Consider the following 56983-nt stretch of genomic DNA (forward strand, 5'->3'; position numbering starts at 1 on the left):
ACGGGCACCTGTCCGACGGGTCGCTGGGCCTGCTCGGCATGGGCCGCGACGTCCCCGACGGCGTCATGCGCCTGCGCCGCGGCTACCTCGACGTCGACTGGACGACCGCCACGTCCATGCCGTACTTCACCACGATGCGCGGGGTCATGCGGGACATGGCGCGGGTCCTGCGGGCCGGCTACCGCGACAACCCCCTGTGGCTGGCCCGCAAGGTGATCACGGTGCACCCGCTCGGCGGCGCCCCGATGGGCCGCCACCCCGCGGAGGGCGTCGTGGACGAGTACGGCGAGGTGTTCGGGCATCCGGGCCTGTACGTCCTGGACGGGGCCTGCGTGCCCGGCCCGGTCGGCGTCAACCCCTCGCTGACCATCGCCGCGATCTCGGACCGGGCCTGCGAGCACGTCCTGGAGACCGCGCCCCGGACGGCGGCGCGGCGCGCCGGGGTCTCGTCCGGCCTGAGCTTCACCGAGGAGATGCGCGGCCACGTCATGCCCGGCTCCGCCGACCCGGAGGAGGGCGAGCGGCTGGGACGCGCGAACGGGCACCCGCTGGCGGTCCACCTGACCATCACCGCCGGCGACGTCGAGCGGTTCGTGGCCGACGCCGGGCACGAGGCGTCCGCCGCCGGGTGGGTGACCTGTCCCGTGCTCGGCGGCGGCCGCCTGCGGGTGGAGGGCGGGTCGTTCAACCTGTTCGTGGCGGGAGAGGACCCGGCCCGGCGGCGCATGCTCTACCGCCTGCACTTCACCGGCGACGGGGACGCTCCGCTGACGCTCACCGGGGTCAAGGACGTGCACGACGACCCCGGGGCCGACATGTGGTCCGACACCTCCACCCTGTACGTCCGGATCCTGCGCGGGCACACCCGCCCGGCGGACGACGCGGAGGCCGAGGTGGTCGCCGCGGGGATCATCCGCATCCACCTGCCGGACTTCCTGCACCAGCTGACGACGTTCCGCACGTGGGGGCCCGACGGGGCCGCGGGGCTGGTGCGGTTCGGCCGGCTGTTCCTGGGCGAGTTGTGGGAGGCCTACCACGACCTCGCGGCGGGATCGCGGGTCCCCTGACGGCCGCGCGGCCTTGACAACGATGTCAATCGGCTTCTTGATGTTCTTATGGCCGTACCACTGATCGCCGCCCGCGGGATCATGAAGAGCTACGGCCACGTCGAGGCGCTGCGCGGCGCGGACTTCACCCTCCGGCCCGGCGAGGTGGTCGCGCTGATCGGCGACAACGGCGCGGGGAAGTCCACGCTCGCGAAGATCCTCTCGGGCGTCGAACGGCCGGACGCCGGGACGGTCGAGGTGGACGGCGAGCCGGTGGCGTTCGGCTCCGCCGAGGAGGCCAGGGGCGCCGGGATCGAGACCGTCTACCAGGACCTCGCGCTCTGCGCCGACCTCAGCCCCGCGGCCAACTTCTTCCTCGGCAGGGAACTGCTCAGGCCCGGCCTCCTCGGCCTGCTCGGCGTACTGGACAACGCCGCCATGCGCCGGGCCACGCGCGAGGCGTGCGAACGGCTCGGCGTGCGGCTCGCGTCCCAGACCGCGCCGGTCTCCGGCCTGTCCGGCGGGCAGCGGCAGGGCGTCGCGGTGGCCAGGGCGGTGACGTGGGCGCGGCGGGTGGTGTTCATGGACGAGCCCACGGCCGCGCTCGGGGTCGTGCAGACCCAGCGCGTGCTCGACCTCATCCGCGGGGTGCGCGACTCGGGCGTGTCCGTGGTGCTGATCAGCCACAACATGCAGGACGTGATGGCGGTGTCCGACCGGGTGGAGGTGCTGCGGCTCGGACGCCGGGTGGCCCGCTTCGAGACCGCGCGCGTCTCGATGGAGGAGCTGGTCGGGGCCATGACCGGAGCGATCGAAGCGCGGGATGGGGACGGCGAGGGGTCCGGGCGGGAGGGCGGCCTATGAAGGGGGTGCGGCTGGGGGAGCTGCAGGTCGTGTGGATCGGCCTGGTGCTGGTCGCGCTGCTGGCGGCGTTCTCGATCCTGGCGCCCACCACGTTCCCCACCTCGTTCAACCTGCTCAACCTCGTCAGCGACGCGGCCATCCTGCTGCTGCTCGCCACCGGCATGACGTACGTGATCATCACGGCGGGGATCGACCTGTCGGTGGGCGGGGTGCTGGTGTTCTCGGCCGTGGCGGCCGCCGAGGTCATGGACGCCACCGGCTCGCTCGCGCTCGGCACTCTGGCCGCCCTCGTGACGGGGCTGGCGTGGGGCGTGCTGAACGGTGTGCTGATCGCCCTGGGCCGCATCCCCGCGCTGATCGTGACGCTCGGGACGCTGGGCATGTCGCTCGGCGGGGCCCTGCTGCTCACCGGCGGGGTCGATCTGCGCGCCCCCACGGACCTGAACCTCGGTCTCGGGCTGGCGCGCTGGCTGGGCGTGCCGCTGATCGTGTGGATCTGCGCTGCCATCACGGCCGCGCTCGCGCTCATGCTCGCCTGGACCCGCTTCGGGCGGCACACGTACGCGATCGGGTCCAACGCCGAGGCCGCCCGGCGCGGCGGCGTGGCTGTGCGCCGGCACCTGATCAAGGTGTACGGCCTGGCGGGCCTGCTGGCCGGGCTGGCCGGGCACCTGTCGCTCGCCAAGTACGGCATCACCGGCGTGTCCGCCCACTCCACCGACAACCTGCAGGCCATCGCCGCCGTGGTGATCGGCGGCACCTCGTTGTTCGGCGGCGTGGGGACGGTGGCCGGGACGGTCATCGGGGTGTTCATCCCGGTCGTGCTGCAGAACGGCTTCCAGATCCTGGGCGTGCGGCCGTTCTGGCAGCAGGTGGTGGTGGGCGCCGTGCTCGTCGCCGCCGTCTACGTCGACCAGTGGAGGCGCAGGGCTCGGGACCAGTAGGAGGAGGCACCACGATGCGCAAGGCTGTGGCAGCTCTGGGAACGCTGCTGTTGACGATCGCCGCCTGCGGCGGGCAGGGCGGGCAGAGCGGAGGCGGCGGCCAGGTCAGGGTGACGCTCGTGCAGGGGCTGGCGGGCGAGGAGTTCTACGAGACCATGGCCTGCGGGGCGAAGGCCAAGGCCAAGGAGCTGGGCGTGGCGCTGGACGTCCAGGGGCCGCAGAAGTTCGACCCGACGTTGCAGACGCCGATCGTCAACTCGGTGGTGGCGAGCAAGCCGGACGCCATGATCATCGCGCCGACCGACGTCAAGGCCATGATCGCGCCGCTGACCCAGGCCAAGCAGCAGGGCATCAAGATCATCCTGGTGGACACGGTGGTCGAGGACCCGGGCATCGGCCTGTCCAGGATCAGCACCGACAACGTCAAGGGCGGGGCGGCGGCGGCCAAGGCGCTGGCGGAGCAGATCGGCGACAAGGGCAAGGCGCTGGTCATCTCCACGGACCCGGGCGTGAGCACCGTGGACGCCCGCATCAAGGGGTTCGAGGAGGAGATCAAGGCTTCGCATCCCGGGATCACGTACCTGGGCGTGCAGTACTCGCACAACGACGTCGGCGAGGCTTCCAAGATCGTCAACGCCGCTCTGGCCAAGGATCCCGACCTGACGGGGATCTTCGCCGCGAACCTCAACTCGGCCACCGGCGCCGGATCCGCCCTCCAGCAGGCGGGCAAGCTGGGTCAGGTCAAGATGGTGGGCTTCGACGCGGGGCCCGCGCAGGTGAAGCAGCTCAAGGACGGCGTCGTACAGGCGCTCATCGCCCAGTTGCCCGGGGACATCGGGGCCAAGGGGGTGGAGCAGGCGGTCGCGGCGGTCAAGGGGCAGCAGGTCACGCCGTCGATCCCGACGGACGCCACCATCGTCACCGCGCAGAACGTGGACCAGCCGGAGGTGCAGAAGATCCTCTACAAGGCCGGCTGCTGACCGGCCCGGACCGCCGCTTCGGCGCGCTCGCCGGCTCGGCGCGGTCCGCTGAGCCGCCGACCCGGTACTGCCGCCCGCGACCGCGTACCCGGGAGACGGGCGGGCGGCATCGGGCGGCGTCCAAAGGGGCGTTGCGACCTTCCTACCCGCCTTCGCCCGCCCGGTCGGCGCGAGAGGCGTCCTGAGGCGCTGGGGCGTGGGTGTGGGCGGTGTGCCCGTGGTGGGACTCCCTGCCGGAGGGCGCGTGCCGGGGCCAGTTGGTGGTGGCTGCGGGGCGCAGGGCCGAAAATCCGCGTCGGAGGCCGTAAGCCGTGTTTCGGGCCGAGCGCGGGAAGAGTCAGGCGGGGAGGGCGGCGAGGAGGAAGGCGAGGCGGGCGGCGGCGGACTCGACGTCTTCGGCGGTGCCCAGGCGGTAGCCCCACGAGGTGATGTACGCGCCCTCGTCCGAGCACGTCACCGTCTCCGCCAGCGTGGCCGAGAAGCGATTGCGGACCGACACGTAGGCCGGGTCGCTCGACAGGGCGAGGCTCTGGATGGTCAGGTCAGCGTGACGACCTGCGTGCCAGGCGAATCGCTCGAGGCAGAGCGCGGTATCAAGCATCATGCGTCACCTCCGCAACGTCTCGCGACAGAATTGCACGATCTTGGGTGGGGAGGCAAGCAATTGCTGCGGTTAATGTGATGTTTGTTTGCGGTAATCGTGAAGAATTCCGATGATGACCTCCCGCCCGGGTTCGTCGAACTCCGCCACCTTCGCATAGTCATCGAAGGCCCGGACGTAGAAGCCGATGTCATCGGGATCGCGAAGGATCAGGTCCTTCGTCATGGTTTCCACGCCGACCATGGCCTCGTTGTAGATCCAGAAGCCGTTGATCGGGCTCGACGGCAGCTCCGTGCTGAACGGGATCACGCCGAACTCGACGTTCGGCAGCGTGCTGACGGCGAGTAATCGGTCGAGCTGGCCGCGCATCACCTCGGGCGGGGCGAGGGAGGTACGCAGTGCCGCCTCCGTCACCACGAACCTGAACGTGCGCGTCCGGTCGTACAGGATCTCCTGGCGCTGCATCCGCACCCGCACCGCCGCGTCGATCTGGTCGGCCGCGCTGTAGAGGCGCTTGACCTTGCGGAAGACGTGCCTGGCGTATTCGGAGGTCTGCAGCAGGCCCACGATGATGCCAGGCTCGAACACGCGGAAGAGCTTCGTGCGCGCCTCCAGGTCGCGGATGTCCTCCTGGAGGGCGGCCAGGCCGCTGCGGTGGCGCTGCTTCCAGTCGTCGTGCCGTTCGAGCAGCGCGATGGCCTGCCTGATGAGCTCGTCGGTCGTGTCGGGCGAGGCGCGTACGGCCTGCGCCCACACGACCACGTCATCCTCCGTGGCGGTCTGCCGGGCGTTCTCCAGGCGGGAGACCTTGGACGGCTGCCAGCCCAGCCGCTGGGCCAGCTCCTTGCCCGACAGATGCGCGGCTTCGCGCAGCTGTCGTAACTGGCCGCCGAGGTCGATGCGCGCCTGCTGAAACGACGTCACGCCGCAAGAGGCTAGCCCTGCTTGCGTGGATCATGCCAGTGTCAATCGCAATTGTGATCAAGCGGTGGCCGAGGGTGTTCCTCCGCTGGTCGGGAAAGCGGTTGCCGGGCCGTCGGGGAGGACCCGGCGGGCGATTTCGGTGATGAGCTCGCGCGGAACCTCGACCGCGGTCTCGCCGTCGAGCACGTCACGGAGGTCCGCGAGCGCCTCCGCGTCGGTGACTTGCAGACCTTGCACGACGATGGTGCCGCGGTCGGTCTCGTACAGGGTGGGACAGGCGCCCGCCTCCGAGGTGGAGCCGAGGAACCGCATTCGCATGACGATCCTTCCCCGATAACAGGTGCAATTGCGCGCAATTGTACGACTCGGGGGTTAAGAAGTGATCGTTTTTCCGGAAATCAGCCGAGAACGCCGTCCATAAACTGATGTGCCCGTTCGAACAGTTGCAGGGTGGTTTCGTGTAGTACGTCCCCTATGTCCTTTGGTGCCTTTCCCGCGAACGCCCGCGCGTGCGAGCCCTCCAGGACGATGCCGAGCTTGAAGCAGGCCATCACCGCGTACCAGCCGACGGCCGACAGGTCGCGCTCCGACAGCGCCGCGTAGTACTCGATGAGCTCGCGCGGCTCCGGCAGCCCGGGGACGTGGCCGTTGTTACTGGGCCAGGTGGCCAGCAGCCAGCCGAGGTCGAGCAGCGGGTCGCCGATCGTGCTCATCTCCCAGTCCACGATCGCGGCCACGCGGGGGCCGTCGCAGGCGAACATCAGGTTCGCGAAGTGGTAGTCGCCGTGCATGATCCCCGGGGTGAACGTCCGGGGCAGGTTGCGCGCCAGCCAGTCGGCCGTCTCGGGCAGACCCGGAATGTCGGGGCCCGGATAGCCGTCCAGCTCGCCGTACGAGTCGAGCTCCTTGAGCCAGCGCGGCACCTGCCGCTCCAGGAACCCCTCCGGCCTGCCGAACCCCGGCAGCACCCCCGGATCGACCCGCCCCAGCTCGGCCAGCGCGGCCGCGGCCTCCAGCCCCATGCGGTGCCTGATCGCGGCGTCGGAGGCGTGCGGCTCCGGCAGGCCCGTCGAGGGGTTGAACCCGTCGACCGGCTCCATCAGGTAGAACACCGGCTCCCGCTCGGTCTGCGCGGCCACCAGCCTGGGCGCGGGCACGGGTGTGCCGCGCAGCGCCGCCAGCACCCGCGCCTCGCGGCGCAGCACCTCGTTGCTCCTGCTGCGGGCGTGCAGGGGAGGCCGACGCAGGATGTACGGGCGGCCGCCGCGCTCGAAGCGGACCATGACGTTCTGCGTGCCGCCCAGGACCGGCGCGACGCCCGTGATCGGGCCGCCGGGCAGGCCCTGGGCGTCCATCCACGTGCCGAGCGCGGCGAGGTCGATGGCGCTGACGTCGATGTGGGTGGAGGTCATGATCGCCCTTCGGCAGAATCATATTCTGGTCGCCCGACCCTACGAGAGCGCCGCACACCCGGTCAACCCGACGCCGTCCGGTCAGCCCAGCGCCTGCATGAACGGCAGGAACTGGCAGGCGCGCTCGCCCGGCAGGTCGCCGCCGTGCACCATCCTCGCGGTCCGCCACGGGGCGCCCATGCCGTGCGTGACCGCCCACGCGACCAGGCCGTCCATCGCCTCGTCCAGGTCCATGCGCACCTCGCCGCCCACGTCCAGCGCCAGGTCCGCGATCAGCGCCCGTGCGGTCTCCTCGTCCCGCGCCACGACCGGGCCGATCACGGTGTTGTCGTCGTTGCGCCAGCAGTGGCCGAAGCCGCCGTCCGCGATCCGTACCCGCTCGCCGAAGCCGAACATCCGCCGCAGCAGCGCCGACCTGTCCGTCCCGAACAGCTCCGCGTCCAGGTTCACGATCTCGTCCAGGTCGGCCTCCGTGGCCGGGCGGGTCCGGCCCGACGGCTCGCCGGCGAACACGCCCGTGTGCTTGACGACCCCGCCGACGGTCCGGAACCCCATCTGCTCGTACAGGGGGCGGCCGTTGTCGGTGGCGAAGAGGGAGACCGTACGGCTGCCGGCCCGCTCCATCACGTGCTCCATGAGCCGGCGGGCCAGCCCCTGCCTGGCGTACCTGGACGCGGTGAGGACCATGCTGATCACGGCGTGGTCGTCGCCGTAGCAGGTCAGGACGTTCGTGGCGGCCAGGCCGTCGCCGTCGGGGGCGTCGATGCCGTACACCTCGCCGACCTCGAGCAGGAGGCCCCACTTGTGGCGCTCGGGGAGCCAGTCGCGGTCCTTGGCCAGGCGGGTGCAGTCGTCAAGGTCCTCGTGGGTGAGGCGGCGGATGGCCATGGTTGCACCCTAGGGGACGATGGCACGATGGCACGATTGGATTACGTCGTCGCGGTCGATGTCGGCGGTACCACCTTCAAAGGCGGATTTGTCGCCCGCGACGGGACAATTCTGCATTTCGAGCGACGTGCGACGCCTCGCGGCGCCGACCAGGTGATCGCGGCCATCTCCGCCTTCGTCGCCGACCTCGCGCGGCCCCGCGCCGGGCGCCGCCCGCTCGCCGTGGGGCTGGCGGTGCCGGGGCTGGTCACGCCCACCCACGCCGTCTACTCCGCGGCCTTCGGGTGGCGGGACGTGCCCGTCTCGTCGTTCGCGGACGTGGACCTGCCGGTGGCGCTCGGGCACGACGTCCGCTCGGCAGGGGAGGCCGAACTGGCCTTCGGGACGGGCGGGGACGACGTCCTGTTCCTCCCCATCGGTACGGGTATCGCGGGCGCGGTCGTCCTGTCGGGCTCGCTGTACGGGGGAGCCGGCGGCTTCGCCGGGCAGATCGGTCACATCCCGGTCCGGCCCGACGGTCTGGCGTGCGGGTGCGGGCAGCGCGGGTGCCTGGCCGCGTACGCGTCGGGCGGGGCCATCGCGGCACGCTACGGATCGGGCACCTCCGCGGACGTGGTGCGCCTGGCCGCCGAGGGGGACGAGCGGGCGGCGGAGGTGTGGTCGTCGGCTGTGGACATGCTCGCCCTGGCGCTGGCCACGTACACCCTGGTGCTCGACCCGGCGCGCATCGTCATCGGGGGCGGGGTCTCGCTGGCGGGCGACGCGCTGCTGGTGCCGCTGCGGGAGCGGCTGGCGGGGCGGCTCGCCTTCCGGCGGGCACCGGAGGTGGTGGCGTCGTCCCTCGGCGTACGTGCCGGGCTCCTCGGGGCGGGGCTGCTGGGCTGGCGATCAATCGCGTAGGTGCGGAGGTATGTCCACCTCCTTCGCCCGCAGCTCCTCACCCAACGCCTTCGCCTGCGGGTCCATCCTGGGACTCGCGGCCACGCCCCTGCCGAGGAGGCCGTGGATGACGAAGTTGAGCGCCTTGATGTTGGGGAGCTCGTAGCGGTCGACGCGGTGCGGGGCGAGGGCCGGGAGGAGGCGTTGGAGGGTGTCGGGGGTGAGGTGGGCGGCCAGCCAGTCGTACCGTTCCTGGGTGTCGGCCCAGACGCCCAGGTTCGCGTTCCCGCCCTTGTCCCCGGACCGCGCCCCGGCAATCCACCCCAACGGCACCCGCACCTGAGCCCCGACCACCGACGCCTGCCCCGCGCCTGAGGGCCCGAGCCCCTGCCCGCCGCTCCCGGCCCTTTGCCCGTCGTTGGTGGCGCTCTCGGCCCCTTGGCCACCGTTCGTAGGCGCCGGGCCGCGTGGTGCCGCGTCCCGCCGACCCGGCGCTGAGAGGACGGCCGGTGCGGGGTGTGAGGTGGTGGCTTCGGCTGCGTCGCCTGCTGTGCCGGCCGTCTCCGCCGCGCCTGGAGGCAGGAGCCCCTGACCGCCGCTCCCGGCCGCGGGCCCGGCTCCTGGCGTGTCGGGGGCGGTGGGAAGGAGCTCGTTGCCGTTGAGGAAGATGCGGGGGTGGACGCCCGAGGCGGGGACGAGGACGGGCCAGTAGACCCCGTACGGTGTGGCGTTGCCCGGTGGGGTGAGGGCGTAGAAGCCCGGGTAGCTGGCGAGCCCCGTCTCCACCACGGCGGAGGAGAACGCGCGTCCCGCCCGGCGTTCGTCGGCGTCCATGACGGTGATCCGCAGCAGGCCCGAGTCCGTCAGCTCCACGTCCACCCGGTCGAACGAGTCCCGGGGGACGCGGGCCCAGAGGGTGTCCTGGGCGGCCCGGGCCTTGGCCGCCACGTCCAGGCCCGTCAGCACCAGGGTCATCGTGTTGCGGTAGCCCGCCAGGTAGTTGACGGCCACCTTGAGGGTGTCGGGTGGCGGCTCGCCTCGGACGCCCGAGATCAGGACGCGGTCGGGCCCGTCGTCCGTGAGCGTGATCGTGTCGAAGCGGGCCACCACGTCAGGCCCCAGGTAGCGCGGGCCCCCGAGCTCGTACACGAGCTGCGCCGTGACCGTGCCGACCGAGACCAGCCCGCCGGTGCCGGGGTGCTTGGTGATCACGGCGGAGCCGTCCGCGTTCAGCTCGGCGATGGGGAAGCCGCAGTGCGCCAGGTCCGGTACGTCCTGGAAGAACGCGTAGTTCCCGCCGGTCGCCTGGCAGCCGCACTCGATGACGTGTCCCGCCACCACCGAGCCCGCCAGCTGGTCCAGGTCGCCGGGCCCCCACCCGTACCGCCAGATGCCGGGGCCGGTCACCAGGGCGGCGTCCGTCACGCGGCCGGTCACCACCACGTCCGCGCCCGCCGCGAGGGCGGTGGCGATGGGGCGGCCGCCGAGATAGGCGTTCGCGGTCAGGGGGGTCGCGGTGAGGGGTTCGCCGGTGTCGGCGTTGGTCAGGTCCAGGGGGCGGCCGGTGAGGTCGTCGCCCGTGATGTGGGCGATCGTGGGGGAGAGGCCGAGGCGGGTGGCCAGGTCGTGTACGGCCTCCGCGCAGCCGGCCGGGTCCAGGCCGCCGGCGTTCGTCACGATTTTGATGGATTTATCGAGACAAGGGCCCAGGACGTCCTCCAGCTGCCGGAGGAACGTCGGCGCGTACCCGGGGCGGCCCTTGAGGCGGTTCCCGGCGAGGATGAGCATGGTCAGCTCGGCCAGCCAGTCGCCGGTGAGCACGTCGATCGGCCCGCCCTCGACCATCTCCCTGGCGGCCGAGAGGCGGTCGCCGTAGAAGCCGCTGCAGTTCGCGATCCGCAGCGTCATCGGGCGGCCCACCTGGGCGGCCGCTTCTCCCTGAACGCCGCGATGCCCTCCTGCCCCTCCTCCGAGGTGAAGCGCTCGGCCGACAGCTCGGTCATCCGCCGCAGCCCCTCCTCGAACGACAGCGCGGGCACCTCCCGCACCATCCGCTTCGCGATGGCCAGCGCCTCTGGGCCGCCCTTGACCAGCAGTTCGGCGTAGTGCGCGACCGTCGCGTCCAGTTCGTCCTCCGGGACGGCCCGCGAGAGCAGCCCGATCTCCGCCGCCCGGGCCGCGTCGAACACCTCGCCGGTCAGGAAGTACTCGGCCGCCGCCCGGGGCTCGACCCGGCGCAGCACCGGCACCGAGATCATGGCGGGCACGACGCCGAGCCGTACCTCGGAGAAGGCGAAGGACGCCGTCAGCGGCGCGATCGCGAAGTCGCACGCCGCCACCAGGCCCAGGCCGCCCGCCCGCGCCGTGCCGTTCAGCCGGCAGATGACCGGCTTCGGGCTCTCCCAGATCAGCGTGAGTACGTCGGGGAACGACGCCGTCACCGCCGCGCCCGAGGCCTTCTGCTCCTTGAGGTCGGCGCCCGAGCAGAACACGTTCCCGGTGCCGGTCAGCACGATCACCCTGGCCTCCGGCTCGGCCAGCGCCCAGTGGAGCCGGTCGGACAGGTCGGCGAGGAGCCGTACGGACAGGGCGTTGCGGTTGGGCGGCGAGTCCAGCGTGACGGTCGCGACGCCCGCCGCCAGGTCCTTGTGCACCAGGCTCGTCATGCAGTCTCCTCCTGGATGATCGCCAGCACCGCGCCCGCTTCGACCTGCCGGCCCTTTTCGACGTGTACGTCCGACACCACGCCGTCGGACGGCGCCGCGATCCGATGCTCCATCTTCATCGCCTCGAGCACCAGCACCGGCTGCCCCTTCGTCACCCGGTCGCCGGGCTCCACCTCGATCCGGAGCACGCTGCCCGGCATGGGGGCCAGCAGGGAGCCGGGCGCGACGTGCTCGACCGGCTCGGGGAGGCGGGGAAGCGGGGTCAGCTCGGCGCACCCGCCGACGTGGTCGACGTAGACCTTGCCGTCCTCGTCGTAGCGGGCCACCTCGAAGGTGTGCCGGACGCCGTCGCGTTCCAGGATCACCTCGTACGGCTCCGCGCTGATCACGGTGACGCCCTGGGGGAGCGGGTCGTAGACCACCTCGGCCTCCTCGAAGCGGGCCCGGCGGGGCTGGGAGCGCACGTTGCGCCAGCCGCTCGGGAGGCCCGCCAGCACCGTCGCCCGGCGGCGGTTCTCGGCGGCCATGGCGAGCGCGGCGGCCAGCACCGGCAGCTCGCCGGGTCCGTCCGGGGAGCTGCCGTCGAGAGGGCCGTCGGGGGCGAGGAAGCCGGTGTGGGTGTCACCCGCCCCGAAGGCATGATTTGTCAGGATTTTTACCAGCAAATCGCGGTTTGTCACGACCCCGTGGAGCTTCGCCCGCCGGAGCGCCGTGACCAGCTTCCGCACCGCCTCCGCTCGTACCCGCCCGTACCCGATCACCTTCGCCAGCATCGGGTCGTAGTACGGCGAGATCACCGACCCGGACTCCACCCCCGAATCCACCCGCACCTCCCCGGAGACCTCGAACCGCCGCAACACCCCGCTCTGCGGCAGATAATCCCCGTCCTCCGCATAAAGCCGCACCTCCACGGCATGCCCGGCAGGCTCGGGCGGCGTCGCGGGCAGGGCGGCCCCCTCGGCCACCTCGAGCTGCAGCCGCACCAGATCGACCCCGTAGACCAGCTCGGTGACCGGATGCTCGACCTGGAGCCGGGTGTTCATCTCCAGGAACGCCACCCGATCCCCCTTGACCAGGAACTCCACGGTCCCGGCCCCGACATAGCCGATCTTCCGCGCGGCCCTGACCGCCGCCTCGCACAGCCGCTCCCGCAGCTCGGCCGAGATCCCCGGTGACGGGCACTCCTCGACGACCTTCTGGTGCCGCCGCTGCACGCTGCACTCGCGCTCGCCCAGCGTCCACACCGTGCCGTGCCGGTCGGCCAGCACCTGCACCTCGACGTGCCGGGCGTTCTCCAGCAGCGGCTCCACGAACACGGTCCCGTCGCCGAACGCCGCCGTCGACTCCCGCCGCGCCGACTCGACCTCCCGCGCCAGCTCCCCGGCCTCGCGGACGATCCGCATGCCGCGCCCGCCCCCACCGGCCGACGCCTTGACCAGGACCGGGAACTCCCCGGGGGCCTCCGGGTCGAGCGAGGGGAGCACGGGCACGCCCGCCTCCGCCATCAGCCGCTTCGCCTCGACCTTGGACCCCATGGCCGCGATGGCCTCGGGCGGCGGCCCGGCCCACACCAGCCCGGCGTCCAGCACGGCCCGCGCGAACTCCGCGTTCTCGGACAGGAAGCCGTATCCGGGATGTACGGCGTCCGCACCGGAGGCGCGGCAGGCGTCCAGGATGCGGCCGATGTTCAGGTACGTGTCGGACGGGCGGGCGCCCGGCAGCCGTACGGCCAGGTCGGCCTCGGCCACGTGCGGCGCGTCCGCGTCGGGGTCGGAGAAGACGGCGACCGTTGAGATGCCGAGCGATCCGCAGGTGCGGAAGACGCGGCGGGCGATCTCGCCCCGGTTCGCGACGAGCAGGCGGGTGATCATGGCCGGAACACCCCGAATCCCGCCGGTTCGGGCACCGGCGCATTGTTGACGGCCGACAGGCACAGGCCCAGGACGGTACGGGTGTCGCGCGGGTCGATGACCCCGTCGTCGTACAGGCGGCCCGACAGGAAGAACGGCAGCGACTCCGCCTCGATCTGGGCCTCCACCATCGCGCGCATCGCCGCGTCGGCCTCCTCGTCGTACACCTGCCTCCTGGCCTGCGCGGACGCACGGCCCACGATGGACAGCACCCCGGCGAGCTGCGCCGGGCCCATCACCGCCGACTTGGCGCTCGGCCAGCTGAACAGGAAGCGGGGCTCGTACGCGCGCCCGCACATGCCGTAGTTGCCCGCCCCGTACGAGGCGCCCATGACGACGGTGAGATGGGGGACGGTCGAGTTGGACACCGCGTTGATCATCATGGCGCCGTGCTTGATGATGCCGCCCTGCTCGTAGTCCTTGCCGACCATGTAACCGGTCGTGTTCTGGAGGAACAGGAGCGGAGTGCGCGACTGGTTCGCGAGCTGGATGAACTGGGTGGCCTTCTGTGACTCCTCGCTGAACAGCACGCCGCGCGCGTTCGCCAGCACGCCCACCGGGTAGCCGTGGACGCGCGCCCAGCCGGTCACGAGGGAGGCGCCGTACAGCGGTTTGAACTCCTCGAACTCGCTCCCGTCCACCACGCGCGCGATCACCTCGCGGGGGTCGAACGGCACCTTCAGGTCCTCGGGGACGATCCCCAGCAGCTCCTCGGACGGATATCCGGGCTCCCGCGCCGCCTGCGGGCTCATGCCCTGCTTGCGCCAGTTGAGGGAACGGACGATCCGCCGCCCGATCCGCAGCGCGTCGTGCTCGTCCTGGGCCAGGTGGTCGGCGAGGCCGCTGGTCCTGGCGTGCATCTCGGCCCCGCCCAGGGACTCGTCGTCCGACTCCTCCCCGGTGGCCATCTTCACGAGGGGCGGGCCACCCAGGAACACTTTCGCTCGTTCCCGCACCATCACCACGTAGTCGCTCATGCCGGGCACGTACGCGCCGCCTGCCGTGGAGTTCCCGAACACCAGCGCGATGGTCGGAACGCCCGCCGCCGACAACCGGGTCAGGTCACGAAATATCTGGCCACCCGGGATGAAGATCTCCTTCTGCGTCGGCAGGTCCGCGCCGCCGCTCTCGACCAGGTTCACGTACGGGAGCCTGTTGCGCAGCGCGATGTCGGCCGCCCGGAGGGACTTCTTCAGCGTCCACGGGTTCGACGCGCCGCCGCGGACCGTGGGGTCGTTCGCGGTGATCACGCACTCGACGCCCTCGATCACCCCGATCCCCGACACCATTCCGGCCCCGACCGGGAACTCGCTGCCCCAGGCGGCCAGCGGCGACAGCTCCAGGAAGGGCGAGTCCGGGTCGATCAGCAGCTCGATCCGCTCCCTGGCCAGGAGCTTGCCGCGCCTGCGGTGCCGTTCGACGTACTTCTCGCCGCCCCCGGCCACCGCCTTGGCGTGCTCGGCGTCGAGCTCGCCCAGCTTGGCGAGCATGGCCTCGCGGCGCCCGCGATAGTCGTCGCCCTCGGTGTCGAGCCTGCTCCTGATCACGCGCCTTCCTCCCGCAAACCTGACGTTCCCGTCAACCCGATGGCCCTGGCCCACAACCGCGTCAGGTGATCGACCGCCACCTGCTCGTCGGCCCGCTCCCCGAGATCCAGCCACACGTGGGCGAAGTGCTCCACCATCCCGCCCAGCATGACGGCGGTCAGCCGCGGATCCAGCTCCGGATCGGCCAGCCCCAGCTCCTGCAGCCGCTTCAGCCCCTCCGCGCCCCGCCGCACGAACACCTCCCGCAGCTCGAGCAGCAACCGCCCGAACCTCTCCTCGGACGTGGCCGCCTGCTCCACCATCCGCACCAGCCGCGAGTTCGCCGCCCAGGCCCGCAGGTAGAGCCGGTTGGCCGCCTCGATCCGGGCGTACGGGTCGTCCGGGTCCGCCGCCGCGCCGACCGCGCTGGCCGCGAACATCTCCCCGACCACGGCCGCCGCGACCTCGCCGAACAGCGCTTCCTTGGAGTCGAAGTAGGTGTAGAACGTGCCATGGGACACCCTGGCCCGCCCGCAGACGTCGTCGATCCGCACGGCGTCGTACCCGTGCTCCTCGAACGCCTCCCGCCCAGCCTGCAGGAGCGCGGCCCGCGTCCGCCTGCCCCTGGACGTCGGCACCGAAGACCTGACGATCACGTCAACTACGCTAACGCAGCGGCGAGCTCCAGTCATCAGGTTCCGGGCCGTGGCGGGCGGGACCGGGTGATCTCCGGGACATGGAGGTGGTGCGCGTCCGCGAGCGCCAACACATGAGCCGGTGCCCTAGGAGTGGGCACCGGCTCATGGATTCACGTGTCGTACTGGGAGATCGTCAGGTGCAGTGGCTCCAGCCGGACTTCCACACCTGGCCGCCCCACGAGCCGCCCCAGATCACGCACTTCTGCTTCGCCGGCAGCCGGACGGGGCCGGCGTAGGCGGAGAAGCTGCCGGGGTTGCTGCCGCTGGAGCCGCCCTTCACCTGGAGGATCGCGTTCATCTGCACCTTTTGCGAGAACACCAGGCGCGCCATCGTGACCACGCAGTTCTTGCCCGCGCCGGTGTTGTACAGAAGGTAGACGGTGGCGTTGCCGCCGGCGATGGAACGGGAGTCGACGACCTTGTAGCCGGCGCCGCACACGCTCGTCGCCTGGTACGGGTTCGGCTTGCCCGGAGTGGTCGTCTTGGACGGCTTGCCCGAAGGGCTAAGAGTCGTCGGCGGGTCGGAGGACGGCTCGCCGTTCGAGTCGCTCTGCGTCGGCTCCACCTCGGGGTCGACCATGTCGGACGACTTCTTCTTCGTCTTGGTCTCGGACGGCTTGGGCGTGGGCTGCGGCCGTTTGGTGGTGGTCTGGGGCTGGGGTGCCTGGGTGACCGGGTTCGGGACCTCGGCGATGGGTTCCGGCCGCTTGGTGTGCTTGGCCTTCTTGCTCTCCGTCGGATCGATGCTCAGGGTGGGCACCGACACCGAGGTGTCCGTGGGCAGCGGCACCGGGGTCTGGTCGCCGGGTGGCGGGTCGACGGGCTGGCCGCCGCCGGAGCCGTCGCCGCTGGTCTTGTTGGAGGAGTTGCCGACGGCCACCACCGGGACTTCCTTGGTGTTGGCCTGCACCACCACGGCGCCGACGACCACGAGGAGGGCGGCGGCCGCGGCTCCGGACAGGGCGAGCGTCAGCGTGCGGCGCTGCTTCGCGGGCGCGCTGTCACCGGGGCCCGACGGGCCGCCGGGACGGGTGGGACCGCCCTGCGTTCCGGGCCTGCCCGGTCCGCCTGGCGTTCCCCCCTGGAAGGGCGACTGGCCCTGAGGCGTGCCGGGGCCGTGCGACGGCATCCCGGACGCGACAGCACCGTGCTGCGCGGCCGCACCGTGCTGCGGTGGCATTCCGGGTGCGCCCGCACCCTGCGGGCCGCCCTGAGGCGCTTGAGGGCCGCTCTGAGGCGTCTGCGGGCCGTTGCCGGGCATTCCGGGGTGGGAGCCGACCGGCCCGGCGGGCATACCCGGCTGGGAGCCGGCGGGTATCCCGGGCTGAGGCGCACCGGGGGTCCCCGGGCCACCGGGCGTTCCCGGCTGTGGGCCGCCCTGGGGCTGGTTGCCCGGCATGGGGGCGGCGGCCGCGGCGGGGCGGCCGTACGAGCCCGTCTGCGGGACGGGCGGGACGGGGCCGGTGGGCTGGGTCCAGGGACCCGGGTAGACGTCCTGGCCCTTCGCCGCAGGGGCGCCACCCTCCACGCCCGCACCGGCGGCCGCGGCGGCGGCGCCGCCGATCAGCTGCTGGCCCGTCACCGGCTCGATGGCGGACTTCGGGGCCGGCTGGCCGGTGAGGCGGACGATGAGCTCGTCCGCGCTGGGCCGCTGCGCGGGGTCCTTGGAGAGGCAGAGGCCGACGAGCTCCCCGAGCATGCCCTCCATCCGCCCGAGCTCCGGCTCCTCGTTGAGGATCCGGTTCATCACCACGGGAATGGAGTCGGCGCCGAAGGCGGGCTTGCCCGTCGCCGCGAACACCATCGTGACGCCCCAGGCGAACACGTCGGCCGCCTCCGACACCGCGGCCCCGCTGAGCTGCTCGGGCGCCAGGTACGAGGGCGTGCCCATGGCCATCCCCGTGGCCGTCGCGCCGGGCGAGTCCAGGGCGCGGGCGATGCCGAAGTCGATCACGACGGGACCCTCGGGCCCCATCAGGACGTTGGCGGGCTTGAAGTCGCGGTGCAGGATGCCGGCGCGGTGGATGGCCGCGAGCGCCGTGGCCGTGCTGATCGCGAGCCGTTCGAGCGCCGCACCCCGCCGCGGCCCCTCGTTGATGACCATCTCACGCAGCGACGGCCCCGGGACGTACTCGCTCACGATGTACGGACGGCTGCCATCCAGGTCGGCGTGGAGCACTGGAGCGGTGCAGAACCTGGCCACCCGCTGTGCCACCGCCACCTCGCGCAGGAACCTCGTCCTGGCGTCGGCGTCGGCCACCAGGGCGTTGTGCAGCAGCTTGACCGCTACCTGCTCCCCGGAATCACTCTTACCCAGATAGACAACACCCTGGCCGCCCTCGCCGAGCCGGGCGACGATTTCATACGCCCCCAGCCGCCGCGGGTCGTCCGCCGCCAACGGCTGGAACTGATTCACGTCGGACCCCCATTACAACCCATTAGATGGGGCAAAACGCTACCAGCGTGATGGTTGGGACGTCTGCCGGACCTGTCAGAAGTTTCATGTTTTGACGAAGAAAGTCAGGCCGCTGTCAGCCCTTCGTCGCAGGTCGGACGGGCTTCCGGCCCCAATGTCACGGCTTGGTCAAGGTGCCCACAGTCCGAGATTCTCCAGGCCAGAGCTAGATCGCCTTGCCCGGGTTGAGGATCCCCAGGGGGTCGAAGACCGCCTTGATGCCCTGCTGGACCTCGGTGACCACCGGCCCCGACTCCAGGTCGAGCCAGCGCCGCTTCAGCAGGCCCACCCCGTGCTCCCCGGTCAGCGTGCCCCCGAGCTCCAGCGCGCGCGTGAACACCTCGTCCGCCGCCGCCCACACCTCCGCCGGCGGCTCCGGCATGCCGCGGTCGAAGATGAAGACCGGGTGCAGGTTCCCGTCCCCGGCGTGCGCGACCGTGAGGATCTTCACCCCGTGCCGCGCGGACGTCTCCTCGATGGCGGTGATCATGTCGGGCAGCAGGGACCGGGGCACGCACACGTCCTCCACCAGGCACGCCCCGAGCCGCTCCTTGGCCTGGTAGTCCAGCCGGCGCAGCTTGATCAGCTCCTCGGCCTCCTGCGGGCTGGAGGACACGGCCACGAACGAGGCGCCGTTCTCCAGGCACAGCCGCTCCATGCGCTCGACCATGGCCTGGCTGTCGGTGGCGTCGGACTGGCCGATCAGCGTGGCCTGCGTGTCCGGTTCGAGCCCGATGTTGAGCCAGTCGTCGAGGGCCTCCAGCGAGGCGCGGTCGATCAGCTCCATGAGGGACGGCTGGCAGCCCGCCGCCATGATCGCCGACACCGCCGCGCCCGCGTCCCGGAGCGAGCCGAACTCCGCCGCGAACGTGGCCGGCGGCGCCGTGGGCGCCCGCTTGAGCCGGACCGTGGCCGCGGTGATGACGCCGAGCGTGCCCTCGGAGCCGACGAACAGGCCGGTCAGGTCGTAGCCCGTGACGCCCTTCATCGTGCGCCGGCCGGTGCCGATCACGCGGCCGTCGGCCAGCACCACCTCGAGCCCGAGCGCCGAGTCCCTGGTCACGCCGTACTTCACGCACCGCAGCCCGCCCGCGTTCGTGGCCAGGTTGCCGCCGATCGTGGAGATCTCGTACGACGAGGGGTCCGGCGCGTACATGAGCCCGTGCTCCCTGGCGGCCCTGTCCAGGTCGGCGGTGATGACGCCGGGCTCGACGACGGCGATCTCGTCGGCGGGGGAGAGCTCCCTGATCGCGTTCATCCTGGCCAGCGAGAGCACGATCGAGCCGTCACCGGCGACGGCGGCCCCCGCCAGGCCCGAGCCGCCGCCCCGCGGCACCACGGGCACCCGGTGCTCGGTGGCCCACCTCAACGTCGTGACCACGTCGTCACGCGAGGCGGCCAGCACCACGCCGAGCGGCTTGCCCGGAGCCACGAACGTCCGGTCGCGGGCGTAGGAGTCGATCACATCCGGGTCGGTCAGGACGCGACCTTCGGGCAGAGAGCTCACCAACGCATCAATCGGCTTCACACCATGCACTTTAGGTGGAAACCACTCGGCCGGAGGGTCCGGCCGGACACGCTCCGCCTCCCGGTTTGCGCAGGTCGTTACTTAAGGCCAAACTGCCCAGGTGGAAGTCAGGTGCCCGGTGTGTTCGGAGACCGACCAGGTCGCCGCGGTCCCCGGAGCGGTGGCCTCCGGGACCACGTACAAGATCGGCAGAGTGCGGCTGCCCGGCGTGCGCGAGGTCGCCGACCTGCCCACGGCGGCGGCGCTGGGCGCCTCGAAACACGTCATGAGCCGTACGCAGCTCGCGGTCTGGCTGTCGTTCCCCAGCCGCCACTACACCCCGTGGGCCAGGAACCAGGGCTATCTCCTGCTCCTCGTGGCGGCCCTGGTGCACCTGGTCGTGTCGCTGGTCATCGCCATGGGCCAGGACCCCAAGTGGGGCGAGGTGCTGCTCGCCCCGTTCTGCCTGACCGGCCTGTTCTGGGGGCTCGGGCTGCTGAACGTGCTCGGCTCGTACGGCGCCAGGAAGCGCGACACCATCGAGGCCCCGGCCAGGGAGAAGGCCCTGGCCGTGTGGGAGGGCCTCTATTACTGCGCGCGCGACAACGTCGTGTTCGAGCCGGGGGTCGGCGTCTCGTTCCATCCGAGCGAGACGCGCGAGTACATCTTCGGCTTCAGGAACGGCCGCTAGCTCAGCCCAGCTCCTCCGCCACCGCGCGGGCGCAGACGGCCAGGCCCTCGATGGCCTGCTCCAGCTCGTCCAGCCCGGGGAAGGTCGGGGCGATCCGGATCGTGCGGTCGGCGGCGTCCTTGCCGTACGGGTGCGTCGCGCCCGCGGGCGTCAGCGCGATGCCCGCGGCCTTGGCCCTGGCCACCACCTCGGCGGCGTGCGGCACCTCCAGGCTGACGAAGTAGCCGCCCGCGGGGCTCGTCCAGGTGCCGAGGTCGCCCAGCCGCTCGGTCAGCACCTTGTCGACCAGCTCGAACTTCGGCCCGATCAGCTCCGCGTGCCGCCGCATGTGCGCGGCCACGCCCGCCGGGTCGCCCAGGAACTCGACGTGCCGGAGCTGGTTGAGCTTGTCGGGGCCGATGGACTGCTTGCCCGTGTTGTGCAGGAACCACTCGACGTTCGCGGGCGAGGAGCCGAAGAAGGACACGCCGGAGCCCGCCAGCGTCACCTTGGAGGTGGAGGCGTAGACGAACACGCGGTCGGCGTTGCCGTGCTCGGCGGCCAGAGCCAGCAGGTCGGCCAGCTCGTCCGGGGTGTCGGTGAGGTGGTGCACCGCGTACGCGTTGTCCCAGAAGATCCGGAAGTCGGGAGCGGCGGCCGGCATGGCGGCCAGCCTGCGGACGGTCTCGTCGCTGTAGGTGACGCCGGACGGGTTGCTGTACTTCGGCACGCACCAGATGCCCTTGACGCTCGCGTCGGCGGCCGCCAGGCGCTCGACCACGTCCATGTCGGGGCCCTCGGCGTTCATCGGGACGGGCACCATCTTGATCCCGAACCGCTCGGTGATCGTGAAGTGCCGGTCGTATCCGGGGACCGGGCACAGGAACGTGACCTCCGGCTCCTCCACCCACCGCCGCGCGGCGCCCGGCACCTTGGTCAGCAGCGCGTGCACGATCGTGTCGTGCATCAGGGCCAGGCTGGAGTTGCCGCCGACGACGAGCTGGCCGGCGGGCACCTGGACCAGCGGCGCGAACAGCTCGCGCAGCTCGGTCAGGCCCTGCAGGTTGCCGTAGTTGCGGCCGTCGGTGCCGTCGGCCGCCCGGTAGGACGTGGGCAGCTTGAGCAGGTCGTTGGAGAGATCGAGCTGGCGCGGCGACGGCTTGCCCCTGGTGAGGTCGAGCGAGAGCCCTCGCTGGACGAGGGCGGCGTAGTCAGCCTGAGCAGTCACGGGATCTTCTCCTCCGAAGTCGGGTCCGGCTACGAAGGATAGAAGACCTCACCCGGTGAGCCCGCGGATATCCGCAATGTGGGACATGTGGCGCGTCAGGCGAGGAGGCGGCCGGGGGCGTTGCGGCGCAGGAAGTCCTCCACCTCCGCCAGGGACAGCCCGGGCCGGTGGGCCAGGATGAGCCGGTCCACCCCCGCGGCCGCGTAGGCGCGCACGGTCCCGGGGTCGAGGGGGCGGGCCGGGGTGACGGAGATGTGCGGGGTCGTGCCCGCCGCCGCGGCCTCGGCGCGTACGGACTCGATCTGGGCCGCCGCCGCCCGCAGGCCCAGCATCCAGCCGTACCAGCCGTCGGCCAGCTCGGCGGCCCGCCGGTGCGCGGCGCGCGTGTGGCCGCCCATGACGACCGGCACGCGTCCGAGCGGGCGTGGGTGGGCGTCGACGCCCTCGAACGAGACGTACCGGCCGTGGAAGGCGGGCTCGTCCTGCTCCCACAGCGCGCGCATCGCCCGCAGGTACTCGGCCGTCCGCTCGCCGCGGCCCTCCAGGGGCACGCCGAGCGCGCGCAACTCCGGCTCCAGGTAGCCGGCCACGGCCCCGAACACCAGCCGTCCGCCGCTGAGCACGTCCACGCTCGCCATCTGCTTGGCCAGCACCAGCGGGTCGCGCTGGGGCAGCACCACGCAGCCGGTGGCCAGCAGGATCCGCTCGGTGTGCGCGGCCAGGAACGCCAGCGAGACCACGGCGTCCAGCAGCGGCGCGCCGGGTTCGAGCGGCGAGGGATCGACCCGGGGGCTGGGCAGGACCACGTGGTCGGCCGTCCACAGCGAGTCGTAGCCCAGCTCCTCCGCCAGCGCGGCGATCCTGGCGGCGCCGCGCCGGTCGGCGCCGGCGTAGCCGTTGGGCAGGTGAAATCCGAGCGTCATGGGCACGCCTGGAAACGCTAGGCCGGATTCAACCGATCCACCAGCGACGATCACGCATGGGTCGCATGCCGCGCCCGCATGTCAAACCTTCCGGTGCGAATGTCAAAGAACGTCTTCCCGAGCGGCGCTGCTTGGCGTGGAATGGGTAGATCGGGGCAGGCCATGGTGGGCCGCATCCGGCGGTCCGCCGCAGGTAGCCGAATCGCGCCTGAGGTGGGCGGCGTCCAGCGGTCCGTCGCAGGTAGCACTCCGCACTGGAGGGAGCAGCCGTGACGACTGTTCGCGAGACCTCGATCGAGCGGGTCAGGCGCCGCCGCACCGGGACCGTCCTCGCCTCCTGGCTGTCGACGACCGACCACAAGGTCATCGGGTATCTCTACCTGATCACCTCGTTCGGGTTCTTCCTGGTGGCCGGCCTCATGGCCATGGTCATCAGGGCCGAGCTCGTCTCCCCCGGCATGCAGCTGGTCAACCAGCAGCAGTACAACCAGCTGTTCACCATCCACGGCACGGTGATGCTGCTGCTGTTCGCCACCCCGCTGTTCGCGGGGTTCGCGAACGTGGTCATGCCGCTGCAGGTCGGCGCGCCCGACGTGGCCTTCCCCCGGCTGAACGCGGTCGCGTACTGGATGTTCCTGTTCGGCGGGCTGATGGTGGTGGCCGGGTTCTTCACCCCGGGCGGGGCGGCGGACTTCGGCTGGTTCGCCTACACGCCGCTGTCGACGGCGCTGTACTCGCCGCAGATCGGCGGCGATCTGTGGATCATGGGCCTGGCGCTGTCGGGTCTCGGTACGATCCTCGGCTCGGTCAACTTCATCACCACGATCATCGGCATGCGGGCGCCCGGCATGACCATGTTCCGGGTGCCGCTGTTCACCTGGACCGTGCTGCTGACCAGCATGATGGTGCTGATGGCGTTCCCCGTGCTGGCCGCGGCGCTGCTGGTGCTGGAGTCGGACCGCAAGCTGGGCACGCAGGTCTTCCACAGCGAGAACGGCGGCGCGCTGCTCTGGCAGCATCTGTTCTGGTTCTTCGGCCACCCCGAGGTCTACATCATCGCGCTGCCGTTCTTCGGGATCATCTCCGAGGTGATCCCGGTCTTCAGCCGCAAGCCGCTGTTCGGCTACCTGGGGCTCGTCGGCGCGACGATCACCATCGCCGGGCTGTCGATGACCGTGTGGGCCCACCACATGTTCCCGACCGGCCAGGTGCTGCTGCCGTTCTTCTCGCTCATGACGTTCCTCATCGCGGTGCCGACCGGGGTGAAGTTCTTCAACTGGATCGGCACGATGTGGCGGGGCCATCTGAGCTTCGAGACGCCGATGCTCTTCGCCGTCGGGTTCCTGGTGACGTTCCTGCTCGGCGGGCTCACCGGGGTCATCCTGGCCTCGCCGCCGCTCGACTTCCACATCAGCGACACGTACTTCGTGGTCGCGCACTTCCATTACGTCGTCTTCGGCACGGTCGTGTTCGCGATGTTCTCCGGCTTCTACTTCTGGTGGCCGAAGATGACCGGCCGGATGCTCGACGACCGCCTGGGCAAGGTGCACTTCTGGACGCTGTTCATCGGCTTCCACACCACGTTCCTGGTGCAGCACTGGCTCGGCATGCTCGGCATGCCCAGGCGCTACGCCGACTACAGCCCGGGCGACGGCTTCACCGCGCTCAACGAGTTCTCCTCCGCCGGGGCGTTCCTGCTCGGAGCCTCGACGCTGCCGTTCCTCTACAACGTCTGGAAGACGGCCAGGCACGCGCCCAAGGTCACCCTCGACGACCCGTGGGGCTACTGCGGCTCCCTCGAATGGGCCACCAGTTGCCCGCCGCCACGCCACAACTTCGTCAGCATGCCCCCGATCCGCTCCGAACGGCCCGCCTTCGACCTGCACTACCCCCGCGAGCAGGCGGAGCAGCCCTCAGTGGTCGACCACGGGGTCGAGCACGGGGTCGAGCACGACGAAGCCTCCGAGGCCGAGCCTCGCCCGGAGAATCCCGACTGATCATGAAATTTCGCCTATCTAGGGAGATCGGCGATGTCAGGCACGCGAATCCCCTTCACCCCCGAGACCGCCCCCTGCGGGAAGAAGTCCGGCGGTGAGCGCCTCGTCGACGACGACGGCTACGGCCTGGTGATCCGTGACCAGTTCTTCGACTGCGGCTGCCGCCGGATCCGGCACGAGTACCACGACGGCAGCATCCACCTGTCCGCCATCCGGCACGACGGCAAACGGGTGAAGGACCCGATACAACCCGACCACGGGAAGTGACGTAATGATCGACGTGCTCATCGTCGGAGGAGGCGGAGCGGGCCTGCGGGCGGCCGTCGCGGTCGCCGAGAGTGACCCGTCCCTGAAGGTGGCGGTCGTCTCGAAGGTCTATCCGATGCGCAGCCACACCGTCTCCGCCGAGGGCGGCGCCGCCGGGGTGATCGGCGTCGGCGACACGCTCGACGAGCACTGCTACGACACGATCTCCGGCGGTGACTGGCTGTGCGACCAGGACGCCGTCGAGGCGTTCGTGGCCGAGGCGCCCGAGGAACTGATCCAGCTCGAGCACTGGGGCTGCCCCTGGAGCCGGGAGAGCGACGGGCGCGTGGCGGTCCGCCCGTTCGGCGGCATGAAGAAGATGCGCACCTGGTACGCGGCCGACAAAACGGGCTTCCACCTCTTGCACACCTTGTTCCAAACAACCCTGAAATATCAGGACGTGTTGCGGTACGACGAGTGGTACGTCACCAAGCTCGTCGTCGACGACGGCCGCGTCCACGGCGTCGTGGCCGTCGAGATCAGGACCGGCCGCATCGAGACCATCGCCGCCAGGACCGTCATCCTGGCCACCGGCGGCTGCGGCCGCGTCTTCCCCTTCACCACGAACGCCGCCATCAAGACCGGCGACGGCATGGCCCTGGCCTACCGGGCGGGGGCGCCGCTGAAGGACATGGAGTTCGTCCAGTACCACCCCACGGGCCTGCCGTTCACCGGGATCCTCATTACCGAGGCGGCCAGGGCCGAGGGCGGCTGGCTGATCAACAAGGACGGCTACCGCTACCTGCAGGACTACGACCTCGGCAGGCCCACGCCCACGCCGAAGCTGCGCAGCATGGAGCTGGGCCCGCGCGACCGCCTCTCCCAGGCGTTCGTGCACGAGCAGCAGAAGGGCCGCACGGTGGACACCCCGTACGGCCCGGTCGTCTACCTGGACCTGCGCCACCTGGGCGAGGGCAAGATCGACGCCCGCATCCCGTTCGTGCGCGAGCTGTGCCGCAGCTACCAGAACCTCGACCCGGCCACCGACCTCATCCCGGTGCGCCCGGTCGTGCACTACATGATGGGCGGCGTCCACACCGACATCGATGGCGCCACCCCCGTCGCCGGGCTGTTCGCGGCCGGGGAGACCGCCTGCGTGAGCATCAACGGCGCCAACCGGCTCGGCTCCAACTCGCTGCCGGAGTGCCTGGTCTTCGGCCGCCGGGCCGGGATCGCCGCCGCCGATTTCGCCAGGTCGCACCGGGACGGCGAGCCGGCCGCCGTGCGGAGCCAGGGGGCCGACGAGCGGCGCCGGTTGGAACGCGTCCGGGAGGGCAGCAGCACCGGTGAGCGGATCGCCGACCTGCGCGAGGAGATGCAGCACACCCTGGAAGGGGCCGCCGGCATCTACCGCACGGGCGACGTGCTCACCAAGGCCGTCGACACGCTCGCGGAGCTGCGCGAGCGTGCCGAGGAGGTCCGCATCGACGACACGAGCACCGCGTTCAACACCGAGCTGATCAACCTGCAGGAGCTGCACACCATGCTGGAGGTCGCGCAGACCATCGTGGCCTGCGCGCTGAACCGGCAGGAGTCGCGCGGCGCGCACCAGCGCACCGACTTCCCGGCCAGGGACGACGCCGCCTACCTCGCGCACTCCCTGGTGCACCGCGCACCCGACGGCACCCCGTCCGTCGGGCTGCTCCCCGTGACGATCACCCGCTGGCCTCCGGGAGAAAGGGTGTACGGACGTGACTGATGGGACGGCGACGATCAGGGTCGAGGTGGCCCGGTACCGGCCCGGCGAGGACGAGGAGCCGGTGTTCCAGGGGTACGACGTGCCGCTCGTGGCCGACTGGGCGGTCCTCGACGGCCTCAACCACATCAAGGACCAGCTCGACGGCAGCCTGTCGTACCGCTGGTCGTGCCGGATGGGCGTGTGCGGCTCGTGCGGCATGACCGTCAACGGCGAGCCCAGGCTGACCTGCGGCACCTTCCTCACCGAGTTCGGCGCGGGCCCGATCAGGATCGAGCCGCTGAAGGGGTTCCCGGTCATCAGGGACCTGGTCGTGGACATCGACGGGTTCCTGGCCAAGCTGTCGTCCGTGCGGCCCTGGCTGATCAGGGAGGGCGAGGAGCTGCCGCTGACCGCCGAGTACGCCCAGACGCCCGAGCAGCTGGAGGCGTACAAGCAGTACAGCATGTGCATCAACTGCCTGCTCTGTTACTCGGCCTGCCCCGTCTACGTGCTCGACCCCGACTTCCTCGGCCCGGCCGCCATCGCGCTCGCCCAGCGCTACAACCTGGACTCGCGCGACATGGGCGACCGGTTCGACGTGCTCAACCAGGAGGACGCCGTCTGGGGGTGCACGTTCGTCGGCGAGTGCACGCGGGTGTGCCCCAAGCACGTGGACCCTGCCGAGGCCATCCAGCGCTACAAGCTGACCGCCGCCCTCCGTTCGGTCTTGCCGTGGAGCCGGCGATGACGACCGCCTACCGCCCGCCGCGCGACAACCTCTGGTTCGTCCGCACCCGCCACTGCGCGGTGTTCGTGCTGCGCGAGCTGACCAGCGTCTTCGTGGCCTGGTCGATCGTCTTCGTGCTGATGTTCGCCGACGCGGTGCGCGGCGGCGCCCTCCAGGAGTTCGCCGAGCTGGCCGCCCGGCCGTGGATGATCGCGATCAACGTGCTCGCTCTGGCCGCGACCGTCTTCCACACGATCACGTTCCTCAACCTCGCCCCCAAGGCCACGGTCGTCCGCCTGGACGGCTGGCGGGTGCCCGCCTGGATGATCCAGGGCGGCAACCACTCGGCGTGGGTGGCGATCTCCCTCCTGATCGCCTACTTCATCCTGAGGTCGCCATGAGACGCACCCTGGAGCCGTACCTGTGGCTGCTCTTCAGCGGCGGGGGAGTGGTGGCGGCGCTCGTGCTGCCGGTGCTCGTGCTGCTCTTCGGGGTGCTCATGCCGCTCGGCGTGGTCGACTGGCCCGCCCCCGAGCAGCTGCGCGCGCTGCTCGACCTCGTGCCGGTACGGATCGCGCTGCTCGGGGTCGCCGTGCTGTGCCTCTTCCACGCCGCGCACCGGATCAGGTTCACCAGCGAGGAGGTGCTCGGCATCGCCAGGTTCGACCTGGTCATCGCGGTGATCTGTTATGGCGGCGCCGTCGCGGGCGGGATCGTGGCGGGGCTCGTATTGTTCTGAATTCCTTATGCCAACGGTGCGCTAAATGTCCCCCTTTGATCACATTTCAACGACGTACTTTACTATTCGTTGAAGCACCCTCTAACGTCCGGCATTGCACACCCCTATGGCCATGCGCCCGGCGACCCCGGGCAGAGAGGGTTCCTGGTGCCCAGCACGAAGCGCTTATTAGCAGCATTGCCGGCGGTCGCCCTTCTCGGCGCCGCCCTGTCCGCGCCCACGGCTCAGGCGGCGTCCGTCGCGAAGTACGAGCCCACCGCCGCGGACTACTACATCAACTACGCTCCTCCGGCGGTCGAGAAGGACCCGCAGGAGCCGTCGGTCAACGACAAGAACCAGCGCTCGCTCAGTCCGGCACAGAAGTTCGACCGCAAGTTCACCAGTGGAAATCCGGCCGCCGGCCGCATTCTCACCGCCCGCGAGAACGAGGCGATCAGGACCGGCCGCAATCCTGCTGAATGGATTTTCAAGAACTCCAAGCAGACCCGCACGGCCAAGCTCCTGACGATCCTCGTCGAGTTCAACGAGCAGGCCAACGACGACTTCTCGGGCTTCAACCGGCCGCGCACGACCGACAGCGACGCGAACGACTGCGTGGTGGAGCCGCCCGGCACGCTCAAGAACGGGCCCCTCCACAACAAGATCCCCAACCCGGCCACGCTGCCGCACAAGGACAACAACTCCTTCTGGGTCAAGGACTTCAGCCCCGAGCACTTCAACAAGATGCTCTACACCGACAAGGGCATCACCGAGCGCGTCCGCCCCGACCTGAAGGACCCGCGCGACGGCAAGCCCGGCATCGACATCTCCGGCTACACGATGAAGAAGATGTACGAGGAGATGTCCAAGGGCGCCTACTCCGTCACCGGCTCGGCGGCCGGCTGGATCAAGGTCCCGCACTCCGAGGCCTGGTACGGCGCCGCGGCCTGCGGCGCTCCTCCGCAGGACATGTCCGGCCACCCCGACAACCCGCGCGGCGCCCAGCAGCTGCCGATCGACGTGGTGGAGAGCCTGGTCAAGGCCCAGCCGAGCTTCCCGTGGGCGGACTACGACGTCGAGGACGTCGCCGACGCCGACGGTGACGGCAACTTCAACGAGCCCGACGGCGTGATCGACCACCTGGTGCTGGTGCACGCCGGCAAGGACAAGTCGTCCGACGGCGGCGCCGAGGGCACGTACGCGATCTGGGCCCACTCCAGCGCGGTCGCCGGCGGTTACAAGATCCCCGGCACCGACAAGAAGATCTCCAACTACATCGTGCAGCCCGAGGACTCCGGCGTCGGCGTCTTCGCCCACGAGTACGGCCACGACCTGGGCCTGCCCGACCTGTACGACACCTCGGGCCAGGCCAGCTCGGCCGTGGACTTCTGGGACCTGATGTCCAGCGGCTCCCACTCCGGCCCGATCTTCCAGTCGATGCCGTCCCACATGGGTCTGTGGGACAAGTGGGTGCTCGGCTGGGCGAACCCGAAGACGTTCAACCCGGGCGACGCCTCCAAGATCGTCACGGTCGGACAGTCCTCGCGCACGCCCAAGCTCACCGAGGACGGCGTCCGGGTCAACCTGGCCTCCACGCCGCTCAAGATGATCGACCCCCACAGCGGCTCGAACGCCTGGTGGAGCGGCCTCGACCAGGACTGGGCCAACCTCACGGTGACCCGCGACCTGCCTGTCCCCGCCGGCACCGATCTCAAGTTGTGGATGTGGAACAACTACGTGATCGAGCAGGACTGGGACTTCGGCTTCGTCGAGGTCTCGACCGACGGCGGCCAGACCTGGGCCCAGCAGAAGGTCTTCGACGAGGCCGGCGCCGAGGTCAGCACGCCCGACGACTATCCGGACCCGAACAACAACCTGCACGCCTTCGGCGAGAAGAAGTACGGCCTCACCGGTGACAGCGGCGGCTGGCGGCACGACTACGTCAACCTGACGCCGTTCGCCGGCAAGACGATCAAGCTGCGGATGACGTACAACACCGACGCCGCCTTCCAGGAGCGCGGCTGGCACGCCGACGACTTCCAGCTCACCAACGGCGGCACGGCCGTGTGGAGCGACGACGTCGAGAACGGCGACAACGGGTGGAAGGCCGTCGGCGGCACGTTCACCAACACCAGCGGCACCGGCTGGACCCGCAACAACGGCAGTCGCGAGATCTCCCGGTTCTACCTGGCCGAGTGGCGCAACTTCGACGGCTTCGACAAGGGCCTGCAGTACGCCTACGACACCGACTACTCCCGCGACGGGGCGTGGAAGGTGCAGAAGCTGAAGTACAACGCGCCGGGCCTGCTGGTGTGGTACCGCGACTCGACGTTCATCAACAACAACGTCGGCGACACCCTGCGGCTCCCGCCGAGCCTCGGTCCCAAGGGCAGCCTGCTGGTCGTGGACTCGCACTTCGACCCGCTGCGCCGCACCGGGACCGCGGCCGAGAAGGACCCGACGCTGCAGAAGAACCTCCAGGGACGCGTCCAGTCGTCCAACGCCGCGTTCGGGTTCGGCAAGACGTACCCGTTCAAGGAGTGCCTGGAGGCGGCGGACGAGCCGTTCAGCGCGTACTGCACGGACCTGCCCGCGCAGAAGGGCGTCCCGGCCTTCACCGACGCGAAGACCTGGTACCCGGGCCTCGAGCTGATCGGCAGTGGTCTCTACTACCGTGACTTCGACGCCTCGGCGGTCGTGCCGTCGAAGGGCGACCAGACGTACAGCAGCCGCGTGGTGCACCAGGACGGCACCCCCGCCACGGAGCTGTACGGCCAGGTGGCCGCCGGCTCGGTGCTCGGCACCGGCAACCCCGGTGACGAGGGCAAGGCGCTGGGCGTGCAGTTCAAGCTGGTGAGCCCGCTTCCGGGCAACCTGGGCGCCATCGTCCAGGTCGTCCCGCCGAAGAAGTAACGATCAAGAAGGCCGCCGGGGTGTCCCGGCGGCCTTCCGCGTGCCGGCGGCCGACCATAGGCAGCGCGGTCTGCGCCTACCATTGGTGACCATGAGCGAATTGCGCACCAAAGACGAGCACACCGAGGCGATCCGGAGAGATCGCAAGGTGGCAGTGGTGGTGAACACTCGCTCGCGCCGCGGCCGTCGCCACTATTTCGAGGTGATCGAGCAGATCCACAACCTCGGCTTCGAGCCGCTGGTGGAGCTGTCGGTCTACAACCCCAAGCGGCTGCGCGAGCTGCTCGACGCGGCCCTGGCCACCGAGCCCGACCTGCTCGTCGTGGGCGGCGGCGACGGCACGCTCTCCTCGGCCGTGCGCCATGTGGCCCACCGCGACGTGGCGCTCGGGGTGCTCCCGCTGGGCACCACCAACAACTTCGCCCGCAGCCTCGGCCTGCCGCTCGACCTGGCGGGGGCGATCAGGGTGTTCGCCGAGGGCAAGGTGGCCGACATCGACCTGGGGATGGCCGACGACCGGCCGTTCGCCAACCTGGCCAGCTTCGGGGTGTCCGTCGAGGTGGCGGGCAAGGTCAAGCCGTGGCTCAAGCGCATCGTGGGGCGCCCGGCCTACCCGCTGACCGCTCTGACGATCCTGCCGGGGCACACGCCGTTCCGCGCGTACATCACGGTCGAGGGGCAGCGCCACGAGCTGCTCACCCACCAGCTCAACATCGCCAACGGCCGCTTCCACGGCGGCTGGCAGGTGGCCAAGGACATCAGCATCGACAACGGCATGCTGGTGGCCTACCAGCTCGGTTCGGGCAAGAAGCTGCGCCTGCTCGGCGAGACGCTGATCAGGGCGACCACCGGGCGGTGGCGCAGCATGGCCGGCGGGCCGTTCGTGGTGGGGCGGGAGATGCTGCTGGAGACCGACCCGCCGATGGCGGCCGACGTGGACGGCGAGGTACGGCTGCGCACCCCGATCCGGCTGCGCGTGGTCCCCAACGGCGTGCGCGTGATGGTGCCCGCCTCCTTCGAGGACCGCTGACCACCCGGGGCCTCAGGAGCCGGCGAGCCGCCGGTACGCCGGGGTGAGCGCGCGGGCCAGGTCGGCGGGCGGCGGGAAGACGCGCAGGAGCAGGTCCGGAGCAGCGGCCGCGGGGCGGCGCTCCGGCCGGTGCGCCGTGGCGCCGGGCGCGTAGAAGTCGGCCAGCCGGTCGGCGAACGGCACGTCCCGCACCTCCAGCCTGGGCGCGTCCTCCGCCAGCGAGCCGAGCAGCTGCTCCCGGGTCCGGCCGCGCCAGGCCAGCACCAGGAACGGGTCGTCGTCGAACGACTCGGCCAGCAGGTAGAGCACCGCCGACAGGTGCTTGCACGGGAACCCCCAGTCGGGGCACGAGCAGTCCATGTCGAGATCGCGGGGGAACAGGTCGATCCCGAGCGCCGCGAACAGCTCCTCGATCTCCGGCGGCATCTCTCCCGCCAGCAGCTTGGCCCGGTGGACGGCCTGCTCGGCGATCGCCTCCTCGATGACGGCCCAGCGCCGCTCGTCGTACGCCTCGATCCTGACCACGATCGCGTACGGCTCCCGCCGCGAGCCCTGGACAGCGGCCCTGACCTCGCCGGGGGACAGGTCGATCGACAGGACCTGGCCCTGGCGCGCGTAGGCGCGGCCCCGCGAGAGCCGGCCCTTGTCGCAGACGCGCTCCAGGATGTCGATGAAACGCCTTGACCACCACGTGGAGCCGATGGTCCCGCGCTGGGTGCGGGCCCTGATGCCGCCCTCGACCTTGATCGGCCCGGTGGCCTGGAACCAGTCCGGCACTATCCGCCCACCCCCTCCGCCGTGAGCCTGAACACCTCGCGCAGCTCCTCCGTCGACAGGTCCGTCAGCCAGTCCTCCCCGGTGCCCACCACCCGCTCGGCCAGGGCCTTCTTGCGCTCGATCATCTGGTCGACGCGCTCCTCGAGGGTGCCCGCGCAGATGAGCTTGCGCACCTGCACGTTCTTGCGCTGCCCGATGCGGAAGGCCCGGTCGGTGGCCTGGTCCTCGACGGCCGGGTTCCACCAGCGGTCCACGTGGACGACGTGGTTGGCGGCGGTCAGGTTGAGCCCGACCCCGGCCGCCTTGAGCGACAGCACGAACAGCATCGGCTCCTCGTCGTTCTGGAAGCGGTCGACCAGGCGGTCGCGCGTCTTCTTCGGCAGGCCGCCGTGCAGCCACAGGACCGTGGTGTCGAGCCGCTGGGCGAGGTACGGCTGCAGCATGGTGCCGAACTCGGCATATTGCGTGAAAAGCAGGGCCTTTTCGCCTTCGGCCAGGATTTCTTCGGACAGCTGCTCCAGCCGGGTGAGCTTGCCGGACCGGCCCGCCAGGCGGGAGCCGTCCTTGAGCAGGTGGGCCGGGTGGTTGCAGACCTGCTTCAGCTTGGCCATGGTGGCCAGGACCAGGCCGCGCCGCTCGATGCCCTCGCTGTCGTCGATCTTGGCCAGCATGTCGTCCACGACCGCCTGGTAGAGCGTGGCCTGCTCCGTGGTGAGCGGGCACCACTCCTTGACCTCCAGCTTCTCCGGCAGGTCCGAGATGATCGACTTGTCGGTCTTGACGCGGCGCAGGATGAACGGCCCCGTCGCCCGCTTCAGCGCCCGCGCGGCCTGCTCGTCCTGCTGGGCCTCGATGGGCTCCTGGAAGCGGGTCCTGAACCGCGAACGCGGCCCCAGCAGCCCCGGGTTGGCGAACTCCATGATCGACCAGAGCTCGGCCAGGTGGTTCTCGACCGGGGTGCCCGTGAGGGCGAGCCGGCCGCCGGCGGGGATCGAGCGCACGGCCTGGGCCTGGAGCGTGCCGCTGTTCTTGATCGCCTGCGCCTCGTCGCACACGACCCTGCGCCACTCGTGCCGCTTGAGCGTCTCGAGGTCGCGCTGGGCGGTGCCGTACGTGGTGATCACCAGATCGGCGCCGGGGATCAGCGCCGCGTCGCGCCCGCTGCCGTGGTGCACGTAGACGCGCAGGCCGGGCGCGAACCTGGCGGCCTCCCGCTGCCAGTTGCCGACCAGGGACATCGGGCAGACGAGCAGCGTGGGCGCGCCGGCCCGCTCGTGGACGAGCAGGGCCAGCGTCGTGATCGTCTTGCCCAGCCCCATGTCGTCGGCCAGGACGCCGCCCAGGCCCAGCTCCGACAGGAAGCTGAGCCATGCCAGGCCGCGCTCCTGGTAGGGCCTGAGCGTGGCGTCCAGCCCCGCTGGGGTCGCGATGGGCGTCAGCCGCCGCTCCGCCTGGCCGGACAGCAGGTCGCCGAGCACGCCGTCGGCGTCGATCTCCAGCAGCGGCAGCTCGGCGTCGTCCTCCTGCACCACGTGACGCAGGAGGTCGGCGGCGCTCGCCTCCCCCGTACGGGCGCCCTCCACGGCCCTGAGCGCGGCCTTGAGCTGCCGGTCGTCCAGCTCCACCCACTGGCCGCGCACCCGGACCAGCGGCACCTTCAGCCGGGCCAGCTCGGCCAGCTCCGCCTCGCTGATCGTCTCGTCGCCCACCGCCAGGTCGATGCGGAAGTCGACCAGCTCCCGCATGCCGAACCCCTGCCCGGTGGCCGCCGTCTGCGCCTTGGCCCTGGTGGTCAGCTTCAGCCCCAGCCTCGTACGCCCGGCCCAGCGGGGCAGCTGCACCCCGAACCCGGCCGCCTGCAGCAGGGGCGCGGCCTGCCGCAGGAACCCGAACGCGCCGGCCGTGTCCAGCGCCAGCTCGCTCGGCGTGGGCCCGCGCAGGGCGCGGTCGAGCTCCGGGTAGAGCCGGACGGCCCGGCCCAGCCCGGCCAGCAGGTCGCGTTCGGGCCTGCCGGGCAGCCCCGTCACCGTCTCGCCGGTCCAGACGTGGGCCGCGGGGACGTACAGGCTGGGGTCGTCGGCGGCCTGCAGCGCCAGCTCGACCCGCCAGTCCTCGGTGTCGGCGGGCTCCAGCAGCCGGAAGCACACCCGGGTCGCGCCCTCGGCCGACGCGACGCTCTCGTGCCACCGCTCCAGCTCCTCGCGCAGCCCGGGCACGTCGGGGCACTGCGGCGCGGCGCCGGTCAGGGCGGCCAGCCAGCGTTCGTGCAGCGTCCTGGGCCGGGCGACCAGAGGCTCGGTGAGGGTCTGGCGGACGAGGGCGTCGGCGAACGTCTCAAGGGCGTCGAGCAGGACGCCGGCGGACGGCCGCTCGACCTGGGAGGTACGGCACGCGGGCGGCATGGCCAGCGCCAGCTCCCGGAAGTAGCCGGCGTCGGCCCCGGTCACCACCGGCCGCCACACGGCCCGCGCGTCGGCCTCCGGCACGGCCCACATGGCCATCGCGTCCTCGGGCTCACGGCCACCCGCAGAGGAAGGGACGAGCTGCGGGATGACGCGGCCCCGGCGTACGAGGTCGCGGGCGAAGGCCGCCACGGCGGCCCAGTGGCGCATGGTCGCGGTGCCGGTGTGCCCGTCCAGCACGTGGAGGGCCTCCGAAGCGGGCGGCACCACGGCGGGGACCTGCCAGAGGCGCAGCCGCGGCCGGGTCGTCTCCGCGAGCCGGCCGGTCTCCGGCGAGGGCAGCGGCTCCTTGGCCGAGCCCGGCAGGAGCAGCTCCAGCGTCCGTGACGGCGGGTCGTCGAGGCCGAGCGCGGCGGCGACGCCGGACGCGGGAGAGGCGAACGGGTGGGGCGCGGGTCCTGTCAGATGGCGCTGCGGCCGGCGCGGGGCGGCCCCGGGGGACGCGTCGCCGGCCTCGGCGGTCTCCGCCCAGAAGGCGAGCCCGCCGGCCGCCCAGACCCCGTGTACCAGCACCCCGGCAGGCTACCGCGTCGCCGCCTCCCCGCCGCCGCGCCTCCGGCCGGGGGCCTGCGCGGAGGGGAAGATCGGGTCCGCCTAGGATCCTGCACATGAGGTTCTCAGGGGCAGAGGGCAGGTGGGCGGCCCGGTTGGGGGCGCTGCGGGACGTCGTCCGGCAGGACCTCGTCACCCGCCAGCTCGCCGCGCACCTCCCCAAGACCCCCTGCCGCATCCTCGACGTGGGCTCCGGCCAGGGCACGCAGGCGCTCAGGATGGCCGCCAGGGGCCACCACGTCACCGCCCTCGACGCCTCCCGCGACCTTCTCCGCCTCCTGGAGGCCGGGATCCAGCCGGGCATGAGCATCCGGACGGTCCAGGCCGAGGCAGGGCGGCTGCGGGAGCTGTTCGGGCCGGGGAGTTTCGACATCGTCCTGTGCCACGGCGTGCTGATGTACTTCGACGACCCCGACCCGCTGCTCGCCGACCTCGCCCGCCTCCTCGCGCCAGGCGGCCGGCTCTCGCTCCTCGTGCGCAACGGCGACGCCCTCGCCATGCGCAACGGGCTCATGGGCGACTGGGCGGGGGCGCTGCAGGCGTTCGAGGGCACCGGTTACGTCAACCGGCTCGGCGTCCCCGCCAGGGCCGACCGGCTCGACGAGCTCACGCGGCGGCTGGCCGTCCAGGGGCTGGAGGTGCCGCAGTGGTACGGCGTGCGGGTGTTCTGCGACGCCGCGCCGGACGGAGCGCCGGTCCCCGAGGGAATTGACGAAATTCTGGCGGTGGAGGAACGCGCGGGCCGGACCGATCCCTACCGGAGGGTGGCGGCGCTAATCCACCTCATCTGCGCAAGAGGTGAGGAAAGGCTTATATAAGCCACACCTGAAGTTGTAGCATATTGGTATGAACCCTCCCGGATCGTGGTGTGAGCGGCCCAAGCCGCAGGCTCCCTCGTGCGAGCTCCCGTCTCCGTGGAGCAAGCCCAAGCAGCCGGACAATTGGTGCGAAGTGCAGAAAGACCCGGTGCTGTCGGCCCTCGGATTTCTGCTCAAGGTCGCCAAGCGGTAAAACCGCATGATAGAAGGCCGTTTGTTTGGGTAGTCGCCTTCCTCAGCGGAGGAGGCGAGCGTTGTGAACGACACCCACAAGCTGGTCAACGACCTCTCCGAGCAGTTCTCCAGGCTCGTGAGGGACGAATTCCGCCTGGCGAAGATGGAGCTGGCGGAAAAAGGCAAGCGCGCGGGCTTCGGCGCGGGGCTGTTCGGCGCGGCGGGAATGGCCGCGTTCTTCGGCGGCGCCGCGCTCGTGACCACCGTCATTCTGCTGCTGGCCCTGGTCCTGCCGGCGTGGGCTGCCGCCGCCATCGTGGCGGGCCTGCTCTTCGTCATCGCCGCGCTGCTCGGCCTGGTCGGTAAGGGACAGGTGCGACGCGCCGGGTCGCCGGTCCCGTCGGAGACCCTCGCGAGCGTCAGGGCCGACATCGACATGGTCAAGGAGAGGGCGCGGCGATGAGCGAGACCGACCCTGGATACAGCGAGCAATATGCCGGAAACGTCGGCGCCCGGAGGCAGACCGTGGGCACGCCGACCGAATGGGAGTCCATCAACGTGCCGCCGACCAGGCCGGGCGCGGCCGAGAACGCCCGGCGGGTGGAGGAGGAGCGGATGGCACACGAGACATTCGCCCCCGAACCCCCCTACGACGACGAGCGTGCCCAGGCCCTGGAACGTGAGTGGGCCGAGGCGGAGTCGCCGCGACATCACCACCACAGCAGGACGCACCACACGCGTGAGATGGCACGCGGGACAGGTCACCACGAGGAGGGCAACGTGCGCAAAGAGATCGAGGAAACCCGCAGGGAGCTGGGCGAGACCGTCGGGGCGCTGGCGGCCAAGGCCGACGTCAAGGCCAGGGCCGCCCACGTGGCCGAGACCGCCAAGGACAGGGCCGCGGGCATGGCCGGATCCGTCAAGGAGAAGGCGTCCGAGGTGGCGGGCAAGGTTCGCGAGGGCACGCCGCACCAGGTGAAGGACGCCGCCGGGCAGGCGCGCAAGCGGCCCGTGCTGCTCGTCGCCGCGGCCGGCGCCGTGATCGCCTTCGTCGTCCGCCGCATGATGCTGCGGCGGAACCGCCACACGCGCCGGTAGAAGGGGACGGGTACGGCCGGCGCCCGCACTGGCAGATACCCTGCCGTGGTGATGCGTCGAACGATCGCCGCCGCCACGCTCGCCCTGCTGGCGGCCGGGTGCGGCGGAGGCTCAGCGGTGAGCGACTTCGGCACGGTGGTCAAGGGCGCCAAGGGCACCACCGTGCCCGTCGAGCTGCGCCCCGGCCAGCGCTTCTCGCTGGCCGTCGCCGACAACCCGTCGGTGGGCGACGAGTGGAAGCTGGTCGCCGTCCCGGACCCGAAGGTCGCCTCGTTCATCAGCGAGGAGCACAAGACCGAGGGCGGCGGGGTCGGCGCCGGGGGCACGACCTACTTCGTCTTCAACAGCAAGCGCCCGGGCACGACGGAGATCAAACTGTACGACTGCTGGCGGTGCGGCCAGGCCACGACGCCACCGGACGAGCAGAGCAGGCAGCAGTCGGGCGAGGCCGTCTTCACCGTATCGGTCAAGTAGAGCGCCGCCCGGTTACTGTGGGGATCATGGATTTCATCCGGGTGCGCGCCTCCTCCGACGGCGCGGAGACCATCTCCTATTGGACCGGCGACGTGTACGGCTGGCAGGACGACGGCGGGCCGCACCACCTGTTCGGGTTCGAGGGGCTGAACGTGGCCAGGGCGGTCGAGGCCGACGGCGGCTGGCAGCTGCTGACCAGGGAGGCCGCCCTCTACCTCGACCCGAAGACGAGGGAGGTGCTCGACACCTGGGACAACCCGCTCACGGAGCGGACGGTCGAGGTGCAGCACGTCTTCAACGACCCGGTCAACCAGCGGCTCGGCGCCTACCCGGTGCCGACGACCCGCCTGGGCGACCAGGTGGTCTACAACATCGACATCCGCTTGGCCTACCCCTCGCCCCTGAAGGTCGCCGACTACCCCGACAACTCGGCGAACGACACCTACCGGGCGATGGAGCTGTTCCAGTTCTTCGTCTCGGCCAAGGACCTGGACTCGGGCGTGCCGGACGTGCCGTGCGTGTTCTCGTGGTGCCGGGTCTCGCCGTGGCTGCCGTGGATGGCGATGGGGCAGCGCGCGGGCGGGCTGGTCTACCACTGCCGGGGCGCCAAGGTGGCAGAGGTGCCGCAGCGGCTGCGCGAGCGGGTGGGCGAGCACTTCCTGCACGCCCCCGCCGAGTGGTCGGCGCCCAACGTGACCAGCTGGACGGCCTTCGCCGAGCGGGCGGGGCAGTCCCGCGGATGAGGCGGATAGGGTCGGGCGGTGAGCACTGACCTGTTCTGCGAGATCATCGCGGGTGAGCGACCGGCGACCATGGTCCACTCCGACGAGGTCGCGGTCTCGTTCCTGGACGTCCGGCCGGTCTTCAAGGGGCACGTGCTGGTGGTGCCGAGGATCCACGTGGAGACGCTCGCCGACCTGACCGACGTGGGGCCGTTCTTCGAGCGGGTGCAGGCCGTGAGCCGGGCGGTGGAGGAGGGGCTGCAGGTCGCCGGCACGTTCGTGGCCATGAACAACCGCGTCAGCCAGAGCGTGCCCCACCTGCACGTGCACATCGTGCCGCGCAACAGGAAGGACGGGCTGCGCGGCTTCTTCTGGCCGCGCACCACGTACGACTCCACCGAGGAGGCGGAGTCGTACGCGGACCTGATAGCGAAGGCTCTGTGAGCGAAGCTAGGCTCTGGCGGCGTGGAGTACGTGGTGGGCGTCGCCGTGGTCGCGGTGCTCGTGAGCGTGCCCGCGATCGTGCTCTGGCGGGTCATGCGGGGCCGTCGCGAGCTGGGCACCAGCCCGGCGGAGCGGGCCACGTTCGAGACCCTGCACACCGCCTCGCTGGCCGGTCCGCCGCTGCGGGCCGGGCTGACCGCCGACGGCGCCGAGCGGGCCTCGCGGCACCTGCGCGCGCTGCTCGGCTCGGCCGCGCTGGCCATCACCGACGGTGAGCGGCTGCTCGTGTACGACGGCGCCGGCGAGCACCACGCCGACCAGGCGTTCGAGCACGCGGCGGCCACCTTGAAGGACGGCCGCACCCAGGTGCTGACCATCGACTGCGAGCTGCTCGAATGCCCGATCCGCCAGGCCGTGGTGGTGCCGCTCACCACCGACGACCGGGTCGTGGGCGCCCTGGCCGCCTACGGGCAGGACGCCTCCGCCGGCCTGGTCAGGGCCGCGCAGGAGGTGGCCGGGTGGGTGGACTCGCAGCTCGAGCTGGCCGAGCTGGACCGCTCGCGCACGCTGCTCATGGAGGCCGAGGTACGCGCGCTGCGGGCGCAGATCTCGCCGCACTTCATCTACAACTCCCTCACCACGATCGCCTCCTTCGTCCGCACCGACCCGGAGCGGGCCAGGGAGCTGCTGCTGGAGTTCGCCGACTTCACCCGCTACTCCTTCCGCCGGCACGGCGAGTTCACCACGCTCGCCGAGGAGCTGCGCTCGATCGACCGCTACCTGATCCTGGAGCGGGCCAGGTTCGGCGACCAGCTCCAGGTGACGCTCCGGATCGCGCCCGAGGTGCTGCCGGTCGCGGTGCCGTTCCTGTGCCTGCAGCCGCTCGTCGAGAACGCCGTCAGGCACGGCCTGGAGAGCCGCAACGGCGTCGGCCGCATCACGATCATCGCCGAGGACGCCGGGGCGGAGTGCCGCATCAGCGTCGAGGACGACGGGCTCGGCATGGACCCCGACCGGCTGCGCCGCATCCTCGCAGGTGACATCGCCCCCACGGGCGGCGTCGGGCTGGCGAACGTGGACGAACGGCTGCGCCAGGTCTACGGCGACGAGTACGGCCTCGTGGTCGAGACCGCCCAGGGAGCGGGCACCAAGGTCAACATCAGGTTGCCGAAATATCACCCAGGCGTCTCTGCCCGTTGACCTCGATCTTTCTTGTCGGTTTTATCACTGTCTATGGCGCAACTACGGGTCCTCGCGGTCGATGACGAGCTGCCTGCCCTCGAAGACCTGTCCTACCTGCTGCGTGCCGACCCCCGCATCGGCGAGGTGGCCACCGCCAGGGACGGCGCGGCGGCGCTGCGGCTGCTCGACCGCGCCATCGCCGACGGCCGGCCGATCGACGCGGTCTTCCTCGACATCCGGATGCGCGGGCTCGACGGCGTGGTGCTGGGGCGGCTGCTGTCGCAGTTCGCGAACCCGCCCCGGGTGGTGTTCGTGACGGCGTACGAGGAGCACGCCGTGGACGCGTTCGAGATCAAGGCCGAGGACTACCTGCTCAAACCGGTACGCCCGGAGCGGCTGGCGGAGGCGATCCGGCGGGTGGCGGTCTCGGCCGACGTGCCCGCGGAGGCGGGGGAGACCGACACGATCCCGGTCGAACTGGGCGGAGTGACGCGGTTCGTGTCCAGCGCCGACGTGATCTACGTCGAGGCGCACGGGGACTACGCGCGGCTGCACACGGCGACGGGCAGCCATCTGGTGCGCATCCCGCTGGCCACCCTGGAGGAGCGGTGGGCCTCGGCCGGGTTCGTCCGCGTGCACCGGAGCCATCTGGTGGCCGTCAAGCACATCGAGGAGTTGCACATCGACTCGGGCAAGTGCACGGTGCGGGTGGGGGACACCGAACTGCCGGTCAGCCGCCGCCACACGCGCGAGCTGCGCGACCTGCTGGTGCGCAGAGCCAGAAAGGCGAGGTCCTGATGAGCCCCGAACCGCGTCCCGGGCGCCGGGCCCCGCTGCCCCGCGCCGAGGCGTCCCGGCGCGAGACCCTGCGCCGGGTGGCCGTGATGAGCCCGCGTACGGCCGCCGCGCGCCGGCCCCGCTACCCGGCCACCCGGGAGATCGACGAGCAGACCAGGCTCGGCGAGGTCTACATGCGCTCGTTCCTGCGCACCCAGGTCCGGCTGGCGCTGTTCGTCTGCACGGTGCTGGCGTGCGTGGTCGGCGGGCTGCCGCTGCTGTTCCTGCTCATCCCCGAGCTGCGCTCGGTCCACCTGCTCGGCGTCCCGCTCCCGTGGGCGGTGCTCGCCGGGCTCATCTACCCCGCCTTCGTCATCGGCGCCTGGCTGTACGTGCGCCAGGCCGAGCGCAACGAGCGCCACTTCGCCGAACTGGTCAAACGCCGATGAGCCTTACGGCGGTGCTGATCGTGGTGGTGGCGGCCGTGCTGATCGGGGCGTTCGGGATCAGGGTCTCCCGCACCACCTCCGACTTCTACGTCGCCTCCCGCACCGTCAGCCCGCTCTGGAACGCCTCGGCCATCGGCGGCGAGTACCTGTCGGCGGCCTCGTTCCTGGGCATCGCCGGGCTCATCCTGTCGTTCGGCGTGGACATGCTCTGGCTGCCCGTCGGCTGGACCGGCGGCTACCTGGTGCTGCTCGTGCTGGTGTCGGCGCCGCTGCGGCGCTCGGGGGCGTACACGCTGCCGGACTTCGCCGAGGCCAGGCTGGAGTCGATGGCCGTGCGCCGCACCGCGAGCGTGCTCGTCGTGCTGATCGGCTGGTTCTACCTGATGCCGCAGTTCCAGAGCGCGGGCCTGGTGCTGCGGGAGATCACCGGCGCGCCCGTGTGGGTGGGCGGCCTGCTGGTCGCGGTCGTCGTGGCGGTGAACGTGCTGTCCGGTGGCATGCGGTCGATCACGTTCGTGCAGGCGTTCCAGTACTGGCTCAAGCTGACGGCGCTGGCCCTGCCGCTGGTGTTCCTGCTGATGGCGTGGAAGGCCGACGGCGCGCCCGCGGTCGGCCCGCAGGACGCGGCCACCTGGCAGGTGCCGCTGGCCGGGGGCAAGGAGTACGGGCTGTACTCGACGTACTCGCTGATCCTGGCCACGTTCCTGGGCACCATGGGGCTGCCGCACGTACTGGTGCGCTTCTACACCAACCCGGACGGCCGGGCCGCGCGCCGCACGACGCTGGTGGTGCTGTCGCTGCTCGGGGCCTTCTACCTGATGCCCGCCGTGTACGGCTGGCTCGGCCGCCTCTACGCGCCCGACCTGGTCCGCACGGACACGGTCGTGCTGACGTTGCCCGCGCGGATGGTCGGCGGCACGCTGGGCGAGCTGCTGACGGCGCTGGTGACGGCGGGCGCGTTCGCCGCGTTCCTGTCCACGTCGTCGGGGCTGACCGTGTCCGTGGCGGGGGTGATCGCGCAGGACCTGCTCAAGGGCAGCGTGCGCTCGTTCAGGATCGCCACGCTGATGGCGGTCGCGGTGCCGCTGGCCCTGGCGCTGTGGGCGCGGGCGCTGCCGGTGGCGGACGTGGTGGGGCTGGCGTTCGCGGTGGCGGCCTCGTCGTTCTGCCCGCTGCTCGTGCTGGGCATCTGGTGGCGCCGCCTGTCGACCACGGGGGCGCTGGCCGGGCTGTTCGTGGGCGGCGGGCTCGCGTGCGCGGCCGTGCTCGTCACGATCGTCGCCGGTCCGTACGACGGGCCCGCCGGCGCCTTGCTGGGCCAGCCGGCGGCGTGGACGGTGCCGATCGCGTTCGCGGTGATGGTGTCGGTGTCCTTCCTGACCCCGCACCGCGTGCCGCCCGGGGTCGCCAGGACCATGGTCAGGCTGCACACCCCGGAGGATCTCGACCTCGACCGCGGCGACTGGCGCCCCCGCTCGTCGTGATCCCGCCGGCGATCAGGGCAGATGCGCCTCCTTGATCCGGGCCCGCTGGAAGGTGTGTTCGGTGCCGCAGTCGTGGCAGTAGCCGGACACCGTGCCGCGGGTGAGCTCGATGTCCTCCATGTAGTGCTCACGCCGCTGCCAGACGATGACGATCGGCTCGCCGGTGACGGAGGCCACGGACAGGGCCTCGGCGGGCGTGCCGGGCTCGCCGCCCTGGAGGATCGCGGTGGCGTCCCATGCCGGGTCGGGCTCCACGGGCAGGCGGCGGCGCTGGGGCGGCTCCGCCTTGATGGTGCCGTCGGGGGCCAGGGCGACCGGGGCGTGGCCGCCCTGCCGCAGCAGCTCGAGGGTCTCGTCGGGAGGCAGGGCGCTGAGGGCGACCGTGGGGGCGATGGCGCGCAGCGCCAGCTTGCGCAGGGCCCTGGTCCCGCACAGCTCGGTGATGAGCGCCGGGTCCTCCGCGGTCACCACGGAGGCGGCGGAGGTGACGCGGACGGCGCCGTGCCGGCGGGCGACGTCGGTGACGAGGTAACGCAGCGGCTGGGGGACGGCCTTGGCGGCGACGCGGGCCAGCTCGTCGAGCAGGCCGTCGGCCGTCGTCCCCGCGTCCAGCGCCCGGCGCACGCTCCTGTGCGAGAAGCGCCACACGCTGGCCCGGTCGCGTGACTCCAGGTCGGCGCAGCCGTTCAGGAACGCGGTCAGCTGTGGCGCGGGCACCCCTGACACGATCGCGGTCAGGTCGTTCTGCAGGGTCACGGTGTGGGTCGGCGTGGGGAAGCGGCCGGCCACGCCGGCGCCGTCGAGGTGGGCGCGGCCGAGCTCGGTCAGCGCACCCTCCTGGACCATCCCGAGCAGCTCGCCCTCGCGCAGGGCGGCGGTCACGAACTCGGCGGCGGCCGGCGCGAACTCCTTGACCGCCCGCGTCCGCCAGCCCACGGCCGGGAGCAACCCCTCAGAGCTCGACCCCCGCCCGGGAGGCAGCGTCCGGAGCACGCGCAGCGCGGCCCGCCGGATCTCGCCGGCGCCGCTCTCGAACTGGTACGGCGGAGCCTGCGGCGTCATGTGCTCCTCGCAGCAGCCCGTCACCCTGAACGTGGCCGCCTGCGGCATCGCCAGCCAGGACTCCACCAGGGCCTGCCACCGCGAGGCCGGATCCAGGCCCAGCCACTCGTCGGCCAGCGTGGTGCCGGCCAGCCTCTCGCCGGCCTCGGAGGCGATCAGGTCGGTGCCGAAGGCGAGGTCGAGCCAGAGCACGACCGCCTGCTCGGGAACGTCCAGCGCCTTGGCCACCCGCTTCAGCTCCCGCGCGCCCACCCCGCCCGCCTTCAGCTCGGCGATGGGCTGCGTTCCCGTCAGCTCGATCAGCGCCTCCACCTGGTCAACGGCGGCCAGCGCGGCGGCGAGCCCGTCCGCGGGCCCGGTGAGCTCCACGGACGGCACGTCCGGCTGGCCCGTGAGCTCCGGCTTCCAGCCGTCGCCGCGCAGCGCGAGCGCGACCTCCATGGGCATCTCGTACTCCCAGCCGTCCCGCACCACGAACCCGGCCTCGGCCAGGCGCGTGACCGGATGGTCCGCATCGCCGGTGCCGTACCAGACGGCGTGCTGGAAGACCGGCTGCCCGTCCGCCATCGACTCCAGCAGCGCCACCGCCTCGCGCGGCAACGCGGCGGCGCGGGCGCGGACGGCCCGGCCGTCGCGCACGATCTCCGCCGCCTGGGCGAGCACCTCCGACTTGCGGCCCTTGGGCCTGCCGCCCAGCCCCTTGACCAGGGACTTCAGATCCTCGGCGGTCAGCTCGCGCAACGGCCGGCCCAGCCCGAACGGGTTCGCCCACAGCCCCTGCGGGTGCGGGGACCTCACCGTGCCCCCGTCGCCGCCCCCGTCGAGGGTCACGAGGCCCCACGCGGCCAGGGTCTCGATCGTCTCGCCGAGCCGGTCGCCGGGGTCGTGGAGCAGCTCGGCCAGCGCCGCGCGGCCGGCCTCGCCGCCCAGGATCTGCAGCGCCTGGCTGACGAGGTGGCAGTCGGCGTCGAGCGCGAGCAGGGCGGGCACGGCCAGCTCCGGCGCCGCGAGCAGGCGTTCGAGCGCCTCGGCGGAGGGGACGGCGGCCAGCTCCGGCCGGTTGCGAAGAAGCCGGGCGAGGTCGGCGGCGGGAAGAGGCACAACTCGACCCTAGCGAGACGAACGCCGCTCACGCATGGTGTTCAGGAGGGCGGCAGCTCGCCCGAGCCTCTGGCCACCAGCTCGACCGGGACCTTGACGCGGCGGGGCGACGGCGACGGGTTCAGCAGGAGGTCCACCGCACTGCGGGCCAGGCGTGCCGTGTCGTAGCGGACCACCGTCACCCCGGGGTTGAACACGTCGGCCAGGGCGAAGTCGTCGAAGCTCACGTACGCGGGCCGCTCCGGACGTTCCCGCAGCGCCTGCAGGATGCCGATCGCGGCGCGGTTGTTGGTGGCGAAGAAGGCCGTCGGAGGGTCGGGCAGGTCCAGGAGGCGGCTCACCTCGTGGGAGACCCGCCACGGGTCGAAGAGCCCGCGGACCGTCAGCGTGTCGTCGGCCGTCAGTCCGGCCGCGCGCAGGGCCGCGCGGTAGCCGGTCGCGCGGTCGTGCACCGAGCTGATGCCCTCGTCGTCCGAGACCAGCGCGATCCGGCGGTGGCCGCGGGCCAGCAGGTGCTCGGTCGCGGCCCGGCCGCCCCGCACGTCGTCCAGCAGCACCACGTCCGCCGACTCCAGGCCCGGGGGCACGCGGTCCACGAACACCGTGGTGAGCGAGGCGTGCTCGGCCAGCCACGAGTGATCGGCCGCCGAGGGGACGACGATCAGGGCGTCCACGCCCCGCGCGTACATGGACTCGATGAGCATGCGCTCCTTGTCGGCGCTCTCCTCGTACGAGCCGAACACCACCAGCGCCTCGTACCGGGCCGCGGCGGACTCCACGGCGGCGGCCAGGCGGGAGTAGAACTCGTTGGAGATGTTCTCCATCACCAGCCCGAGCGTCAGCATGGTCGCGCCCCTGGCCAGGCGGGCGGCGGCCTCGTTGCGGCGGTAGCCGAGCGCGCTGATGGCCGCCTGCACGCGCTCCTGCAGCGAGGCCCGGACGTGCGGCTCCTGGTTGACCACCCGGGAGACGGTCTTGAGGCTCACGCCCGCGTGGCGGGCCACGTCGGCCATGGTCGGCTTGCGAGTGGTTTCACCCTGGGAGGCCGCCCGGTCACCCAGATCCCTGGCTGTCATAGTCTGCCCCCATGGATGACGAATGGATCTGTGGCCGGCTGGGCGAGGACGAGCCCTGGGCGTTGGGCGCGGTCAACCCACCGGTGTTCGAGAACTCGCTGTTCACGTTCGGGAGCGCGCAGGAGCTCGGCGAGGCGATCAGGAACGAGGACGAGAGGTACGTCTACTGGCGGGGGACCAACCCGACGGTCGATCTCGCTCAGCGTAAGCTCGCCGCGCTCGAGCGGGGAGAGCGTGCCAAGTGTTTCGGGTCGGGAATGGGGGCCATCTCGGCGACCATCTCCTCGCTCGTCAAGGCCGGGGATCACGTGCTGGTGCTGGGCGCAGTGTACGGGCCGACCACCCAGTTCCTGCGCTACCTGGAGAAGTTCGGGGTCACGCATACGCACGTGAACGACCTCGCGGAGTGTGACAGCGCTATCAGGGCGAGCACCCGTCTACTCTACTTCGAGTCCCCCTCCTACATGGCCTACGCCGTGGTCGACATCGCCGAAGTCACCGCGTGGGCGCGGGAGCGCGGGCTGGTGAGCGTGATGGACAACACCTGGTCCACGCCGATCTTCCAGAAGCCGCTGACCATGGGCGTCGATCTCGTCGTGCACTCGCTGTCGAAGTACATCGGCGGGCACAGCGACCTCGTGGGCGGCGTCGTGGTAGGCCCGTCCCGGCTGATCAGGCCGCTGGCGCTGACCGAGTACCAGCTGTACGGGGCCGCCATGTCGCCGCACGACGCGGCCAAGGTGATCAAGGGGCTGCGCACGCTGCCCGTGCGGATGCCCGCGCACCAGGAGCGGGGGCTGGCCGTGGCCGAGTTCCTGACGGGGCATCCGGCCGTGCGGGCGGTGAACCACCCTGGGCTGCCGTCCCATCCGGGGCACGACCTCGCGAAGCGGCAGATGTCGGGGTTCTCCAGCCTGTTCAGCCTCGTGCTGGACACGGAATCGCGCCAGGAGGTCGGACTCTTCCTCGATAAGTTGCGACATTTCAGGATTGGGGTGTCTTGGGGAGGTTTTGAGAGCCTGGTGAACGCCCCCGCCCTGTCCACCGAGGAGAGCGTGCGGGCCACCATGGGCATCCCCGTCGGCCTCGTGCGGCTCTCGGTCGGCCTGGAGCCCGCGGACACGTTGATCAAGGATCTCGGGCTAGCGCTGGAGGGGGTCGGTCGCCTAGCGTGACTGACAGCGCGTGACTGACAGCGCTGTCTGAAGCTGGAGGCTCAGCATGAGAACCCCCCTCCTGGCGGCCGCGGTCGCCGCCACGCTCTTGCTCGCGGGCTGCGGCTCCGGCTCGTCGTCCCCCGGCGAGGTACGGCTCCGCATGATCGAGAGCCTGACCAGTCCCGAACGCACGAAGCTCATCAAAACGCTGCTGAAGGACTTCGAGAAGGCCAATCCGGGCATCAAGGTGGAGCTGATCTCGCCGCCGCTCGACAGCGCCGACCAGAAGATCACCCAGATCCTGCAGACGAAGAAGGACCTGGACGTGCTGGAAGTACGCGACCACACGGCCAAGTCCTTCTCCAACAACGGCTGGCTGGCCGAGCTGCCCACCACGGAGTGGCCCGGCTGGTCGGACCTTACCGAGCTGGCCCAGAAGAAGGCCGTCGAGGTCGGCGGCAAGGCGTACCTGATCCCGTACGGCTTCTACGAGCGCACGATCTTCTACCGTACGGACCGGGGCATGACGCAGCCGCCGGCCACCTGGCAGGAGCTCTACGAGGCCGGCAAGAAGATGACCTCGGGCGACCGGTTCGGCTACTCGTTCCGGGGCGGCAAGGGCGGGGCCGACTACGCGGTCATGATGGTCAGCGCGTACAACGGCGAAGCCCTGAATCCCGAAAAATCGTTCTATCTCAAGGACAAGCGGACGATCTTCTCCACCCCCGAGGCCGCCCAGGCCATGGACCTCTACGTGAAGATCTTCAAGGAGGCGTCGCCGCCCGACTCCGTCTCCTGGGGCTACCCGGAGATGGTCCAGGGGTTCACCTCGGGCGTCACCGGCATGCTCATCCAGGACCCCGAAGTGATCAAGACCGTCCAGGAGAGCGGCATGACGGCCTGGTCGACGGCCCCCATCCCCAAGGGCCCGTCCGGATACGCCTTCCAGCCCGTCGGCTACGCCGGATGGGGCGCCACCTCCTTCACCACGCACCCGAAGGAGGCGGTCAAGCTGGTCCAGTTCCTGTCGGAGGCCGAGCAGAGCATCGCCTTCGCCAAGGGAAACTCGCTCATCCCGATCTCCAAGCAGGCCCAGAGCGACCCGCAGTTCTCGCAGGGCGCGTGGAAGGCGTACCTGCAGGCCCAGCAGGACCCCAAGCAGGTGATCACGATCAGGCCCGTCGACTACCCGGGCTGGAGCCAGTTCCTCGTCGACTCCGACCGTGACGTCCAGGCCCTGATCACCGGCAAGAAGACCACGGCCGAGGTGCTCAAGTCGTGGGACGCCTTCTGGACGGACCAGGCCAAGAAGGTCTCATGAGGCTCTTCACCGCCCGCCGGGCCAGGTTCATCACTCTGTGCCTGCTGCCCGGCGTGGTCTTCGTGACCCTGTTCACGTACTACCCGATGATCCGCGGTACGGTCATCGCCTTCCAGCGCTACAACCTGTTCGACATCACCTCGACGCCCTTCGTCGGCCTGGAGAACTTCCGGGCCGTCCTGGCCGAGGACCGGTTCTGGACGGCGCTGCGGAACACCGGTACGTGGGTGGTCGTCTCGCTGTTCTTCCAGTTCTTCCTCGGCTTCGGGCTGGCGCTGCTGCTGCGCCGGCACTTCCGCGGCCGGGGCTTCTACCAGGCGTGGGTGTTCTTCCCCTGGGCCATGTCGGGGTTCCTGATCGGGCTGCTGTGGCGGTGGATGTTCAACGGGCAGTTCGGCGTGATCAACGACCTGCTGCTCAAGACCGGCCTCATCGACCAGCGCATCGGCTTCCTGGCCACCCCCGGGTGGGCGATGACCTCGGTGATCGTGGCGAACATCTGGTACGGCGTCACGTTCTTCGCCATCATGATCATGGCCGCCCTGCAGTCGGTGCCGAAGGAGCTGTACGAGGCGGCGGCCGTGGACGGCGCGTCGCGGCTGCGGCAGTTCTGGCACGTGACGCTGCCGCACATCCGGCCCACGCTCGCTCTCATCGTGCTGCTGCGGATCATCTGGATCCTCAACTTCCCCGACCTCATCTACTCGATGACCGGCGGCGGCCCGGCCAGCGGCACCGACATCATCACGACCTTCCTCATCCAGCAGGTCATCGGCGGCGACTACGGCCGGGCGGGCGCGGTGGGCCTGCTCATCCTGGGCCTGCTGCTGTCCTTCAGCGTCTTCTACCTGAACGCGACGAGATTCGAGAAGTCACGATGAAGCATGTCGGCAACGCGGCCAAGGTCGTCGTGCTGGGCGCCTGGCTGCTGATCACCCTCTTCCCCCTCTACTGGATCGTCGTCACCTCGCTCAAGCCCAAGTCCGAGATCTTCTCGATGCCGCTCAGGTACTGGCCGGGCAACCTGACGTTCGAGCACTACGAGGAGCTGTTCTCGTTCGCGGACTTCGGCGCGTACCTGCTGAACAGCCTGCTCGTCTCGCTCGTCGCGGCCGGTGTGGTGACCGCGATCGGCGTGCTGGGCGGCTACACGCTCGCCCGCTTCGCCTTCCCCGGCCGGGGCGCGCTGATGCTGGCGTTCCTGGTCACGCAGATGATCCCGCTGTTCATCGCGCTCGGCCCGCTCTACCTGCTGATGTCCGACCTCGACCTGCTCAACCGGCTCGCCGGGCTGATGCTGGTGTACGTGGCCATGCTGGTGCCGTTCGCCACGATCATCATGCGCGGCTTCTATGAGCGGGTGCCGGTCGCGCTGGAGGAGGCCGCGCAGGTGGACGGCGCCTCGCGGCTGGTGGCCATGGTGCGGGTGGTCATCCCGGTCATGCTGCCGGGCATCGCGGCCACGTTCATCTTCGCGTTCGTGCAGTGCTGGAACGAGCTGTTCCTGGCGATCACGTTCATCGACAGCGAGGACGCCAAGACCATCCCGGTCGCCATGAACTCCTTCATCACCCAGTACGACATCGACTGGGGTTCCATGGCCGCGGCCACCGTGATCTCGGTGCTGCCGACCCTCGTGCTGTTCGCCGCCATCCGCCGCTACATCGTCGAAGGGCTCACCGCAGGCGCCGTTAAGGGGTGATGCATCCGATGAATTTCGGTTGACCGCCCTTGACTAAGGTCATCCTGCGTGTCATACAGGCGAAAGACCCGATGTCTCGTCTGTGAGGTCCCGCATGACACCCCCCTCTCACGACCCGACCCGCCGTGCCGTGCTCGGCGGCTTAGGTCTCGCCCTCGTCCCCGCCGCCCCGGCGCTCGCGGAAACCGAGCCCGCCGAGCCCGCTGAGCCCACTGAGCCCACCGGGGCGGCCCGGGGCTGGCAGCTCCGGCAGCGCGTGCCCTGGGCCGAGTTCATGAAGGGCCAGGACCTGCTCTGGGGCAGGATGCCCAGGACCTGGTCGGAGGGCCCGTTCCTCGGCGACGGCCTGCTGGGCAGCATGGTCTACCAGGAGCCCGGCCAGAACAAGATCCGCTTCACCGTCCAGCACGGCCGCGTCCAGGACCACCGGCCCCAGTTCGGCAGCGGCTGGGGCACCTGCCGCCTGCCCGTCGGCCACGTCACCCTCGACCCGGTCGGCACGATCACGGCCGTCGACCTGCGGCTCAGCCTGTGGGACGCCGAGGTCACCGGCACCGTCACCACGGACAAGGGCAAGCTGTCCTTCTCCGCGTTCATCCACGACGAAGTCCTCGTCGCCAAGGCGGAGGCCGGCGGCGAGGAGCAGGTCCGCTGGACCTTCCACCCCGAGGACGCCGTCAGCCCCCGATCCGTCTCCGAGGCCCCGCCCAGCGGCTACACGCCCAACCCGCCCTGGACCACCGCGACCGCGGGCGACGTCGAGCAGGTGCTCCAGCCGCTCACCGGCGGCGGCCAGACCGCCACCGCCTACCGCGTCAAGGACGGGGCGCTCCTGGTCGCCGTGGGCCACAGCTTCCCGTCCGCGACCGAGGCCCAGGAGAGCGCGCTCGCCAGGATCCGCAACGCGCCGCCGTACGGGATCACGCGGAAGCGGCACCGTAACTGGTGGCACGACTTCTACGGCAAGAGCTTCGTCTCCCTGCCTGACCAGCGGCTGCAGAGCTTCTACTGGATCCAGCTCTACAAGGTCGCCTCCGCCGGCCGGACGGGCGGGCCGGTCATGGCCACCACCGGCCCCTGGCTGGAGTCCACCCCGTGGCCGGCGGTGTGGTGGAACCTCAACGTGCAGCTCGAGTACTGGCTCATCCACGGCTCCAACCACCTGGAGCTCGACTCGCTCACCAGCACGCTCGACCGCAACCGCGACCAGCTCGTCGCCAACGTGCCCGCCGCCTACCGCGCCGACTCGGCCGGGCTGGGACGCAGCTCCGACATGTTCTGCAACCGGAGCGTCGGCACGCCCGGCACGGGCGCCGAGGTGGGCGACCTCACGTGGGCGCTGCACAACGTGTGGCTGACCTACCGGCACACCATGGACGACAAGCTGCTGCGTGACACGGTCTTCCCGCTGCTGCGGCGGGCGATCAACTACTACCTGCACTTCCTGGCCGCCGGCGCGGACGGCAGGTTGCACCTGCCCAGCACACTCTCACCGGAATACCCGGTCACCCCGCCCCAGGACACCAACTACGACCTGGCGCTGATCAGGTGGGGCTGCCGGACCCTGATCGAGTCGGCCGAGCGGCTCGGGATCGCCGACCCGCTCGCGGCGAAGTGGCGGGAGGTGCTGGACACGCTCGTGGACCACCCGGCCGACGCCGACGGCTTCATGATCGGCGCGAGCACGCCGTACGCGCAGTCGCACCGCCACTACTCCCACCTCCTCATGATCTACCCCCTCTACCTGGTCAACTGGGACCAGCCGGAGCAGCGCGAGCTGATCGAGAAGTCGGTCGCCCACTGGCAGTCGCTGACGGGCGCGCACCGCGGCTACAGCTACACCGGCGCGGCCTCGCTCTACGCCATGATGGGCCGGGGCGACACCGCGCTGTCCTATCTGGACCGGTTCTTCGACCCGGCCGCCCGCTACCCGTGCACGGCCAACACCCACTACGCCGAGGCCGGGCCGGTCATCGAGACGCCGCTGTCGGCCGCCCAGTCCCTCCACGACATGCTCTGCCAGAGCTGGGGCGGGATCGTCCGCGTCTTCCCGGCCGTGCCCGCCTCGTGGGCGGACGTCACGATCCACGACTTCCGGACGCAGGGCGCGTTCCTGGTCTCGGCCGTGCGCAAGAGCGGCCGCACCTCGTTCATCCGCGTCAGGAGCGTGGCGGGGGCGCCGCTCAGGCTCAGGCACGGGCTCGACGGGCCGGTCACCGCCGTGCTGTCCGACGGCCGTCCCGCTCGGGTGAAGGACCTGGGGGAGGGCGTCGTGGAGATCGCCCTGGGCAAGGGGAGCGAGGTGCTCGTCCACACGGGCGCGCGGCCCGACCCGGTCATCGGACCTGTGCCGGTGAGCAAGCCGGGGGACGCCTGGGGGCTGCCGCCGATCACGCCTCCCGGGCCCACCACGCCGGTGGACCTGTCGCCGTACTTCGGCAACGACGGCGTCTCCACGCACGAGGCGATGACGGACGGCGACTTTGACGGGTCCGGCTACACCTATCCGGCTGAGGAGCTGCCGCCCGCCGGGCCGCTCGTCCACGAGGGCCTGAGCTTCGTCTTCCCCGCGTACGGGGACGGGGCCGGGAACAACGTCGCCGGCCAGGGACAGACGATCACCGTGCCGTCCGGGAAGTACGCCAAGGTCCGGCTGCTGGGCGCGGCCAGTTCCGGGGCCGTCACCTCCACGCTGACCGCCGCGTACGCCGACGGCACCACCGCCCAGGTGCCGTTCGTCCTGCCCGACTGGGGCGGCCAGCCCGGGGCGGGGGCCTCCGAGGTGATCCGCTGCACCCACCGCCACGGTCGCACGGGCGCCAACTCGCTGCGGGTCGGGCTGTTCGAGGTGCAGGCGGCGCTCGACCCGGCCAGGGAGCTGCGCTCGCTCACCCTGCCCGCGCTCACCCGGCCCCAGCTCCACCTGTTCGCGCTCTCCGTGGAAGCGCCCCGATGAAACGAGCGATCAACCGCTCGTCGCACGTAACAGACCTTTCACCGCAAGCCATCCCCAACTAATCGCCGGACCCCAGCGACTCGTCGAACAACGTCACCAGGGGCCTCCACGACGGGTAGGTTGCGCTCTTACGTTGGGCGTGATCCGCATCACAGTGGAGGTCTCGTGACTACTAAAGAACATGACGCATCGGTCTATGAGGAAGTTCAGGAGAGCAGTGAATTCCAGGACCTGAAACGGCGATTCCGCGCCTGGACGTTCCCGATGACCGTGGCGTTCCTCGCGTGGTACCTGCTCTACGTGGTGCTGTCCGGATGGGCGCGCGGCTTCATGGGGATCAAGCTGCTCGGTGAGATCAACGTCGGCCTCGTCTTCGGTTTGCTCCAGTTCGTCTCCACGTTCCTCATCGCGTGGGCGTACGCCAGGCACGCCGAGAAGAAGCTCGACCCGATCGCCGACAAGCTCCGCCACGAGGTTGAGGAGAAGACCAAGTGAGCTCCCACACCCTGGGGATGATCCTCTTCCTCACCTTCGTCGCCGCCACGCTGGGGATCACGTTCTGGGCGAGCCGGCAGACCAAGACGGCCGCCGACTACTACGCCGGCGGGCGGTCGTTCACCGGCGTGCAGAACGGGCTGGCCATCGGCGGCGACTACATGTCGGCCGCCTCCTTCCTCGGCATCGCCGGCATCATCGCGCTGTCCGGCTACGACGGGTTCCTGTACTCGATCGGGTTCCTGGTGGCGTGGCTGGTCGCGCTGCTGCTGGTCGCCGAGCTGATGCGGAACTCGGGCAAGTTCACCATGGCCGACGTGCTGGCCTTCCGGATGAGCCCGCGTCCCGTGCGCACGGCGGCGGGCGTGTCCACCATCGTGGTCAGCATCTTCTACCTGCTGGCCCAGATGGTCGGCGCGGGCGCGCTGGTCGGCCTGCTGCTCGGCATCACCTCCCCGGCGGGCAAGGCGTGGACCATCGTCGGCGTGGGCGCGCTGATGATCGTCTACGTGGTCTTCGGCGGCATGAAGGGCACCACCTGGGTGCAGATCGTCAAGGCCGTGCTGCTGATGAGCGGCGCCGCGCTGGTGACGGTGCTGGTGCTGGGCAAGTTCGGCTTCAACCTGTCGGCCCTGCTCGGCCAGGCCGCCACCACCAGCGGCCCGAAGGCGAACCCGGGCAACTTCCTGATCCCCGGGCTGAAGTACGGCACCGAGGCCCAGGGGCTGGCCGGCAAGATCGACCTCATCAGCCTTGGCCTGGCGCTGGTGCTCGGCACCGCGGGCCTGCCGCACATCCTCATCCGCTTCTACACCGTCCCCACCGCCAAGGACGCCCGCAAGTCGGTCCTGTGGGGCATCGGCATCATCGGCGTGTTCTACCTGCTGACCCTCGTCCTCGGCTTCGGCGCCGCGGCCCTGGTGGGCAAGACCGCGATCGTCGCCGGTGACGCGGCGGGCAACACGGCCGCGCCGATGCTGGCCGAACGCATCGGCCAGGAGATCTTCGGCTCGGTCGGCGGCACGATCCTGCTGGCGCTCATCGGCGCCGTCGCCTTCGCCACGATCCTCGCCGTCGTGGCGGGCCTCACGCTGGCCTCCTCCTCCAGCTTCTCGCACGACCTGTACGCGCACGTCTTCAAGCGCGGCCAGGCCAGCGAGCGCCAGGAGGTCGTGGTGGCGCGCATCTCCGCCCTGGTCATCGGCGCCATCGCGATCGGCCTGGGCATCCTGGCCCAGGGCCAGAACGTGGCCTTCCTGGTCGCCCTGGCCTTCGCCGTCGCGGCCTCGGCCAACCTGCCCGCGATCCTCTACAGCCTGTTCTGGAAGCGGTTCAACACGACGGGCGCGGTCTCGGCCATCTACGGCGGCCTGATCTCGGCCCTGATCCTGGTCATCTTCTCGCCGGTGGTCTCGGCGCCGCCGCCCCCGGCCGGCGTCAAGCCGACCGCGCTGATCGTCGGCGTGGACTTCCACTGGTTCCCGCTGAGCAACCCCGGCATCCTGTCGATCCCGATCGGCTTCCTGTGCGGGTGGCTCGGCACGATCCTCAGCAAGGAGTACAACGCGGCGAAGTACGCCGAGATGGAGGTCCGCTCCCTCACCGGCGTCGGCGCGGAGAAGGCGACCCAGCACTGACGTTCCCCCTGAAGGCGCCTCACCCCTCCCCTCCGAAGGCGCCTGCACCCCGAGGGCCCGGCCTCCCAGGAGGCCGGGCCCTTCGCCGTGCCGCCCGGCCTCAGGCGGGCACCCGGCGCCCGACCAGGTACAGCAGGGCGCCCACCAGCAGCGATGCCAGCGCGATCCCGCCGACCAGCCAGAACCACATCCCGTACGCGATCTCGGCGCCGAACAGCGTGACCTTGCCCGCGTCGTTGGAGATCAGCGGCGTCCACGACCCGGAGAGCGTGGCCACCACGCCCACGAGCGAGGCCAGCGCCCCCACGACGGAGGCCACCCAGAACACCGCGGGCGAGGCCAGCCGCCGCGCCTCGAACTGCTCGCGGTAGCGCCGCAGGATGATCAGCACGTCCACGAACAGCACCACGATCGACAGGCACCAGATCACGGTGACCGCGGCCTGCAGGACGTTGTAGACCTCGGTCTGCGCGTCGGCGGGCCCAGTGGCGGTGTTCGCCGAGGCGAAGGGCACCACCACGAACGCCGCCACCGTGAAGACCCCGGCCAGCACGGTCTGGATCCAGACCGCCACGTCCGGCACCTTCTGCGCGTTGACGTGGCTGACCGCCTTCGGCAGCCGGCGGTCCAGCCCGGACACGAAGATCAGCCGGGCGAAGGAGTAGTTGTAGACGACGGTGATGATGAAGAACATGGCCGCCAGCACGAGCGCGACCAGCTTGCCCGCCCAGTCGCCCAGCCCGATCCCCACGGCCTCGGCCACGGCGGTGATGTTCGCCGCCTCCCCGGCGGGCACCGACACCATCACGCCCCAGGTGGCGACCAGGTAGGCGACCATGACGGCCAGCGACCCCCACAGCAGGTACCGGGTCACGGCCCGCTCCTGCCTGATCTCCACCCCCATGTTCAGCGGCACCTCGACGCCCAGCAGCGCCAGCACGGCCAGGCCGAAGAAGCTCCAGCTCGCGAAGTTGAGTCCGTGCTCGGCCGACGGGCTCCAGGCCGCGAAGTCCCACGGGTTCGTGGCCGCCGGGTGCCCCTGGGCCAGGTGCGCGATCCCGGCCGCGAACATCAGCAGGATCGCCAGCCCGTACGCCAGGAAGACGACGTTCACCACGTTCTGCGTCAGCCGGAAGCGCAGAACCGCCAGCACGGCCGCGAGCAGCAGGATCGCCACGATCAGCCCGCCCTGTGCCGCCACGGACAGCTCCCCGAGCGCGGGGAAGACGTAGCCGAGGAACGAGATCGTCAGCGTCCCGGTCGCCACCATCACCAGCACGCCCGGCCACCAGGCGCAGAACCCGGCGAAGAACCCCCAGAACGGCCCGAACGCCTTGGTCGTCCAGAGGTAGATGGAGCCCTCGCCGGGGAACATGGCGCCGAGCTGGCCCGTGACGATCGCGCACGGGACGAGGAACAGCGCGAACGCGATGATCCACCATCCGAACGCGGCCGGGCCCGCGGACTGGATGACGGCGGCGTTCGTGATGAACAGGACGATCGATACGAAGATCGCCACCATGTCGAAGGTGGTCAGCACCCGCGGCAGGATCCCGCCGGCCACCCGCTCGGA

51 protein-coding genes (2 of these 51 cut by a window edge) are annotated in these 56983 nt (G+C 70.9%); 32 read left to right on the forward strand and 19 right to left on the reverse strand.

What is annotated here, in order from left to right; genetic code table 11:
• The 4 genes in view from ACIHFD_RS03345 to ACIHFD_RS03360 are tightly spaced (at most 48 nt apart) and all read left to right on the forward strand, a layout consistent with a single transcriptional unit that may run on beyond the window.
• Window positions 1–1067, forward strand: the end of a protein-coding gene (locus ACIHFD_RS03345) for a GMC family oxidoreductase (RefSeq protein ID WP_397365360.1). Its footprint begins 1306 nt before the window's first position; 1067 of the gene's 2373 nt are visible here — the last part of the coding sequence; the start codon falls outside the window, past its left edge; it ends in the stop codon at window positions 1065–1067.
• Window positions 1068–1115: 48 nt separating this feature from the next.
• Complete coding sequence (locus tag ACIHFD_RS03350) at window positions 1116–1910, forward strand: ATP-binding cassette domain-containing protein (protein WP_397365361.1); 795 nt, start codon at window positions 1116–1118, stop codon at window positions 1908–1910.
• The gene (locus ACIHFD_RS03355) at window positions 1907–2854 is read left to right on the forward strand and encodes an ABC transporter permease (RefSeq protein WP_355194914.1); all 948 of its coding nucleotides are present in this window, start codon (window positions 1907–1909) and stop codon (window positions 2852–2854) included. Before ACIHFD_RS03350 ends, ACIHFD_RS03355 begins: the two co-directional genes overlap by 4 nt.
• 14 nt (window positions 2855–2868) lie before the next feature.
• Window positions 2869–3834, forward strand: a complete 966-nt coding sequence (locus ACIHFD_RS03360; RefSeq protein ID WP_397365362.1) for an ABC transporter substrate-binding protein — start codon at window positions 2869–2871, stop codon at window positions 3832–3834.
• A gap of 337 nt (window positions 3835–4171) precedes the next feature.
• On the opposite strand, the gene ACIHFD_RS03365 is transcribed toward ACIHFD_RS03360, so the two are convergent.
• From ACIHFD_RS03365 to ACIHFD_RS03385, 5 genes are all read right to left on the reverse strand, one after another.
• Window positions 4172–4438, reverse strand: a complete 267-nt coding sequence (locus ACIHFD_RS03365) for a hypothetical protein (protein WP_397365363.1) — start codon at window positions 4436–4438, stop codon at window positions 4172–4174.
• A 69-nt stretch (window positions 4439–4507) separates the two neighbouring features.
• The gene (locus ACIHFD_RS03370) at window positions 4508–5359 is read right to left on the reverse strand and encodes a helix-turn-helix transcriptional regulator (RefSeq protein WP_363965403.1); all 852 of its coding nucleotides are present in this window, start codon (window positions 5357–5359) and stop codon (window positions 4508–4510) included.
• A 57-nt stretch (window positions 5360–5416) separates the two neighbouring features.
• Window positions 5417–5677, reverse strand: a complete 261-nt coding sequence (locus ACIHFD_RS03375; protein WP_364239165.1) for a hypothetical protein — start codon at window positions 5675–5677, stop codon at window positions 5417–5419.
• 80 nt (window positions 5678–5757) lie between these two features.
• A complete protein-coding gene (locus ACIHFD_RS03380) occupies window positions 5758–6771 on the reverse strand; it encodes a phosphotransferase family protein (RefSeq protein WP_397365364.1) in 1014 nt (337 codons plus the stop codon).
• A gap of 81 nt (window positions 6772–6852) precedes the next feature.
• The gene (locus tag ACIHFD_RS03385; RefSeq protein WP_397365365.1) at window positions 6853–7659 is read right to left on the reverse strand and encodes a GNAT family N-acetyltransferase; all 807 of its coding nucleotides are present in this window, start codon (window positions 7657–7659) and stop codon (window positions 6853–6855) included.
• A 27-nt stretch (window positions 7660–7686) separates the two neighbouring features.
• Here ACIHFD_RS03385 and ACIHFD_RS03390 point away from each other — a divergent pair, with 27 nt between their 5' ends.
• On the forward strand, window positions 7687–8559 hold the full coding sequence (locus ACIHFD_RS03390) for an ROK family protein (RefSeq protein WP_397365366.1): 873 nt from the start codon (window positions 7687–7689) through the stop codon (window positions 8557–8559).
• Here ACIHFD_RS03390 and ACIHFD_RS03395 read toward each other — a convergent pair.
• From ACIHFD_RS03395 to ACIHFD_RS03425, 7 genes are all read right to left on the reverse strand, one after another.
• Window positions 8548–10446, reverse strand: coding sequence for an acyclic terpene utilization AtuA family protein (locus ACIHFD_RS03395; protein ID WP_397365367.1), 1899 nt, complete (start codon window positions 10444–10446; stop codon window positions 8548–8550). The genes ACIHFD_RS03390 and ACIHFD_RS03395 overlap by 12 nt on opposite strands.
• Entirely contained in the window at window positions 10443–11204 is a 762-nt protein-coding gene (locus ACIHFD_RS03400) for an enoyl-CoA hydratase-related protein (RefSeq protein WP_397365368.1), read from the reverse strand. Before ACIHFD_RS03400 ends, ACIHFD_RS03395 begins: the two co-directional genes overlap by 4 nt.
• A complete protein-coding gene (locus ACIHFD_RS03405; protein ID WP_397365369.1) occupies window positions 11201–13075 on the reverse strand; it encodes a biotin carboxylase N-terminal domain-containing protein in 1875 nt (624 codons plus the stop codon). The genes ACIHFD_RS03400 and ACIHFD_RS03405 overlap by 4 nt, the downstream gene beginning before the upstream one ends.
• Window positions 13072–14604: an acyl-CoA carboxylase subunit beta gene (locus ACIHFD_RS03410; RefSeq protein ID WP_397365472.1), complete on the reverse strand. Its 1533-nt coding sequence runs from the start codon at window positions 14602–14604 to the stop codon at window positions 13072–13074. The genes ACIHFD_RS03405 and ACIHFD_RS03410 overlap by 4 nt, the downstream gene beginning before the upstream one ends.
• A 53-nt stretch (window positions 14605–14657) precedes the next feature.
• Window positions 14658–15296, reverse strand: a complete 639-nt coding sequence (locus tag ACIHFD_RS03415; RefSeq protein WP_397365370.1) for a TetR/AcrR family transcriptional regulator — start codon at window positions 15294–15296, stop codon at window positions 14658–14660.
• A 175-nt stretch (window positions 15297–15471) separates the two neighbouring features.
• Window positions 15472–17754 carry a protein kinase gene (locus ACIHFD_RS03420; protein ID WP_397365371.1) on the reverse strand — a complete coding sequence of 761 codons (2283 nt, stop codon included), beginning with the start codon at window positions 17752–17754 and terminating at the stop codon, window positions 15472–15474.
• A 205-nt stretch (window positions 17755–17959) separates the two neighbouring features.
• Entirely contained in the window at window positions 17960–19321 is a 1362-nt protein-coding gene (locus ACIHFD_RS03425) for an FAD-linked oxidase C-terminal domain-containing protein (protein WP_350722232.1), read from the reverse strand.
• A gap of 100 nt (window positions 19322–19421) precedes the next feature.
• On the opposite strand from ACIHFD_RS03425, the gene ACIHFD_RS03430 reads away from it, so the two are divergent.
• Window positions 19422–19991, forward strand: coding sequence for a hypothetical protein (locus tag ACIHFD_RS03430; protein ID WP_364239148.1), 570 nt, complete (start codon window positions 19422–19424; stop codon window positions 19989–19991).
• Between the two features lies 1 nt (window position 19992).
• Here ACIHFD_RS03430 and ACIHFD_RS03435 read toward each other — a convergent pair whose 3' ends face one another.
• Both ACIHFD_RS03435 and ACIHFD_RS03440 read right to left on the reverse strand, forming a co-directional pair.
• A complete protein-coding gene (locus ACIHFD_RS03435; RefSeq protein ID WP_397365372.1) occupies window positions 19993–21198 on the reverse strand; it encodes an aminotransferase class I/II-fold pyridoxal phosphate-dependent enzyme in 1206 nt (401 codons plus the stop codon).
• A 95-nt stretch (window positions 21199–21293) separates the two neighbouring features.
• The gene (locus ACIHFD_RS03440; RefSeq protein WP_397365373.1) at window positions 21294–22121 is read right to left on the reverse strand and encodes a TIGR03619 family F420-dependent LLM class oxidoreductase; all 828 of its coding nucleotides are present in this window, start codon (window positions 22119–22121) and stop codon (window positions 21294–21296) included.
• Between the two features lie 269 nt (window positions 22122–22390).
• Between ACIHFD_RS03440 and ctaD the strand changes: the two genes are divergently transcribed.
• The 8 genes from ctaD (at window position 22391) to ACIHFD_RS03480 (ending at window position 31490) form a co-directional block, all read left to right on the forward strand.
• A complete protein-coding gene (gene ctaD / locus ACIHFD_RS03445; protein WP_397365374.1) occupies window positions 22391–24118 on the forward strand; it encodes a cytochrome c oxidase subunit I in 1728 nt (575 codons plus the stop codon).
• A gap of 33 nt (window positions 24119–24151) precedes the next feature.
• Window positions 24152–24385 (forward strand): hypothetical protein, encoded by a 234-nt coding sequence (locus tag ACIHFD_RS03450; RefSeq protein ID WP_350722223.1) that lies wholly within the window; start codon window positions 24152–24154, stop codon window positions 24383–24385.
• A gap of 4 nt (window positions 24386–24389) precedes the next feature.
• Window positions 24390–26123 (forward strand): fumarate reductase (quinol) flavoprotein subunit, encoded by a 1734-nt coding sequence (frdA, locus tag ACIHFD_RS03455; RefSeq protein WP_397365375.1) that lies wholly within the window; start codon window positions 24390–24392, stop codon window positions 26121–26123.
• Window positions 26116–26850 (forward strand): succinate dehydrogenase iron-sulfur subunit, encoded by a 735-nt coding sequence (gene sdhB / locus ACIHFD_RS03460; protein WP_397365376.1) that lies wholly within the window; start codon window positions 26116–26118, stop codon window positions 26848–26850. The genes frdA and sdhB overlap by 8 nt, the downstream gene beginning before the upstream one ends.
• Window positions 26847–27230: a hypothetical protein gene (locus ACIHFD_RS03465; RefSeq protein WP_355194940.1), complete on the forward strand. Its 384-nt coding sequence runs from the start codon at window positions 26847–26849 to the stop codon at window positions 27228–27230. Before sdhB ends, ACIHFD_RS03465 begins: the two co-directional genes overlap by 4 nt.
• On the forward strand, window positions 27227–27568 hold the full coding sequence (frdD, locus tag ACIHFD_RS03470; protein ID WP_397365377.1) for a fumarate reductase subunit FrdD: 342 nt from the start codon (window positions 27227–27229) through the stop codon (window positions 27566–27568). Before ACIHFD_RS03465 ends, frdD begins: the two co-directional genes overlap by 4 nt.
• Window positions 27569–27715: 147 nt before the next feature.
• Complete coding sequence (locus tag ACIHFD_RS03475) at window positions 27716–30460, forward strand: immune inhibitor A domain-containing protein (RefSeq protein ID WP_397365378.1); 2745 nt, start codon at window positions 27716–27718, stop codon at window positions 30458–30460.
• Window positions 30461–30551: 91 nt separating this feature from the next.
• Window positions 30552–31490: a diacylglycerol kinase family protein gene (locus tag ACIHFD_RS03480; protein WP_364239134.1), complete on the forward strand. Its 939-nt coding sequence runs from the start codon at window positions 30552–30554 to the stop codon at window positions 31488–31490.
• A 12-nt stretch (window positions 31491–31502) separates the two neighbouring features.
• On the opposite strand, the gene ACIHFD_RS03485 is transcribed toward ACIHFD_RS03480, so the two are convergent.
• Together ACIHFD_RS03485 and ACIHFD_RS03490 are read right to left on the reverse strand one after the other, a co-directional pair.
• Window positions 31503–32267: an SWIM zinc finger family protein gene (locus ACIHFD_RS03485; protein ID WP_397365379.1), complete on the reverse strand. Its 765-nt coding sequence runs from the start codon at window positions 32265–32267 to the stop codon at window positions 31503–31505.
• Window positions 32267–35242, reverse strand: coding sequence for an SNF2-related protein (locus tag ACIHFD_RS03490; protein ID WP_397365380.1), 2976 nt, complete (start codon window positions 35240–35242; stop codon window positions 32267–32269). The genes ACIHFD_RS03485 and ACIHFD_RS03490 overlap by 1 nt, the downstream gene beginning before the upstream one ends.
• A gap of 95 nt (window positions 35243–35337) precedes the next feature.
• Between ACIHFD_RS03490 and ACIHFD_RS03495 the strand changes: the two genes are divergently transcribed.
• The 11 genes from ACIHFD_RS03495 (at window position 35338) to ACIHFD_RS03545 (ending at window position 42903) form a co-directional block, all read left to right on the forward strand.
• Window positions 35338–36099: a methyltransferase domain-containing protein gene (locus ACIHFD_RS03495; RefSeq protein ID WP_397365381.1), complete on the forward strand. Its 762-nt coding sequence runs from the start codon at window positions 35338–35340 to the stop codon at window positions 36097–36099.
• Window positions 36100–36127: 28 nt separating this feature from the next.
• Window positions 36128–36292 carry a hypothetical protein gene (locus ACIHFD_RS03500; protein WP_355194952.1) on the forward strand — a complete coding sequence of 55 codons (165 nt, stop codon included), beginning with the start codon at window positions 36128–36130 and terminating at the stop codon, window positions 36290–36292.
• Between the two features lie 63 nt (window positions 36293–36355).
• Window positions 36356–36736: a phage holin family protein gene (locus tag ACIHFD_RS03505; protein ID WP_355194954.1), complete on the forward strand. Its 381-nt coding sequence runs from the start codon at window positions 36356–36358 to the stop codon at window positions 36734–36736.
• On the forward strand, window positions 36733–37371 hold the full coding sequence (locus tag ACIHFD_RS03510; protein WP_397365382.1) for a DUF3618 domain-containing protein: 639 nt from the start codon (window positions 36733–36735) through the stop codon (window positions 37369–37371). Before ACIHFD_RS03505 ends, ACIHFD_RS03510 begins: the two co-directional genes overlap by 4 nt.
• 51 nt (window positions 37372–37422) lie before the next feature.
• Window positions 37423–37845 carry a protease inhibitor I42 family protein gene (locus ACIHFD_RS03515; protein ID WP_397365473.1) on the forward strand — a complete coding sequence of 141 codons (423 nt, stop codon included), beginning with the start codon at window positions 37423–37425 and terminating at the stop codon, window positions 37843–37845.
• Between the two features lie 26 nt (window positions 37846–37871).
• The gene (locus ACIHFD_RS03520; RefSeq protein WP_397365383.1) at window positions 37872–38588 is read left to right on the forward strand and encodes a DUF1838 family protein; all 717 of its coding nucleotides are present in this window, start codon (window positions 37872–37874) and stop codon (window positions 38586–38588) included.
• Between the two features lie 18 nt (window positions 38589–38606).
• The gene (locus ACIHFD_RS03525) at window positions 38607–39011 is read left to right on the forward strand and encodes an HIT family protein (RefSeq protein ID WP_397365384.1); all 405 of its coding nucleotides are present in this window, start codon (window positions 38607–38609) and stop codon (window positions 39009–39011) included.
• Window positions 39012–39032: 21 nt separating this feature from the next.
• Window positions 39033–40211, forward strand: a complete 1179-nt coding sequence (locus ACIHFD_RS03530) for a histidine kinase (RefSeq protein WP_192786257.1) — start codon at window positions 39033–39035, stop codon at window positions 40209–40211.
• A 33-nt stretch (window positions 40212–40244) separates the two neighbouring features.
• Window positions 40245–40991, forward strand: coding sequence for a LytTR family DNA-binding domain-containing protein (locus ACIHFD_RS03535; protein ID WP_350722200.1), 747 nt, complete (start codon window positions 40245–40247; stop codon window positions 40989–40991).
• Window positions 40991–41419: a hypothetical protein gene (locus tag ACIHFD_RS03540; RefSeq protein ID WP_350722198.1), complete on the forward strand. Its 429-nt coding sequence runs from the start codon at window positions 40991–40993 to the stop codon at window positions 41417–41419. The genes ACIHFD_RS03535 and ACIHFD_RS03540 overlap by 1 nt, the downstream gene beginning before the upstream one ends.
• Window positions 41416–42903, forward strand: a complete 1488-nt coding sequence (locus ACIHFD_RS03545) for a cation acetate symporter (RefSeq protein WP_350722197.1) — start codon at window positions 41416–41418, stop codon at window positions 42901–42903. Before ACIHFD_RS03540 ends, ACIHFD_RS03545 begins: the two co-directional genes overlap by 4 nt.
• 12 nt (window positions 42904–42915) lie before the next feature.
• Here ACIHFD_RS03545 and ACIHFD_RS03550 read toward each other — a convergent pair whose 3' ends face one another.
• Window positions 42916–45066, reverse strand: a complete 2151-nt coding sequence (locus ACIHFD_RS03550) for a helicase-associated domain-containing protein (RefSeq protein WP_397365385.1) — start codon at window positions 45064–45066, stop codon at window positions 42916–42918.
• 41 nt (window positions 45067–45107) lie between these two features.
• Window positions 45108–46142, reverse strand: coding sequence for a LacI family DNA-binding transcriptional regulator (locus ACIHFD_RS03555; RefSeq protein WP_397365386.1), 1035 nt, complete (start codon window positions 46140–46142; stop codon window positions 45108–45110).
• 11 nt (window positions 46143–46153) lie between these two features.
• Here ACIHFD_RS03555 and ACIHFD_RS03560 point away from each other — a divergent pair, with 11 nt between their 5' ends.
• The 7 genes from ACIHFD_RS03560 (at window position 46154) to ACIHFD_RS03590 (ending at window position 55410) form a co-directional block, all read left to right on the forward strand.
• Window positions 46154–47317 (forward strand): trans-sulfuration enzyme family protein, encoded by a 1164-nt coding sequence (locus ACIHFD_RS03560; protein ID WP_397365387.1) that lies wholly within the window; start codon window positions 46154–46156, stop codon window positions 47315–47317.
• A gap of 46 nt (window positions 47318–47363) precedes the next feature.
• Window positions 47364–48620 (forward strand): ABC transporter substrate-binding protein, encoded by a 1257-nt coding sequence (locus tag ACIHFD_RS03565; RefSeq protein WP_397365388.1) that lies wholly within the window; start codon window positions 47364–47366, stop codon window positions 48618–48620.
• Window positions 48617–49501 carry a carbohydrate ABC transporter permease gene (locus tag ACIHFD_RS03570; RefSeq protein ID WP_397365389.1) on the forward strand — a complete coding sequence of 295 codons (885 nt, stop codon included), beginning with the start codon at window positions 48617–48619 and terminating at the stop codon, window positions 49499–49501. The genes ACIHFD_RS03565 and ACIHFD_RS03570 overlap by 4 nt, the downstream gene beginning before the upstream one ends.
• The gene (locus tag ACIHFD_RS03575) at window positions 49498–50322 is read left to right on the forward strand and encodes a carbohydrate ABC transporter permease (protein WP_397365390.1); all 825 of its coding nucleotides are present in this window, start codon (window positions 49498–49500) and stop codon (window positions 50320–50322) included. The genes ACIHFD_RS03570 and ACIHFD_RS03575 overlap by 4 nt, the downstream gene beginning before the upstream one ends.
• Window positions 50323–50416: 94 nt before the next feature.
• A complete protein-coding gene (locus tag ACIHFD_RS03580; protein ID WP_397365391.1) occupies window positions 50417–53278 on the forward strand; it encodes a glycosyl hydrolase family 95 catalytic domain-containing protein in 2862 nt (953 codons plus the stop codon).
• 165 nt (window positions 53279–53443) lie between these two features.
• Window positions 53444–53773, forward strand: coding sequence for a DUF485 domain-containing protein (locus ACIHFD_RS03585; protein ID WP_350722185.1), 330 nt, complete (start codon window positions 53444–53446; stop codon window positions 53771–53773).
• Between the two features lie 17 nt (window positions 53774–53790).
• A complete protein-coding gene (locus tag ACIHFD_RS03590; RefSeq protein ID WP_397365474.1) occupies window positions 53791–55410 on the forward strand; it encodes a cation acetate symporter in 1620 nt (539 codons plus the stop codon).
• A gap of 100 nt (window positions 55411–55510) precedes the next feature.
• On the opposite strand, the gene ACIHFD_RS03595 is transcribed toward ACIHFD_RS03590, so the two are convergent.
• On the reverse strand, window positions 55511–56983 hold the 3' portion of the coding sequence (locus ACIHFD_RS03595; RefSeq protein WP_397365392.1) for an APC family permease. It continues 21 nt past the right edge of the window; 1473 of the gene's 1494 nt are visible here — the last part of the coding sequence; its start codon lies off the right edge, out of view; its stop codon occupies window positions 55511–55513.

The sequence above is a fragment of the Nonomuraea sp. NPDC051941 genome (assembly GCF_044593615.1).

What these genes read in the sequence shown, in the direction of transcription:
- ACIHFD_RS03350 (WP_397365361.1), top strand. Translation starts at nt 1,116, where the DNA reads ATGGCCGTACCACTGATCGCCGCCCGCGGGATCATGAAGAGCTACGGC.
- ACIHFD_RS03355 (WP_355194914.1), top strand. Translation starts at nt 1,907, where the DNA reads ATGAAGGGGGTGCGGCTGGGGGAGCTGCAGGTCGTGTGGATCGGCCTG.
- ACIHFD_RS03360 (WP_397365362.1), top strand. Translation starts at nt 2,869, where the DNA reads ATGCGCAAGGCTGTGGCAGCTCTGGGAACGCTGCTGTTGACGATCGCC.
- ACIHFD_RS03365 (WP_397365363.1), bottom strand. Translation starts at nt 4,438, where the DNA reads ATGATGCTTGATACCGCGCTCTGCCTCGAGCGATTCGCCTGGCACGCA.
- ACIHFD_RS03375 (WP_364239165.1), bottom strand. Translation starts at nt 5,677, where the DNA reads ATGCGAATGCGGTTCCTCGGCTCCACCTCGGAGGCGGGCGCCTGTCCC.
- ACIHFD_RS03380 (WP_397365364.1), bottom strand. Translation starts at nt 6,771, where the DNA reads ATGACCTCCACCCACATCGACGTCAGCGCCATCGACCTCGCCGCGCTC.
- ACIHFD_RS03385 (WP_397365365.1), bottom strand. Translation starts at nt 7,659, where the DNA reads ATGGCCATCCGCCGCCTCACCCACGAGGACCTTGACGACTGCACCCGC.
- ACIHFD_RS03390 (WP_397365366.1), top strand. Translation starts at nt 7,687, where the DNA reads ATGGCACGATTGGATTACGTCGTCGCGGTCGATGTCGGCGGTACCACC.
- ACIHFD_RS03395 (WP_397365367.1), bottom strand. Translation starts at nt 10,446, where the DNA reads ATGACGCTGCGGATCGCGAACTGCAGCGGCTTCTACGGCGACCGCCTC.
- ACIHFD_RS03400 (WP_397365368.1), bottom strand. Translation starts at nt 11,204, where the DNA reads ATGACGAGCCTGGTGCACAAGGACCTGGCGGCGGGCGTCGCGACCGTC.
- ACIHFD_RS03405 (WP_397365369.1), bottom strand. Translation starts at nt 13,075, where the DNA reads ATGATCACCCGCCTGCTCGTCGCGAACCGGGGCGAGATCGCCCGCCGC.
- ACIHFD_RS03410 (WP_397365472.1), bottom strand. Translation starts at nt 14,604, where the DNA reads ATGCTCGCCAAGCTGGGCGAGCTCGACGCCGAGCACGCCAAGGCGGTG.
- ACIHFD_RS03440 (WP_397365373.1), bottom strand. Translation starts at nt 22,121, where the DNA reads ATGACGCTCGGATTTCACCTGCCCAACGGCTACGCCGGCGCCGACCGG.
- ACIHFD_RS03450 (WP_350722223.1), top strand. Translation starts at nt 24,152, where the DNA reads ATGTCAGGCACGCGAATCCCCTTCACCCCCGAGACCGCCCCCTGCGGG.
- frdA (WP_397365375.1), top strand. Translation starts at nt 24,390, where the DNA reads ATGATCGACGTGCTCATCGTCGGAGGAGGCGGAGCGGGCCTGCGGGCG.
- ACIHFD_RS03465 (WP_355194940.1), top strand. Translation starts at nt 26,847, where the DNA reads ATGACGACCGCCTACCGCCCGCCGCGCGACAACCTCTGGTTCGTCCGC.
- frdD (WP_397365377.1), top strand. Translation starts at nt 27,227, where the DNA reads ATGAGACGCACCCTGGAGCCGTACCTGTGGCTGCTCTTCAGCGGCGGG.
- ACIHFD_RS03480 (WP_364239134.1), top strand. Translation starts at nt 30,552, where the DNA reads ATGAGCGAATTGCGCACCAAAGACGAGCACACCGAGGCGATCCGGAGA.
- ACIHFD_RS03495 (WP_397365381.1), top strand. Translation starts at nt 35,338, where the DNA reads ATGAGGTTCTCAGGGGCAGAGGGCAGGTGGGCGGCCCGGTTGGGGGCG.
- ACIHFD_RS03500 (WP_355194952.1), top strand. Translation starts at nt 36,128, where the DNA reads ATGAACCCTCCCGGATCGTGGTGTGAGCGGCCCAAGCCGCAGGCTCCC.
- ACIHFD_RS03510 (WP_397365382.1), top strand. Translation starts at nt 36,733, where the DNA reads ATGAGCGAGACCGACCCTGGATACAGCGAGCAATATGCCGGAAACGTC.
- ACIHFD_RS03515 (WP_397365473.1), top strand. Translation starts at nt 37,423, where the DNA reads ATGCGTCGAACGATCGCCGCCGCCACGCTCGCCCTGCTGGCGGCCGGG.
- ACIHFD_RS03520 (WP_397365383.1), top strand. Translation starts at nt 37,872, where the DNA reads ATGGATTTCATCCGGGTGCGCGCCTCCTCCGACGGCGCGGAGACCATC.
- ACIHFD_RS03535 (WP_350722200.1), top strand. Translation starts at nt 40,245, where the DNA reads ATGGCGCAACTACGGGTCCTCGCGGTCGATGACGAGCTGCCTGCCCTC.
- ACIHFD_RS03540 (WP_350722198.1), top strand. Translation starts at nt 40,991, where the DNA reads ATGAGCCCCGAACCGCGTCCCGGGCGCCGGGCCCCGCTGCCCCGCGCC.
- ACIHFD_RS03545 (WP_350722197.1), top strand. Translation starts at nt 41,416, where the DNA reads ATGAGCCTTACGGCGGTGCTGATCGTGGTGGTGGCGGCCGTGCTGATC.
- ACIHFD_RS03555 (WP_397365386.1), bottom strand. Translation starts at nt 46,142, where the DNA reads ATGACAGCCAGGGATCTGGGTGACCGGGCGGCCTCCCAGGGTGAAACC.
- ACIHFD_RS03560 (WP_397365387.1), top strand. Translation starts at nt 46,154, where the DNA reads ATGGATGACGAATGGATCTGTGGCCGGCTGGGCGAGGACGAGCCCTGG.
- ACIHFD_RS03565 (WP_397365388.1), top strand. Translation starts at nt 47,364, where the DNA reads ATGAGAACCCCCCTCCTGGCGGCCGCGGTCGCCGCCACGCTCTTGCTC.
- ACIHFD_RS03570 (WP_397365389.1), top strand. Translation starts at nt 48,617, where the DNA reads ATGAGGCTCTTCACCGCCCGCCGGGCCAGGTTCATCACTCTGTGCCTG.
- ACIHFD_RS03575 (WP_397365390.1), top strand. Translation starts at nt 49,498, where the DNA reads ATGAAGCATGTCGGCAACGCGGCCAAGGTCGTCGTGCTGGGCGCCTGG.
- ACIHFD_RS03580 (WP_397365391.1), top strand. Translation starts at nt 50,417, where the DNA reads ATGACACCCCCCTCTCACGACCCGACCCGCCGTGCCGTGCTCGGCGGC.
- ACIHFD_RS03590 (WP_397365474.1), top strand. Translation starts at nt 53,791, where the DNA reads ATGATCCTCTTCCTCACCTTCGTCGCCGCCACGCTGGGGATCACGTTC.